Annotated in this window: 54 protein-coding genes and 1 pseudogene (2 of these 55 running past the window's edge); 34 read left to right on the forward strand and 21 right to left on the reverse strand. The window is 69.5% G+C overall.

Annotated features, from left to right (window positions below; all coding sequences use genetic code 11):
• From ACT4N7_RS06955 to ACT4N7_RS06980, 6 genes are all read left to right on the forward strand, one after another.
• A protein-coding gene (locus tag ACT4N7_RS06955; RefSeq protein ID WP_444827762.1) for an aspartate aminotransferase family protein crosses the window boundary here: on the forward strand, positions 1-493 show its final stretch. Its footprint begins 791 nt before the window's first position; the window shows 493 of its 1284 coding nt (coding positions 792-1284); the start codon falls outside the window, past its left edge; the stop codon is at positions 491-493.
• A gap of 3 nt (positions 494-496) precedes the next feature.
• Positions 497-985, forward strand: a complete 489-nt coding sequence (locus tag ACT4N7_RS06960; protein ID WP_444827763.1) for a type II toxin-antitoxin system RatA family toxin — start codon at positions 497-499, stop codon at positions 983-985.
• 16 nt (positions 986-1001) lie between these two features.
• Entirely contained in the window at positions 1002-1520 is a 519-nt protein-coding gene (locus ACT4N7_RS06965) for a hypothetical protein (RefSeq protein ID WP_444827764.1), read from the forward strand.
• 19 nt (positions 1521-1539) lie between these two features.
• On the forward strand, positions 1540-2523 hold the full coding sequence (locus ACT4N7_RS06970; RefSeq protein ID WP_444827765.1) for a VlmB-like protein: 984 nt from the start codon (positions 1540-1542) through the stop codon (positions 2521-2523).
• Positions 2524-2598: 75 nt separating this feature from the next.
• Positions 2599-2829, forward strand: coding sequence for an acyl carrier protein (locus ACT4N7_RS06975; RefSeq protein ID WP_444827766.1), 231 nt, complete (start codon positions 2599-2601; stop codon positions 2827-2829).
• Positions 2829-4049 (forward strand): beta-ketoacyl-[acyl-carrier-protein] synthase family protein, encoded by a 1221-nt coding sequence (locus ACT4N7_RS06980; protein ID WP_444827767.1) that lies wholly within the window; start codon positions 2829-2831, stop codon positions 4047-4049. Before ACT4N7_RS06975 ends, ACT4N7_RS06980 begins: the two co-directional genes overlap by 1 nt.
• 40 nt (positions 4050-4089) lie before the next feature.
• Here ACT4N7_RS06980 and ACT4N7_RS06985 read toward each other — a convergent pair whose 3' ends face one another.
• From ACT4N7_RS06985 to ACT4N7_RS07010, 6 genes and pseudogenes are all read right to left on the reverse strand, one after another.
• Positions 4090-4881 (reverse strand): ESX secretion-associated protein EspG, encoded by a 792-nt coding sequence (locus tag ACT4N7_RS06985; RefSeq protein WP_444827768.1) that lies wholly within the window; start codon positions 4879-4881, stop codon positions 4090-4092.
• A gap of 8 nt (positions 4882-4889) precedes the next feature.
• Entirely contained in the window at positions 4890-6122 is a 1233-nt protein-coding gene (locus ACT4N7_RS06990; RefSeq protein ID WP_444827769.1) for a hypothetical protein, read from the reverse strand.
• 10 nt (positions 6123-6132) lie between these two features.
• Positions 6133-6723 carry a DUF3558 family protein gene (locus ACT4N7_RS06995; protein ID WP_444827770.1) on the reverse strand — a complete coding sequence of 197 codons (591 nt, stop codon included), beginning with the start codon at positions 6721-6723 and terminating at the stop codon, positions 6133-6135.
• Complete coding sequence (locus tag ACT4N7_RS07000; protein WP_444827771.1) at positions 6720-7205, reverse strand: hypothetical protein; 486 nt, start codon at positions 7203-7205, stop codon at positions 6720-6722. The genes ACT4N7_RS06995 and ACT4N7_RS07000 overlap by 4 nt, the downstream gene beginning before the upstream one ends.
• Positions 7206-7282: 77 nt before the next feature.
• Positions 7283-7489 (reverse strand): DUF397 domain-containing protein, encoded by a 207-nt coding sequence (locus tag ACT4N7_RS07005; RefSeq protein WP_444827772.1) that lies wholly within the window; start codon positions 7487-7489, stop codon positions 7283-7285.
• Positions 7489-7831, reverse strand: a pseudogene (locus ACT4N7_RS07010) (DUF5753 domain-containing protein). The gene ACT4N7_RS07005 and the pseudogene ACT4N7_RS07010 overlap by 1 nt, the downstream one beginning before the upstream one ends.
• A gap of 75 nt (positions 7832-7906) precedes the next feature.
• Here ACT4N7_RS07010 and ACT4N7_RS07015 point away from each other — a divergent pair.
• The 8 genes from ACT4N7_RS07015 (at position 7907) to ACT4N7_RS07050 (ending at position 17990) form a co-directional block, all read left to right on the forward strand.
• Positions 7907-8044, forward strand: coding sequence for a hypothetical protein (locus tag ACT4N7_RS07015; protein WP_444827879.1), 138 nt, complete (start codon positions 7907-7909; stop codon positions 8042-8044).
• Positions 8045-8160: 116 nt separating this feature from the next.
• The gene (locus ACT4N7_RS07020) at positions 8161-8559 is read left to right on the forward strand and encodes an acyl carrier protein (RefSeq protein WP_444827773.1); all 399 of its coding nucleotides are present in this window, start codon (positions 8161-8163) and stop codon (positions 8557-8559) included.
• A gap of 60 nt (positions 8560-8619) precedes the next feature.
• Complete coding sequence (locus ACT4N7_RS07025) at positions 8620-13707, forward strand: type I polyketide synthase (protein ID WP_444827774.1); 5088 nt, start codon at positions 8620-8622, stop codon at positions 13705-13707.
• Positions 13708-13723: 16 nt separating this feature from the next.
• Complete coding sequence (locus tag ACT4N7_RS07030; RefSeq protein ID WP_444827775.1) at positions 13724-15286, forward strand: long-chain-fatty-acid--CoA ligase; 1563 nt, start codon at positions 13724-13726, stop codon at positions 15284-15286.
• Positions 15283-16263 carry an LLM class flavin-dependent oxidoreductase gene (locus ACT4N7_RS07035; RefSeq protein ID WP_444827776.1) on the forward strand — a complete coding sequence of 327 codons (981 nt, stop codon included), beginning with the start codon at positions 15283-15285 and terminating at the stop codon, positions 16261-16263. The genes ACT4N7_RS07030 and ACT4N7_RS07035 overlap by 4 nt, the downstream gene beginning before the upstream one ends.
• An 11-nt stretch (positions 16264-16274) precedes the next feature.
• Complete coding sequence (locus ACT4N7_RS07040) at positions 16275-17036, forward strand: thioesterase II family protein (protein WP_444827777.1); 762 nt, start codon at positions 16275-16277, stop codon at positions 17034-17036.
• A gap of 4 nt (positions 17037-17040) precedes the next feature.
• Positions 17041-17460, forward strand: coding sequence for a PaaI family thioesterase (locus ACT4N7_RS07045; protein WP_444827778.1), 420 nt, complete (start codon positions 17041-17043; stop codon positions 17458-17460).
• Positions 17461-17546: 86 nt separating this feature from the next.
• A complete protein-coding gene (locus tag ACT4N7_RS07050; protein WP_444827779.1) occupies positions 17547-17990 on the forward strand; it encodes a hypothetical protein in 444 nt (147 codons plus the stop codon).
• A gap of 341 nt (positions 17991-18331) precedes the next feature.
• Here ACT4N7_RS07050 and ACT4N7_RS07055 read toward each other — a convergent pair whose 3' ends face one another.
• The 3 genes from ACT4N7_RS07055 to ACT4N7_RS07065 form a co-directional block, all read right to left on the reverse strand.
• Entirely contained in the window at positions 18332-19708 is a 1377-nt protein-coding gene (locus ACT4N7_RS07055; RefSeq protein WP_444827780.1) for an MFS transporter, read from the reverse strand.
• 133 nt (positions 19709-19841) lie between these two features.
• Positions 19842-21059, reverse strand: a complete 1218-nt coding sequence (locus ACT4N7_RS07060; protein WP_444827781.1) for a cytochrome P450 — start codon at positions 21057-21059, stop codon at positions 19842-19844.
• A 297-nt stretch (positions 21060-21356) separates the two neighbouring features.
• Entirely contained in the window at positions 21357-22376 is a 1020-nt protein-coding gene (locus tag ACT4N7_RS07065; protein WP_444827782.1) for a ketoacyl-ACP synthase III family protein, read from the reverse strand.
• A 306-nt stretch (positions 22377-22682) separates the two neighbouring features.
• On the opposite strand from ACT4N7_RS07065, the gene ACT4N7_RS07070 reads away from it, so the two are divergent.
• Positions 22683-24140 carry an MFS transporter gene (locus ACT4N7_RS07070; protein ID WP_444827783.1) on the forward strand — a complete coding sequence of 486 codons (1458 nt, stop codon included), beginning with the start codon at positions 22683-22685 and terminating at the stop codon, positions 24138-24140.
• Between the two features lie 9 nt (positions 24141-24149).
• Positions 24150-25535 carry a phenylacetate--CoA ligase family protein gene (locus ACT4N7_RS07075; protein ID WP_444827784.1) on the forward strand — a complete coding sequence of 462 codons (1386 nt, stop codon included), beginning with the start codon at positions 24150-24152 and terminating at the stop codon, positions 25533-25535.
• Positions 25536-25589: 54 nt separating this feature from the next.
• Here ACT4N7_RS07075 and ACT4N7_RS07080 read toward each other — a convergent pair whose 3' ends face one another.
• Both ACT4N7_RS07080 and ACT4N7_RS07085 read right to left on the reverse strand, forming a co-directional pair.
• Positions 25590-26054, reverse strand: a complete 465-nt coding sequence (locus tag ACT4N7_RS07080; RefSeq protein ID WP_444827785.1) for a MarR family winged helix-turn-helix transcriptional regulator — start codon at positions 26052-26054, stop codon at positions 25590-25592.
• A 209-nt stretch (positions 26055-26263) separates the two neighbouring features.
• Positions 26264-26701: a MarR family winged helix-turn-helix transcriptional regulator gene (locus tag ACT4N7_RS07085; protein ID WP_444827786.1), complete on the reverse strand. Its 438-nt coding sequence runs from the start codon at positions 26699-26701 to the stop codon at positions 26264-26266.
• A 290-nt stretch (positions 26702-26991) separates the two neighbouring features.
• Here ACT4N7_RS07085 and ACT4N7_RS07090 point away from each other — a divergent pair, with 290 nt between their 5' ends.
• The 6 genes from ACT4N7_RS07090 (at position 26992) to ACT4N7_RS07115 (ending at position 34141) form a co-directional block, all read left to right on the forward strand.
• Complete coding sequence (locus ACT4N7_RS07090; RefSeq protein ID WP_444827787.1) at positions 26992-28569, forward strand: FAD-dependent monooxygenase; 1578 nt, start codon at positions 26992-26994, stop codon at positions 28567-28569.
• A gap of 361 nt (positions 28570-28930) precedes the next feature.
• Entirely contained in the window at positions 28931-29788 is an 858-nt protein-coding gene (locus tag ACT4N7_RS07095; protein ID WP_444827788.1) for an AfsA-related hotdog domain-containing protein, read from the forward strand.
• A gap of 3 nt (positions 29789-29791) precedes the next feature.
• Positions 29792-30496 (forward strand): HAD family hydrolase, encoded by a 705-nt coding sequence (locus ACT4N7_RS07100; RefSeq protein WP_444827789.1) that lies wholly within the window; start codon positions 29792-29794, stop codon positions 30494-30496.
• 5 nt (positions 30497-30501) lie between these two features.
• On the forward strand, positions 30502-32205 hold the full coding sequence (locus tag ACT4N7_RS07105; RefSeq protein WP_444827873.1) for an acetyl-CoA carboxylase carboxyltransferase subunit alpha: 1704 nt from the start codon (positions 30502-30504) through the stop codon (positions 32203-32205).
• Positions 32206-32207: 2 nt separating this feature from the next.
• Positions 32208-32729: an acetyl-CoA carboxylase biotin carboxyl carrier protein gene (locus tag ACT4N7_RS07110; protein WP_444827790.1), complete on the forward strand. Its 522-nt coding sequence runs from the start codon at positions 32208-32210 to the stop codon at positions 32727-32729.
• Between the two features lie 14 nt (positions 32730-32743).
• Complete coding sequence (locus tag ACT4N7_RS07115) at positions 32744-34141, forward strand: acetyl-CoA carboxylase biotin carboxylase subunit (protein WP_444827791.1); 1398 nt, start codon at positions 32744-32746, stop codon at positions 34139-34141.
• Positions 34142-34257: 116 nt separating this feature from the next.
• On the opposite strand, the gene ACT4N7_RS07120 is transcribed toward ACT4N7_RS07115, so the two are convergent.
• Positions 34258-35049, reverse strand: coding sequence for an AfsR/SARP family transcriptional regulator (locus tag ACT4N7_RS07120; protein WP_444827792.1), 792 nt, complete (start codon positions 35047-35049; stop codon positions 34258-34260).
• A 233-nt stretch (positions 35050-35282) separates the two neighbouring features.
• Here ACT4N7_RS07120 and fabI point away from each other — a divergent pair, with 233 nt between their 5' ends.
• From fabI to serS, 5 genes are read left to right on the forward strand one after another with little or no spacing between them, the layout of a single operon-like run.
• Entirely contained in the window at positions 35283-36113 is an 831-nt protein-coding gene (gene fabI / locus ACT4N7_RS07125; protein ID WP_444827793.1) for an enoyl-ACP reductase FabI, read from the forward strand.
• Positions 36110-36586 (forward strand): MaoC family dehydratase, encoded by a 477-nt coding sequence (locus tag ACT4N7_RS07130; RefSeq protein ID WP_444827794.1) that lies wholly within the window; start codon positions 36110-36112, stop codon positions 36584-36586. The genes fabI and ACT4N7_RS07130 overlap by 4 nt, the downstream gene beginning before the upstream one ends.
• Before the next feature lie 12 nt (positions 36587-36598).
• Positions 36599-37210, forward strand: coding sequence for a flavin reductase family protein (locus tag ACT4N7_RS07135; protein ID WP_444827795.1), 612 nt, complete (start codon positions 36599-36601; stop codon positions 37208-37210).
• Positions 37207-38247 (forward strand): beta-ketoacyl-ACP synthase III, encoded by a 1041-nt coding sequence (locus ACT4N7_RS07140; protein ID WP_444827796.1) that lies wholly within the window; start codon positions 37207-37209, stop codon positions 38245-38247. The genes ACT4N7_RS07135 and ACT4N7_RS07140 overlap by 4 nt, the downstream gene beginning before the upstream one ends.
• Positions 38248-38265: 18 nt before the next feature.
• Positions 38266-39540, forward strand: a complete 1275-nt coding sequence (gene serS / locus ACT4N7_RS07145) for a serine--tRNA ligase (RefSeq protein WP_444827797.1) — start codon at positions 38266-38268, stop codon at positions 39538-39540.
• Between the two features lie 78 nt (positions 39541-39618).
• Here the strand turns inward: serS and ACT4N7_RS07150 are convergent, their stop codons facing one another.
• The 6 genes from ACT4N7_RS07150 to sdhC all read right to left on the reverse strand — a co-directional run bounded on the left by ACT4N7_RS07150 (position 39619) and on the right by sdhC (position 46111).
• A complete protein-coding gene (locus tag ACT4N7_RS07150; RefSeq protein WP_444827798.1) occupies positions 39619-40263 on the reverse strand; it encodes a hypothetical protein in 645 nt (214 codons plus the stop codon).
• 305 nt (positions 40264-40568) lie between these two features.
• Positions 40569-42503 carry a S8 family peptidase gene (locus tag ACT4N7_RS07155; protein ID WP_444827799.1) on the reverse strand — a complete coding sequence of 645 codons (1935 nt, stop codon included), beginning with the start codon at positions 42501-42503 and terminating at the stop codon, positions 40569-40571.
• A 220-nt stretch (positions 42504-42723) separates the two neighbouring features.
• Positions 42724-43503 carry a succinate dehydrogenase iron-sulfur subunit gene (locus ACT4N7_RS07160; RefSeq protein ID WP_444827800.1) on the reverse strand — a complete coding sequence of 260 codons (780 nt, stop codon included), beginning with the start codon at positions 43501-43503 and terminating at the stop codon, positions 42724-42726.
• A complete protein-coding gene (sdhA, locus tag ACT4N7_RS07165; RefSeq protein WP_444827801.1) occupies positions 43503-45254 on the reverse strand; it encodes a succinate dehydrogenase flavoprotein subunit in 1752 nt (583 codons plus the stop codon). The genes ACT4N7_RS07160 and sdhA overlap by 1 nt, the downstream gene beginning before the upstream one ends.
• Positions 45255-45266: 12 nt before the next feature.
• Positions 45267-45677 (reverse strand): succinate dehydrogenase hydrophobic membrane anchor subunit, encoded by a 411-nt coding sequence (locus ACT4N7_RS07170; protein ID WP_444827802.1) that lies wholly within the window; start codon positions 45675-45677, stop codon positions 45267-45269.
• A gap of 2 nt (positions 45678-45679) precedes the next feature.
• Positions 45680-46111, reverse strand: a complete 432-nt coding sequence (gene sdhC / locus ACT4N7_RS07175; RefSeq protein WP_444827803.1) for a succinate dehydrogenase, cytochrome b556 subunit — start codon at positions 46109-46111, stop codon at positions 45680-45682.
• Positions 46112-46538: 427 nt separating this feature from the next.
• On the opposite strand from sdhC, the gene ACT4N7_RS07180 reads away from it, so the two are divergent.
• From ACT4N7_RS07180 to ACT4N7_RS07205, 6 genes are all read left to right on the forward strand, one after another.
• A complete protein-coding gene (locus tag ACT4N7_RS07180) occupies positions 46539-47594 on the forward strand; it encodes a BMP family lipoprotein (RefSeq protein WP_444827804.1) in 1056 nt (351 codons plus the stop codon).
• Between the two features lie 102 nt (positions 47595-47696).
• Complete coding sequence (locus tag ACT4N7_RS07185) at positions 47697-49259, forward strand: ABC transporter ATP-binding protein (protein ID WP_444827805.1); 1563 nt, start codon at positions 47697-47699, stop codon at positions 49257-49259.
• A complete protein-coding gene (locus ACT4N7_RS07190) occupies positions 49260-50378 on the forward strand; it encodes an ABC transporter permease (RefSeq protein ID WP_444827806.1) in 1119 nt (372 codons plus the stop codon). It begins immediately after the preceding gene.
• A complete protein-coding gene (locus ACT4N7_RS07195; protein ID WP_444827807.1) occupies positions 50375-51634 on the forward strand; it encodes an ABC transporter permease in 1260 nt (419 codons plus the stop codon). Before ACT4N7_RS07190 ends, ACT4N7_RS07195 begins: the two co-directional genes overlap by 4 nt.
• On the forward strand, positions 51631-52017 hold the full coding sequence (locus ACT4N7_RS07200) for a cytidine deaminase (RefSeq protein WP_444827808.1): 387 nt from the start codon (positions 51631-51633) through the stop codon (positions 52015-52017). Before ACT4N7_RS07195 ends, ACT4N7_RS07200 begins: the two co-directional genes overlap by 4 nt.
• A gap of 49 nt (positions 52018-52066) precedes the next feature.
• Positions 52067-53347, forward strand: coding sequence for a thymidine phosphorylase (locus ACT4N7_RS07205; protein WP_444827809.1), 1281 nt, complete (start codon positions 52067-52069; stop codon positions 53345-53347).
• Here ACT4N7_RS07205 and ACT4N7_RS07210 read toward each other — a convergent pair.
• The gene (locus tag ACT4N7_RS07210) at positions 53344-53970 is read right to left on the reverse strand and encodes a response regulator (protein ID WP_444827810.1); all 627 of its coding nucleotides are present in this window, start codon (positions 53968-53970) and stop codon (positions 53344-53346) included. The two genes, ACT4N7_RS07205 and ACT4N7_RS07210, sit on opposite strands and share 4 nt — an antisense overlap.
• Positions 53967-55175 carry a sensor histidine kinase gene (locus ACT4N7_RS07215; RefSeq protein WP_444827811.1) on the reverse strand — a complete coding sequence of 403 codons (1209 nt, stop codon included), beginning with the start codon at positions 55173-55175 and terminating at the stop codon, positions 53967-53969. The genes ACT4N7_RS07210 and ACT4N7_RS07215 overlap by 4 nt, the downstream gene beginning before the upstream one ends.
• 151 nt (positions 55176-55326) lie before the next feature.
• Between ACT4N7_RS07215 and ACT4N7_RS07220 the strand changes: the two genes are divergently transcribed.
• Positions 55327-55515: a hypothetical protein gene (locus tag ACT4N7_RS07220; protein WP_444827812.1), complete on the forward strand. Its 189-nt coding sequence runs from the start codon at positions 55327-55329 to the stop codon at positions 55513-55515.
• Between the two features lie 126 nt (positions 55516-55641).
• Here the strand turns inward: ACT4N7_RS07220 and ACT4N7_RS07225 are convergent, their stop codons facing one another.
• A protein-coding gene (locus ACT4N7_RS07225; RefSeq protein WP_444827874.1) for a hypothetical protein crosses the window boundary here: on the reverse strand, positions 55642-56273 show its 3' portion. The gene runs 601 nt beyond the window's last position; the window shows 632 of its 1233 coding nt (coding positions 602-1233); its start codon lies beyond the right edge, outside the window; its stop codon occupies positions 55642-55644.

The following is a 56273-nucleotide window of genomic DNA, read 5'->3' on the forward strand; positions in this document are numbered from 1 at the left end:
GGGCGGCGGCGTCATGCCGGTGTCCGCGGCCATCGCCTCGCGCAAGGCGTACAAGCCTTTCGACAAGGATCCCTTCCTGCACACCGGGACCTTCGCCGCGATGCCCGTGCTGATGGCCGCCGTACGCGGCTCGATCCGGGCGCTGCAAGAGGAGCGACTGGTCACCCGGGCGATGGAGCTGGGCACCGAGCTGCTGCCGAAGATCACCGAAATCGTCCAGCGCAACATCGGCCACCTCGTCAAGGAGGTGCGCGGCCAGGGCCTGCTCATCGGCATCGAGCTGATCGAGCCGGGCCTGGCAGGCGAGCTGCTCACCGAGCTGTTCAACGCCGGTGTGGTCGCCAACCACTCGATGACCGGAAGTGCGGTCGTCCGCTTCACCCCGCCGGCGATCCTCACCCCAGCCGACGTGGACTTCCTGTTGAACGCGATCGACCAGGCCACCCGCGACCTCATCACGGGCTCGGCCTCGATGCCGGAAGGCGGTAGGTGACCAGTGCGACACGTTGAACTGGATGCGACGGTCCGGGGGCAGCTCGCCCCCGAGGTGTTCGCCGAGTTGGTGCGGTTCGACCGCTACCCCGACCTGGCGCCGCACGTGCGGGCCACGACCGTGCACGCGACGCTGCCCGCGACCGCTGGCAGTTCGAGCTGGGAGCTGCACTTCCGCAGCGGCCTGCTGCGCTGGACCGAGGCCGAGGAGTTCGACCTCGACACGCTGCAGGTGGTCTTCACCCAGGACGACGGCGACTTCGACGTCTTCGAGGGCAAGTGGACCTTCAGCCAGGACGGCGACGACGTCACCGTCCACTTCGAAGCTGACTTCGACTTCGGCATTCCCTCGATGGAGGGCATTCTCGACCCGATCGCCGAGCGGGTCATCCGGGAGACGGTGGCCTGGGCCATCGACGGCTCCTTCGCGGAGGTGTCCTTCGCGGGCGACCTCCAGCTCCAGCCTGCCGCCGCGGCCACGCCGGGCCAGTAGAAACCAGGAGTCCACAATGGACCAGCTCAACCCCTACGAGACGCCCAAGACCTTCGCGCTGCACCGCGCGGAGTACCTGTTCGGCGTCGCCGTCGTCACCGGCCTGATGATCGCCAACTTCAGCGAGCTCCGCTGGTGGGTCGTCATCGCGCTGTTCTTCTACATCGACGTGATCGGCTACCTGCCCGGCGCCATCGCCTACAAGAAGGCGGCGGGCGCGCCGATCTCCAAGGTCTACTACGCGCTCTACAACTTCATGCACAGCTTCATCACCCAGGGCACCGTGATCCTGCTGTGGTGCCTGATCTCCGGGCCGGAGTGGGCGCTGCTGATCATCCCGTTCCACCTCTTCGGCGACCGCGGCCTGTTCGGCAACTTCATGAAGCCGTTCGGCCTGCCGTTCGAGCCGGAGGCGCAGCCCGCCTACCAGAAGATGCTCGACGACCTCGGTATCGACCAGAAGGCCCCGGCGGGCGGGCACGCCCCCACGGAGTCCACTTCGGACAAGACGCCCGCTCTGCAGACCACCGGGTGAGAAAGGAAACCGAGTCGCGATGACGCAGTCCATCGCTCCCGAGGCCGACTTCGACGCCGCGCCGACCCTGCTCGACGGCGCGAAGAACCTCATCCTCACCGCGGAGCACTGCAACCTCTCCTACTGGTTCACCGACGTCGCCCAGGGCACTCTGGCGGGGCGCGGGGCCACGGGGCACGCCCCCGACGCGGAGATCCCGGACTTCATGCGGGAGATCGGCAACCCGCTGCGCGAGGCTTTGGTGCTGGAGTTCGGTTTCCGCGCGCTGTCGGAGGAACTGGCCACCCGGGTGCTGTCGCACTACGTCGCCAATGCCCCCGGCATCCCGGAGATGGAGTTCTTCGCCACCCAGTTGGTCGACGAGGCCCGGCACGCCCGGGTGTTCCGCGAGCACCTGGTGGAACTCGGTGTCCCCCGCGGCAGGCTCTTCGACGAGATCGAGGAGATGACCGTGGACTACCGGCGCCGCGTGCTCGGCCCGGTGGAAGAGTTCACTTTGGACATCGTCCGGGACCGCAAGGACTTCTACGGCGGGGTGGCGGTGTTCACCATCGTCATCGAGGGTGTGCTCGCGCCCGCTGCCGAGTTGAGCGAACGCAAGTGGGGCGTGCTGAACCCGGCGGCGGGCGAGATCTCCCGGGGCACGTCGATCGACGAGATCCGCCATCTCGTGGTGGGCAGCACGATTCTGCGCGATCACCTGCTCCGCGCGCCGGACTACCGGCCGCGGCTGCTGGAGATCCTGGAGGCGGGCAGGCAACTCTGGAACGAGGTGCCCGACCGCGAGTACGTCATCCACCGCGAGGAACTGTTCCAGAAAGGCATGGCCGACCACACCGACCTGCTCGCCGACTACGAGCTGTGGCCCGGCGTGCGGATGCTCGACACCACCCCGGACGAGCGCTACGACGCGGCGGAGCGGTGGACCGACGAGATGGCCGAGTCGCGGATGACCTTCATGGGTCTGCCGACCGACTGGCTGTCCGGCCCCGCAGGCGAGTGACCTGCCTGCCCGAGACGAGTCCGGCGCGAGCCGCTCGAAGATCCCGCGAAGTGTCATCAGATGAAGGAGAACGCTGTGTTTGAGACGCTGAAGAACATCCTCGTCGACAAGCTCAAGGTCTCGCCGGAGCAGGTGGTCCCGGAGGCGTCCAAAGAGGACGTCGAGCTGGACTCCCTCGCCGTGGTCGAGCTGTCCCTCGTGCTGGAGAAGGAACTGGGCATCAAGATCAGCGACGACGAGCTGATCGAGGTCGAGACCGTGGGCGAGATCGTCGCCCTGATGGAAGAGCGGAGCGTGAAGGTCTGATGGCAGGCCCCGACGACGTCGCGGTGACCGGGCTCGGCCTGGTCACCCCCGGCGGGATCGGGGTCGAGCCGAGCTGGGCGGCCGTTCAGGCGGGCCGTTCGGCCGCGGCCCACGACCCCAACCTGGCGGGCAACCCGGTGACTATCTCCTGCCGGGTGCCGGGCTTCGATCCCGAGGCACTACTCGGTGGGCGCCGGGCGCATCGACTGGACCGGTTCGTCCAACTCGCGTTGGTCGCGGCGAAGGAGGCCATGACCGAAGCGGGCCTCGACACCGAGACCTGGGACGGCGCGCGGGTCGGTGTGGTCATCGGCAGCGCCGGTGGCGGCGCCGAGACGTTCGAGGCGCAGCACCGGGTGCTGCTGCAGGAGAACCCGGCCTGGGTTTCCCCGCTGCTGCTGCCGATGCACCTGTCCAACATGGCGGCGGGCCAGGTCGCCATGGAGTTCGGCGCCCGCGGCCCCAACATGGTCGTGGCCACCGCCTGCGCCTCCGGTGCCACGGCGATCGGTATCGCCCGCGACCTGCTGGCCCGCGACCGGTGCGACATCGTGCTGGCCGGGGGCACCGAGGCGCTGCTGAACCCGGTCACCATGGCCGGTTTCGCCCGGATGGGCGCACTGTCCAAACGGGACGATCCGGGGACGGCCTCGCGGCCGTTCGACACCGACCGGGACGGTTTCGTCGGCGCCGAGGGTGCCGCGATGCTCGTCCTGGAACGGCTGGCGGACGCAAAGGCGTCCGGCAGGCGGATTCGCGGCCGGGTGCTGGGCTACGGCGCCACCGCGGACGCGCACCACATCACCTCCCCTGACCCTGACGGCCGGGGGGTACGGGCCGCCATCGAGGCGGCCCTGCAGGAGGCCGGTGCCACGGCGGCGGACGTGCGGCATGTCAACGCGCACGGCACTTCGACGCCGCTCAACGACCTGGTCGAGGCGCAGGTGCTCGCCAGGGTGCTGCCACACCGCCCGCTGGTCACCTCCACCAAGGGGGTGACCGGGCACATGATGGGCGCGGCGGGTGCCGCGGAAGCGGTGTTCTCCATGCTGGCAATGGAACGGGGCATGGTCCCGCCGACGGCGAACACGACCATGCTCGACCCGCGGATCGACATCGATGTGGTCCTGGCGGCCACACCGGTCACGCCGGGTCTGGTGTTGAGCAACTCGTTCGGGTTCGGCGGCCAGAACGCGGTGCTGGCCATCGCGGGCGCGTAGGCGGATAGGTGGAACTCGCGGTGATTCCCGCGCGTTCCACCTATCCGACCGAGTTGTGTCTTGCGGTCGCGAGGATCTCGCCGAGTCGAGTGGCCAGGCGCGAGTTGTCGATGGGTGACAAAGTGGTCCAGTCCGCACCGTCCGCGCCCCGTTTCACGCTGAGCGCGTATCGGCCCTGGTCGTTGTCCAGCCAGATCACGCCGGGCAGCCGTTGCAGCTTCCCGCGTGTGTCGCGAAGCGTGACACCGAGCAGGCCCGCTCGGTGTACGGGGCGTTCCATGACGGCCGCGATCTGTGCCAGTTCGACGCGATCTGGCGCCCGATTGGTCATGGGGCGCAGGAAACTCCCGTGCTCGGCCCGGCTGTGGCGCTCGACGGTTGGTGTGGCCGCGGGCAGTGTCATCGAACGCCCTGGTCCTGGTCTGCTTTCGGGCAGCAGGTCTACCACGGATTCGATGATGGCGGTGTCGCGGACCTCGGTGAGGTGGATGGCGTGCCGGCGCTGCACGGCGAGCACGGCTTGCTTTCCACGTGCGGCGACGAGGGCCTTCGTTCGACTCGGACCCGTTGTCTCGTGCATGACGACGAGGGTGATGGCCGTTTCCCGTGTCGCGAGCAGCCGCAGCGAGTCGTCGAGTTCAGGTATCGGCCTGCCGGAGCGGATCAGTCTTCGCCGGTTGAGTTCGTTGTATACCGCGACTTTGATGCGGGCACGTTCGTCCAGGGTGTCGCCATGACAGGCGATTTCGAGCGGGAACGGCAGTGCGCCGAGACCGAGGTCGTCCCACAGCACGTCGAATCCGGCGGGTGGGAGTTCGGCTATCGGCCGCATGCCGGGGATCAGCCGCCGATCACCGGCGGCGCGGTGATCTCGTCGGTGCCGAACAGCGAATGGGGGTCGGCCTCCTGGAGATAGGCAGGCCGCTCGTGCTCGTGGTCCTCACCACCTTGGCCACGGCCGGTGCCCGCGCCCATCCCGCCCATGCCGCGCGCGGTACCGGCCCCGCCTACGCCAGTACCCCGTGCAGTGGCCTCGGCAGCAAGCGCGCCCGCGCCTGCTCGTGGCCCGCCGGGAACACCTGTCTGGCCACCTCCCGCGCCCGCGCCGATTCCGCCGCCGCCGGACCCGCCGCCAGGACCGAACCCGCCCCGCCCGCCGGTCGAGCCGCCGCCAGACCTCGTCCCGCCACGTACTTCAGCACGGCCGCCTGGACCGAATCCCGCGCCTGGACCGAATCCACCGCCTGGACCGAACCCGCCGCCTGGCGCGTACCCGCCGCCCGATCCGGGGCCACCCGCCCTGCCGGTACCTGGTCCGCCAAGTCCGCCGCCGGTCGGCGGCACGTAGCCGCCTGGGGTCGTACCGGAGCCGGGAGCGCCGGGGCCGGCAGGCACGTTGGTGCCGACCTGGCCTGCCCCACCGCCCTGCCCGCCACCAATGCCGACCGGCACCGGGTTCTGCCCGCGACCATCGATGCCAGGGTCGGGATCATCGCCAGCAGGGTCAGTGCCTGCGTCGAGGGTCGGCGGCGGGGTGAACGCTGGTACCGAGGCCGCCGCGAAGGTCATCGTGGTGTCCCGTCGCGCGACCACCTCGACCGCTTCGGCGTGTGCGGCCTGATGTTGGTCGTACTGCTGAGGGATCTCCCAGGCGAGCGCGGCGATCTTGAACGGGTTTGACCCGGCGTCGGCGAACATCTGGCCAGGGTTGTAGGGCACCGGGTCTGGCATGGCGCTCTTGGCCTGTTCGGCCGCCTCGGCCTGCCCGGTGATCGCTTCGCTCGCCCCGGTGAAGTTGTCCCCGGATTGCATGGTCCACTCGGCCACCTGCCCAAGCCGGTAACGCATGGCATCACCAGCTTGCCCGGTCCATCCGGCCTCCGACCCGAACACCGCCTGCTGCAACAACACGCCTGCCTCGGTGAGTTGGGCTCCCATCTTTCGCCACTCGTCGGCGACCCCCTGCACCGCGCCCGCGTCGGCCGGATCGGTCATTGCCTTGAGCGCCTCGTGACTCTGCCCCTGGTAGTGCACGTTCGGCTGCGGCACCTGCCGCCCACCCGGCCCGGTCATCTCGCCCTCCCTACGGCAGTTTCGGATCGATGATCTGCGCGACCAGCAGCGCCTTCGCACACGCCTTCGGCGTGTCCGACAAGCCACTCGCGGTGACGGTTAGGTGAACCGACGATGATTCGGTGATCGCGATGAAGATGTCGCACCCGCCGTCGCCGCCGCCCATGTTCTCCAGCTTCGTGGCTTCGTGCTTGCCAATCTCGATCGGCGTCGGCGTGCCGCCCTGGTAGTTCCCGTCTTTGAGCCCCAGATCGGGCAGTAGGCCGATACTGAATCCGAAGTCCCCTGACTTGGTCCAGTTGCATCCCCTCGATCCCACGACATCGTCCTGCTTACCGGCAGGAATTCCCAGTGACGTGCGATCGGCGGCTGACAGGAGGTCGCATGGCTCGATTCTGTCGAGCGGCGATGATGGGGTGGATGTGGTGGACCTGGGTTTGCTGGTGGTGGTCGGTGACCCGCTGCTCACAGTGGTGGTCGTGGAGCCGCCGGACGCCTGCGGACTGCCGTTTTCCTTTGCTGTGCATGCCATCAATGGCAATGCCAGCAGGGTCGTTCCGATAGCACCGAGCACGGTGGCGGATGGCGGGAGCCTTGTCACGCGTCACCTCCTGCGGACCGGATGTTGCCCGCATTGCCGGTGTCGGTGTCGGTGTAGTTCGCCATGCTTGCCGCGACGGCTTGTTTCAGCACCTCGATGTCCTTGCTGAACTTGGTCAGGACCTGCTCGGCGGAGTTGGTACCACCCGCGGCGAGTTGCATGTTGAAACTGCTGATTTCCTCGGCGTATCCGCCGCCGAGCGGTGCGCGGCGTGAAACCCGACGAGCTCTCTGCACCATCAATTCGGCGGAGTCTTGGACGGCGGTCAACTGTTTGTTGATGGCGTCGGCTGTGTCGGGGGCGATGGCGAGTTGGCCTGCGGCTGCGGCGGCGAGGAGATTGTGGACGGTGGTGCCGATGGCACTGAAGTTGCCGAAGGGGCCGGGGATGGTGGGTGTGTGGTCGTGCGCTTCCATCCAGTGGCGCATCTTGTCCTGGGCCTGCTGTTGCGCGGGCGTCAGTGGTGGTGTGTTGTCCGGCATGGCTCCCCCGGGCGAGTGTGGACTACCCAAGGAAGCGTATCGGTCACTCGGCGTTCACCGCAGGCGGTTCGGCGAAATCACCCCACCGGGCGCCGGGGTAGGAAGGTCGTCCAGGCGGGGTGGAGGAACGACAGGTGCCCGGCTGCGGGATTCTTGGAGTCGCGGACCGCGATCAGCGTGGCGGTGTGCTTGATCTCGACGCATTCGCCGCTGCCGCTGCTGTAGGTGGACTTCACCCATCCTCCCTCGTCGTCGGGCGTGCGGAAGTGGGGTTCCCCGGCCATCACAGCTCCTTCATGACCTCCCTGATCAGCGAGGCGGACCGCGTCCTGGACAACGCACTCGCCATCAGGTCCTCGAAAGCGAGCCGATAGGCCCGCACCTCATGATCTTCCTCAAGGTACCTGGCCCCGACAAGGTGTTCGACGTACACCACATCCGGGTCGAGCGGGTCGGGAAACTCCAGCAGTTGGAATGCGCTGGTCATCGCGGAATGGGCACCTGCGGCGAACGGGAGCACTTGGACGGTGACATTGGCGCTTGCCCACGTCGAGCAGCCGCTTTAGCTGGGTGTGCATGAGCTCGGGCGTGCCGACCCACCTGCGGAGCGCGGCCTCGTTGAGGATGAACCAGAACCGGGTGCCGGTACTGGCGAGCGGGAGCTGGACCGGCGTCGGCTGCGCTACCGCCGGTGTGGCGAGGTGATCGAACTCCCGCCGACCATGGTCCCCGGTGGCCCATTGCGGTGGCTGCGCGACCCATCGGGCGAGCTCACGACGGTCACCGCCGTGCTCAACGCGCTCAACCGCGACGACCTGACCGGCGGTGCCGCGCAGTAGCAGTGCCGGGTTGAGCAACCGGATCGTGAAGTTCTGGCGGTGTCAAGCCGGGATCAGGGGTGGGTCAGGCGCGCGTGATCGTATTCCACCAGAACGCTGCCAATCGGAGGCCCGAGATGACCGAGACGATCGAAGACCTGCTCGCGCTGCCCGCTTCCGAACGCGCGGACGTGCTGGAAACCGTGGTGGCCGCCGAGTTCCGGCAGGCCCTGCTGATGACCGATGCCGAGAATCTGCCGCTGGACAAGGCTTTCTTCGAGCTGGGCCTGACCTCGCTGCGGATCACCGACATCAAGCGCAGGCTGGAGGCCAGGCTCGGTTGCGACATCAGCGCCAACGCGCTGTTCAACCGGCCCACGGTGCGCGAGCTGGTGCAGTACCTGATGGAAGACGTCCTGCCGGACGTCTTCCCGCAAGCGCCGGAAGTGCTGGTCGCCGCGTCGGTGGCCCCGGCGGTCCGCGAATCGGACAAGGCACTCGTCGACGACATGCTCAAGGACCTGTACCGCGCGTGACTTTCCCGCGGCGCGCCAACGGCGCCCGCGCGCGGTCTTTCAACGGAGGCGGACATGGGAATGCCGGACGAGACTGCGCCGGACCCGGACGAGCTGCGCGCGGCCGTGCAGCGCCAGCAGGCGACCATCAGGGCCCTGATGCTGGAGAAGTACGAGCCCATCGCGATCGTCGGCATCGGGCTGCGCTTCCCCGGCGGCAGCGAGACCCCGGCCGAGTTCGCGGACTTCCTGCGCGAGGGCCGTTCGGGCATCGTGCCGCTTCCGCGTGACCGGTGGGACGCCGACGCGTTCGTCGCGCGGACCGACGACGACAAGGGCAAGATCCGCGCGGAGAACGGCGGCTACCTCGACCGGCTCGACCTGTTCGATGCGCCGTTCTTCAACATCTCACCGAAGGAAGCGCAGTACATGGACCCCCAGCAGCGGTTGCTGCTGGAGACCTCGTGGGCCGCGCTGGAGCACGCCAACATCGACCCGACGCCGCTGCGCAAGGGCAACGGCGGGGTGTACGTGGGCGCCAGTTCCATCGACTACGCCTTCGAGATGGACCAGTTGTCCTACCCCGAACTCGATGGTCACCTTGCCTCCGGGGTCACCTTCTTTCCCTTGTCCGGCAGGCTTTCCTACTTCCTCGGCTGGCACGGCCCGTGCCTGACGGTGGACACCGCGTGCGCGTCGGGCCTCACCGCGATCCACCTCGCCGTCAAGGGCCTGCGCGCGGGCGAGTGTGAGATCGCGCTCGCGGGCGGGGTCAACGCGCTGCACCACCCGCGCACCCAGGTCATCTTCTCCGCGGCCAACATGCTGGCCAAGGACGGCCAGTGCAAGACCTTCGACGAGGCGGCCGACGGCTACGCCCGCGCGGAGGGTTGCGGAGTGCTTGTCCTCAAGCGACTGTCCGACGCGCGCCGTGACGGTGACACCGTGCTCGCCCTGATCCGCGGCACGTCGGTCGGCCAGGACGGCGACAGTGCCGGTCTGACCGTCCCGAATGGACCCGCGCAGGAGAAGGTCATGCGCGCGGCGATCGCCGCCGCCGCCCTGGACCCGGGCGACATCAACTACGTCGAGGCGCACGGCACCGGCACCCCGCTGGGCGACCCGATCGAGATGGGCGCCATCGCCGATGTTTTCGCCCAGTCGCACACCAAGGACGCGCCGATCGTGGTCGGCTCGGTGAAGACGAACCTGGGCCACATGGAGCCGGTCGCTGGTGTGGTCGGGGTGATCAAGGCCGTGCTGCAGCTCCGCGAGGGCAAGATCTTCCCGCACCTGAACTACACCAACCCGTCCGGCCGGATCCCGTGGGCCAGCTACCCGGTGGAGATCCCGACCGAGGTCCGGCCGTGGGTGTCCGACATCAAACGCGCGCTGGTCAACAGCTTCGGCTTCGGCGGCACCATCTCGGCGGCCGTGGTGGAGCAGGCGCCCCCGGTGGCCGAGCCCGCCGTGCGGCCGATGCCCGCCGCGGGCGAGGTTTTCGCGCTGTCGGCGAAGAACCGCCGCTCGCTCAAGGCGCAGCTCGAACGCTACCGTGACTTCGTCGCCGACCACCCGGACACCGACCTCGGCGACCTCTGCCGCACGGTCAGCACCGGCCGGTCGCACTTTTCTTTGCGGGTGGCCGGAATCGCCCGCGACCACGCCGAGCTGACCGCGTTCCTCGACCGGCAGCTCGCCGCGCTGGAAGACGGCAAGATCGGCGCGGGTGAGTCGCGCAAGATCGCGTTCCTGTTCACCGGCCAGGGTTCGCAGTACGCGGGCATGGGCGTGTCGCTCTACCGCGACCACCCGGTCTTCGCCGCGCGGCTCGACGAGTGCGACCGGCTCTTCGCCCCGCTGCTCGGCTGCTCGGTGCGCGACCTGGTGCTCGGGACTGCCTTGGACGGCAAGGAGAAGATCGACCAGACGCGCTACACCCAGGCCGCGCTGTTCGCCCTGGAGTACGCGCTCGCGCAGCTCTGGATGTCCTGGGGTGCCCGGCCGACCGCCCTCATCGGACACAGCATCGGCGAGGTTGTCGCCGCCGCTGTCGCGGGTCTGTTCACCTTGCCGGACGCGGTGCAGCTCGTCGCCGCGCGCGGCAGGCTGATGCAGTCGGTGACCGCGCCCGGCGGCATGGCCGCGGTGAGCGCGCCCGCCGAGGACGTGCTGCCGGTCATCGAGGGGTACGCCGATCTGGCGATGGCCGCCTACAACGCGCCGACGCAGTGTGTGGTGTCCGGTGGCCGCGATTCGCTCGCCGAGGTCACCGCGACGCTGACCGAGCGGGGCCTCAAGGTCAAGCAGTTGGCCGTCTCGCACGCCTTCCACTCGCCCCTGATGACCGAGGTGTTCGACGAGTTCCGCGCGGCGCTCAAGGGCATTGCCTTCCACGAGCCGCGGCTCACCCTGATCTCCAACCTGACCGGCAAGGTCGCCAGGGTCGCGCAGATATCCGACCCGGAGTACTGGATCCGGCACATCGGCGCGGCGGTGAACTTCGCCGCGGGCATGAAGGCGTTGGAGCGCCGTGGAAAGCACGTGTTCATCGAGGTCGGCCCGTCCGGCGCGCTCACGTCGCTGGCCAAGAAGTGTGTCGACGCCACCGAGCACCGCTGGCTGACCAGCGTGAACCCGAAGGACCCGGAGGGCGAGACCGTCCGCAAGTCGGTGGCGCAGCTCTACACCTCGGGTGCCACGGTGGCCTGGGCGCGGTTCCACGGCGACCGCGCGGGCACCCGGCTGACGCTGCCGACGTACGCCTTCGACCGCAAGCGCTACTGGCTGCCGGAGGGCAAGGGCGCGTGGGCCGGTCGAGTCCAGAGTGGACACCCGTTGCTCGGTGCCGAGGTTCGGACCGAGGACGGCACGCGCGAGTTCCGCGCCCAGCTCACGGGGGAGCCCGCGCTGCTGGACCTGTTGTTCGCGGTGCAGGACACCGTGTTCGGCGAGTTGGGCAGGCCGATCACCGGCATCCGGTTCACCGAACTGCCCTCGGTCGCCGACGGCGAGCCACTCGATCTGCGCACCGTGGTCACGGTGCGGGCGGACGGCGGCGCGGATGTCCGCGTGCTCGCGGGCCCGGAGGACCGCGTCGTGGTCACGGCGTCCATCGGCGCCGAGCCGGGTGCGTCGATCGTCGGCGACGAGTCCGGCACGGTCGTGTCGCTCTCCGGCGTCGAAATCGGGGCAGGCGACCATTTGCCGCCGCTCGACGACCTCTGGCGGGCGATCGCCCCGGAGCCCGGCGAGTTCCGGCCGATGCGGGTGCGTGCGGTCCGGGTGATGAAGAAGCCGCGCGCGGAGCAGGTGCGCGCGGTGGTGCGGGTGTCCGAGCCCGAGTTGGTGGACGAGGACCTGGTCGCCGATGTCGTGCTGTACGAGGGCGATCGGGCCATTGCCGAGCTGAGCGGCGTCGGCCTGCGCCGCGTCGATCAGGGCACGCCCGGCCACTTCCTGCACCGCATGCACTGGGTGCCGATGCCCGCCACCGACCCGACCAGCGCGCCCGCGCCGCGGCACGTACTGGTGCTCGGCCGCGACGCGGACCCGGCGCTGGCCGCGTCGGCCGAGGTCGCGGGTGTCCGGCTCACCTTCGGCGCGAGCCACGAGCACATCGCCGAGGTGCTGCGCGAGGGCGAGCCCACCGACGTCGCCTGGTTCTGGCGGGCGTTGGACGGCTCCGGCGTCGAGGGGCTGCGTGCGGAGAACGAGCACAACTACACCGAGCTGCTGGCGGCACTGAACACGTTGTCGGAGAACGGTTTCGGGCGCGGTCAGCGGCTGTGGCTGGTGACCGAGCGAGCCCAGGTGCTGCCTGGCGACGACGCGGCCCCCGCCGCCCGGCTGGCCGCGTCCACCCTGTGGGGCTTCGGCCAGGTGCTGCTCAACGAGTTCCCGACCTACCGCCCGACGCTGGTCGACCTCGCGGGCCCGCACGGTGTCGACGGACTGCTGGAAGAGCTGCGGTCCAAGGACATCGGCGACTTCCAGGTGGCCTACCGTGACGGCACCCGCTACGCCCGACGTCTGCGGCCCTACGAGCCGGAGTCCGATGTGGAGGGTACACGGGCGGTCGAGGTGCGCGACGACCGGACGTACCTGATCACCGGTGGCCTCGGCGCGCTCGGCCTGGTGACCGCGTCGAAGCTGGTCGACCTCGGGGCGCGGCACATCGCGCTGGTCGGCAGGCGCGGCAAGCCTGCCGACGACGCGACCGAGGTGTGGGAGAACCTGCACGGCCGGGCGAAAGTCACCGTCTACCAAGGTGATCTGGGCGACGCGGCCGACATCGCGCGCATCTTCGGCGAGCTGGCCAAGGGCGACCACCCGGTCGGCGGCGTGGTGCACGCGGCCGGTGGTCTGGCTGACGCGCCGATCCCGTCGCAGACCTGGGCCAGCATCGACGGGTTGTTCGGCCCGAAGGTCTACGGCACCTGGCTGCTGCACGAGGCCACGAAAGACCTGCCGGAACTGGACTTCTTCGTCGCCTTCTCCTCGGCTGCCTCGGTCGTCGGCGGTGTCTCGCAGTCGAACTACGCCGCCGCCAACGCCTATCTCGACCAGCTTTGCCACTGGCGGGCCGCGCAGGGCCTGCCCGCGCTGGCCGTCAACTGGGGCCCGTGGTCCGAGGTCGGCATGTCGGCCCGGCTGAGCGACCTGCACGTCAAGGCCCTCGAACACGAGGGGGTCAAGTTCTTCACCCCCGCGAAAGCCTTGCGGGCACTGGCGATCCTGCTGCGCCGCACCGCGCCGCAGGTGGCGGGCGGCGAGGTCGACTGGGAGCGCTTCATGGCTGCCAAGCCGGTGGCGAGCGCGCTCTACAGTGAACTCGCGACGTTCACCGAGGGCGCGGACAGCGGCCTCGACTTAGACGAACTGCGTGGGCTGCCGCGCGAGGAGCGGGTGGCCACCATCCGCGACTTCATCCGCACCACGGTCGCCCGCATCCTGCAGATCGAGGACATCGGCGATGTCGAGCCGACCGCCGAGTTCGTCCGGCTGGGCATGGATTCGCTGGCCTCGGTCGACCTCAAGAACACGCTGGAGAGCGCGGTCCGCATGCCGCTCCCGTCTGGAGTCACCTTCGATTACCCGACGCCGACCTCGCTGGCCGAGTTCGTCGACCGGAACCTGTCCGGCACCCCCGCCGCTGTCGCAGCGTGATACTGGAGAAGAGGCCATGAACCAGAACTGGACGTTGACCGCGACCTCGGCGCGGCACGCCGCCGAGCGCGGCGGGCACCCGGCGGTGTTGTGCGAGGACCGCGTGGTCACCTACGCCGAACTGCACCGCGAATCCAACCGCACCGCCCACCGGCTGCTCGCCGCGGGCCTGGTCACCGGGGACCGGATCGCTTACCTTGGCCTGGAATCCGAGCACTACTACGAACTCGCGCTCGGCTGCGCCAAGTCCGGGGTCGTGCTCGTGCCGGTCAACTGGCGGCTCACCGCCGACGAGGTCGACCATATCCTGCGCGACTCCGGTGCCACGATGTTGTTTGTCGAGCGGGAATTCGCCGGGTTGGCCGAGAAGATCCGGCCCGAACTGCCGAACCTGCGCGAGGTTGTCGAGTTGGACACCACCGAGCGCGCGGCCGGATTCCAGGCGTGGAAGGGCACCAGCCCCGACACCGACCTGACCTCGCCGACCGGCCCGGACGACGCCATCCTGCAGATCTACACCAGCGGCACCACCGGGTTCCCCAAGGGCGTCGTGCTGGCCAACCGGGCGTTCTTCACCCTGCCCGAGGCGATGGCCGAGGTCGGCGTCGCGTGGCTGGACTGGCTGCCGACCGACAAGAGCCTGATCTCCCTGCCCGGCTTCGGGATCGCGGGCATGGGCTGGTTCATGCACGGGTTCAACGCGGGCGCCACCAACGTGGTCATGCGGATGTTCGTCTCCGAGGAAGCCGTCCGTCTCATTGAGACGGTCGGGGTGACGATCACCTTCGCCGCGCCCGCGATGCTGCAGATGCTCATCGAGGAGCGCAAGGTCACCCCGGCGACGTTCACCTCGCTGCGCAAGGTCGCCTACGGTGCCGCGCCGATCTCGTCGGCACTGCTGGAGCGGCTGATCGAGGTGATGGGCTGCGAGTTCGCCCAGATCTACGCCGCCACCGAGACCGGCACCTGCGCGGTGTCGCTGCCGCCGGAGGACCACGTGCCCGGCAGCCCGCTGCTCAAGGCCGCGGGCAAGGCGTGCCCCGGCCACCAGCTGAAGATCATCGATGGCCAGGGAAACCCTTTGCCCCCTGGCGAAATCGGCCAGGTGTGCATCAAGACCCCGGCGCACATGCTGGGCTACTGGAACCTGCCGGAGGCCACCGCGAAGACACTCGTCGGCGACTGGCTGCACATGGGCGACGCGGGCTACCTCGACGAGGACGGCTACCTGTTCCTCTGCGACCGGATCAACGACACGATCATCCAAGGTGGACAGAACATCTACCCGGCGGAGATCGAGAAGGCGCTGGCCGCGCACCCGGATGTGAGCGACACCGCGATCATCGGGCTGCCGCACGCGCTGTGGGGCGAGGCGGTGCACGCCTGCGTCGTGCTCCGCGAGGGCCGCACCGTCACCGCGCGCGAGCTGATGGTGTTCCTCTCCGGCCGCATCGCCGACTACAAGATCCCGACCGAGTGGGAATTCCTGGACACGGTGCCCCGCAACCCCTCCGGGAAGATCCTGCGCCGCGTGCTGCGCGAGGAGCGCATGCCGACCTCCGAAAGGGCTGTGTCATGAGTGACCCCGGGGTGCGCATCGGCGCACTGCTCCCCACCCGCGAGATGGCCATTCTCAACGACTTCTCCGTCAAGCCGCTGCTGGACTTCGCGCGTCGGGCGGAGAACCTGGGCTACGACTCGCTGTGGACCGGCGACTCGCTGGTCGCCCGCACCCGGCTCGACCCGTTCGTGGTGCTGGCCGCGGCGGCCGCGGTGACCGAGCGGATCCAGCTCGGCACCGGCGCGCTCACCGCGGCGCTGCGGCATCCGTTGCTGGGCGCGAACATGGTGACCAGCCTCGACCACGCCTCCGGCGGAAACCGGCTCGTGCTCGGCCTGGGCGCGGGATTCCCGATGCCCGAGAGCGAGGACGAGTTCAACTCCCTCGGCGTCCCGTTCGACGGCCGGGTCGGCAGGCTCGATGAGAACGTCCGCTTCTGGCGGACCGCGTGGGCCAGCCGCGGCGAGGGCGCGCCGACCGGCCACCACGGAAAGCTGTGGCAGCAGGAGGGTCTGGAGCGGCTCGCCGCGCCCGCCACCCCCGGCGGCCCGCCGCTGTGGCTCGCGGGCAGCGACACCCCGCGCGTGCTCGCCCGCGCCGCCCGGCTCTACGACGGCTGGCTTCCTTTCCTGCCAACCGAAGCCGCGTACGCGCAGGCGTGGGCGAGCATCCAGGAGCAGGTCGCCGCGAACGGCCGCCCCGAGGGCGCCGTCACCCCGGGCCTCTACGCCACGATCAACATCAACCCGGACCCGGCGAAGGCCAAGCAGCAGCTTGAGGACTACCTGCAGGGCTACTACGGCCGCTCGCTGGAGGTCATGTCCACGTTCCAGGCGTACGGCTGGGGCAGCGCTGACGACTGCGCCGAATGGCTCGCGGGCTACATCCGGGCAGGCGCAAGGCACATCGTGGTGCGCGTCGGCTCGCTCGACCCGGGCGACCAGCTCGAACAACTCGCCGAGGCCGTGCTCCCCGCGGTCCGGGCACTGGTCTGAGGAGAGGCGATATGAGCGAGGGAAGCTGGTTCGAGAACGCCGCCGGGCGCCACGACGCGCCGCTGCGGGTGTTCCTGCTGCCGCACGCGGGCAGCGGCGGCACGATCTACCGCAACTGGGGCGGGCTGCTGCCGCCGGACTTCGCCCAGCAGATCGTGTGCATCCCCGGCCGGGAGCGGCGGTTCGCCGAGACCGCGTTCATGGACATCGAGCCGCTGGTGGAAGCCTTGTACGAGGCCATTCTGGACGAGCTGGACGACCGGCCGTACGCGTTCTTCGGACACTGCCTCGGCGCGCAGCTCGCCTACCGCGTCGGCGTCGCGATGCGCCGCGACGGCGAGCGCGGCCCGATCCTGATCGGCGCGTCGGGCTGGTCGCCGGAGGGTTTCCAGCAGTCCACCTACGAGCAGGCCATGATGCCCGAGCCCGACCTCATCGAGTGGATGAAGACGCTCGGCTCGTTCCCGGCGGAGGTCTACGGCGACCCGCAGGTGATGGCGATGATCATCCCGGCGCTGCGGGCCGATCTCGCGGTGGTCTCGACCTATGTGGACGATGGCGCCGAGGTGGACGTGCCGCTGGTGTCCTACAGCGGCAAGTCCGACCCGCTGATGGCTCCCCGCGCGATGGACTCGTGGCAGACCCGCACCACCGAGTACCTGGGCAACAGCGAGTTCACCGGCGACCACTTCTACATCGACAACCCCGACCACGCTGTCGCGGTGACCGCGGACCTCACGCGTCACCTCCAGCGGCGCCTGGCCCTGGTGTGACGCCATGACGGTCACCCAGCAGGGTTCGGCGGAAGAGTTGCTGCTCGCCCAGTTGCCGTTCGCGCGGCTGCTGGGGGTGCGGCTGGTCAAGGCGGTGCGCGACGAGGTTCGCGCGGAGCTGGACTGGTCGCCCGAGCGGTGCACCGTGTTCTCCGTGCTGCACGGGGGAGCGCTCATGGGCATCGCCGACACGGTCGGCGGCGTGCTGGCCTACCTCAATCTGCCCGCGGGCGCCCAAACGTCCACAGTGGAGTCGAAGACGAACTTCCTGCGGGCGGTCCGCGCGGGCGCCGTCACCGCGGTGGCCAGGCCGATGCACGTCGGCGCGCAGTTCATCGTGGTGCAGACCGATCTACTCGACGACACGGGCGCCCTGGTTGCCCAGACGACCCAGACCCAGGCCGTGTTGCTGACACGGCGCTGACGCCGAGACTTCTTTACCCGACAGGTAATCGATTTCGTTCGCCGCATCCGGCACTCTTGAGATACGCCGCTACTGAAGGAGTTCCAGTGACCACGACCGCCCACGGCGCTTCGCGCCTGACCGAGAGCAGCGCCACAGGCACGCCGGCCGTGACCCTGCTCCGCCGCTTCCTCGCCCTCGACGCCGTTGTCACCACCGGCAACGGCCTGATCTACCTCGCCTTCTCCGCCTGGGTCGCCGACCTGCTCGGCGTCTCGGCGGTCGTCCTCGTCGGCATCGGCGCCTTCCTGACCGTGTTCGGCCTCGCGGTCGGCGCGCTGGCGCTGAGCAAGAACCCGTCCCGCGCGGGCACGATGGTCATCATCGACGCCAACCTGCTGTGGGCGGTCGCCAGTGTCGTCGTCGCGGTGTTCGGCCTGATGGACGCCAACACCATTGGTACGGTGTGGACGATCATGCAGGCGGGCACCGTCGGCGGCTTCGCCGCCCTGCAGCTCTACGCGCTCAAGAAGGTCAAGGGCGCCAAGTAGTCCGTTCCGCCACGGCGAAGGCCGCCACCGGAGTCCCGGTGGCGGCTTTCGGCGTCCCTACAGCGCCTGGATTCGTTGCGCCGTAAGCTGATCGGCGGGCAGGAAGGTCTCGATCGCCAGCTCGGACACGGTCACGTCCAGCGGTGTGTTGAACGTCGCCGCCGTCGTGCGGAATGACCGCGTGCCGCGGCCATCTCGGGGCTGTTCAATGGAAGTTCGGAGTACGCCGGTGCCGTACTACCCCACGCGACGAGTCGAACCGGTTGTGTTGACCAGCGCGGAAGTGGCCGAAACGACGAATGCCCCTCCAGCGTTCTGGAGGGGCATTCGTCGTGCGGTGGCTACGATTTGACGTACTGCTCCACCTCGACGCCGGTTGTGCGGGCGCCCAGGCCGAGCAGGACGACCACCATGACGCCGATGCAGACAGTGATCACGGTGAACAGCATCCCCGCGCCGTACGTGGTCAGCACCGGCAGCAGCACGAACGGGATGGCGGCGGCGCTGAGCCGGGAGAACGAGTAGGCCATGCCCGCGGCGGTGGTGCGGATCTGGGTCGGGTACTGCTCGCCCAGGAACACGTGCGAGGCGTTGGCGAAGATGTTGCTCACCAGCGTGTAGCCGATGCCGCAGGCCACCATGGCGGGCACGGAACCGGACAGGCCGAAGCCGAGCCCGAACGCGGCCATCGCCGCCGCCGAGCCCGCCAGCAGGGTCTTGCGCTCGAACCGGTCCATCAGCGGCACCGACAGCAGGGAGCCGATCGGGTAGCCGATGAACGAGATGGCGACGTAGCCCAGGCTCGCGACGATGCCGAAACCCTTGGCGGCCATCACTTGTGGCGCCAGTGTGCCGAAGCCGTAGTACGCGGTGACCGACAGGATGCTGAACGTCCACAGCACCAACGTGCGCTTGCGGTACTCGCGGCTGAGCAGGGCGCCGATGCCGGGACGCTTGCCCTGGCGCGAACCGACGGCGGGGGCGGCGGCCGGGCTGGTGATGCCCGCCTCGGACTCCATGCGCCGCACCAGTTCGTCGGCCTCGCCGTCGCGGCCCTGCACCGAGAGCCAGCGCGGCGACTCGATCAGCTTGCGCCGCAGCACCCACACCACGGCGGAACCCAGTGCCCCCAACACGAACAGCACGCGCCAGCCGTCGACGCCCATGATGGTCTGCGGGGCCAGCCACAGCGCGGCGAACCCGACCGCTGGCACGCCGCAGAAGCCGACCGTGTAGGCCCACGCGATGTAGCGGCCGCGCTTGCGGGCGGGGAGCATCTCGGCCAAGTAGCTGTCCGACAACGCGTTCTCGGCGCCGATGCCGATGCCCGCGAGGAACCGGGTGGCGATCAGCCAGATCGCGTTCGGCGAGAACGCGCCCAGCAGGGTGAACAGCGAGTAGATCCCCAGGTTCACCATGAACGCGCCGCGCCTGCCGTAGCGGTCGGCGAACCGGCCGAGCACGATCGAGCCGAAGAACTGGCCGACGAACGCGGAGGCGAGCACCAGCTTGAGTTCGGTGCCGCCGAAGGCGAAGTCGGCCTGCAGGATCTTCGCGATCGTGCCGGAAAGGTTGCTGTCGAAGAAATCGAAGAACAGGCCGATGCCGATCACCAGGGTCAGGTGTCGGTGGGTGCTGCCGATCGGCAGCCGCTCCATCCGGTCGCCGATGGTCGACGCCCGTTCTTCCTTGCGGGGTAAGGCAATGGTCTCTGACATCAGTCAACTCCGTCGCTAGCGCCCGACGGGCCCAGGCAACGGGGTGGCGTGCCTTTCGCCACGGGCATGGCTCTGATGTCCATCGTGGCCGGTCTGGCTGACCGGCCACTGACCCGGAAGTGACCGGGCCGGTTCAGTCGCGAATGTGGTCGTAGCGCACGAAAAGCCGCTCCGGGCCGCGCAGGTTCACGTGCGGGCGGTAGGTCAGCAGGGCCTCGTCCAGCTCCGGCGCCTCGACCCGGCGGGCGAACTCCGACAGCGCGATCGACGCCTCCAGCTTGGCCAGGCTGGCACCGATGCAGAAGTGCGGCCCGGCGGCGAAGGCGAGGTGGTGGTTGGCGGTGCGGCGCAGGTCGAAGCGGTCCGGGTCGGCGAACACGGCCGGGTCGCGGTTCGCCGCGGCCAGCAGCAGCATGATGACGCCGTTGATCGGCACCGGTACGCCGTCGATCTCCATCTCGCGCCGCGCGACCCGGGTGACCATCTGCGCGGGGGTGTCGTAGCGCAGCACCTCGTCGACCGCGGCCGAGGCCAGGGCCGGGTTCTCGGCCAGCACGCGCAACTGCTCGGGGTGGCGCAGCAGCGCGAGGACGCCGTTGGCGATGAGGTTCGCGGTGGACTCGTAGCCGCCGACGAGCAGCAGCGCGCAGGTCGCGAGCAGTTCGGCCTCGGAGAGCACCTCGCCGTCCTGCTCGATCTGGACCAGCCCGGACAGCAGGTCCTGGCCGGGCCGGGCGCGGCGGAACGCGACCAGGTCGGCGAAGTAGAGCCGGAAGCCCTCCTTGGCCAGCTCGATGTCGGCGACCACGATCGGGTCGCCGATGTCGGTGGCCGGGTCCAGGCCGCGGACCAGCCGGTGCGACCAGTCCTGCAGGATGTCGTGGTCGCCCGTCGGTACGCCGAGCAGCTCGTTGATGATCGTCACCGGCAGCACGTTGGCCAACTGCGAGACGACCTCCATCGCGCTCGCCTCACCGGCCTTGGTGAGCTGGTCGCCGACGATCCCGCGGATGCGCGGCTCCAGCCCGGCGACGACCCGCGGCGTGAAAGCCTTGGCCACCAACCCACGCAGCCGCGTGTGGTCGGGCGCGTCCATCGACAGGAACGAGTCGGCGGGGACCTTGTCGGGGGAGTCGCCGAAGGTGGCGCCCAGCAGCGAGCGCTGCCGGTCGCTGCTCACCGTCGGGTCGCGCAGCACCGCGGAGCAGTTGCGGTAGTCGCCGACGACGACCAGCGCACCGCCGAGTTCGGCCCGCGGCGCACTGCGCAGCGCGGCCAGCACCGGGTAGGGATCATGCCGGTTGGACTGGTCGAACAGCGTCGCCAGCGAGGGTTCTGCGGTTACAGTCATAGCCATCACTCTGCTTCGGTAGCTGTTGCGGGTCAAGGTATCCCGGCCTTATCACCCGGGTGCTGTAGCAGTCCACGCTACGATATCAGTGTCCTGTGACTTATCAAGGACCGATATCACCCAGAGCAACGACACCCGAGTGGTCCTGGGAGTCGACGGACCCGCCGATTCGACCGACCGCGGACATGCCGAAGCCGGGCTCGGTCGAGGTGGACCCAGCCCGGCGCACGGCGGTGTGCCGCGGATGTCGGGACACCGTCGCAGGTGCCCCTGACCGCGTACTGACGCGAGAGCGCGTCACCACCCGGGCGGCGTCAGCATCTCCAGCACGGTGGCCACGAAGTTGAAGCCAACGCCGACGCCGAACACCAGCACGCGGTCGCCCGCGGCCAGCGCGCCCGTTTCCAGCAGGTGGTTGAGACCCGCGAACTGGTCGCCCGCGCCGAGGTGGCCGACCGTGCGGCCGAACTCCCAGAGCGACTGCTCCTCGGTGAACCCGAGCGCGTGGAAGTTCTCGTCCTGCCCGCCGCCGCGGTGGATGAACGGCAGCACCGCGCGGCGGATGTCGGACAGGTCCACGCCCGCGTCGCCGAGCACCTGGTCGCGGGTCTTGAGCATGGCCGCCTCGATGCGCTCCCAGCCGCCCGCGGCCGCGGGGGTGGTCATGTGCTGGGCGAGCCTGCGCAGCACCGGCACCGGCGCCTCGGTGCCGGGGGCGAACCGGAACGGCTCCGCGCCGCGGCCGAAGCCCTCCAGTGAGTTGTCGGCGAACGCGGCCGTGGCGAGCACCTTGGCGAAGCCGCCGCGGGTGGACAGCGCGAGCGCGGTGCCCGCGTCGCCGAACAGGGTGTACATCTGCGAGTTCCACCGGTCGAACGCGGGCGCGGCGAAGTTGTCGCCGGTGGTGATCAGCGCGGTCGAACCGAAGCCTGCCTGCAAGTAGGCGGTGGCCAGGTGGAAGGCCGCCATCGCGCCGCACGAGCGCTGCTGCAGGTCCATCGACAGCGCCTGCGCGCCGACGGTCTCGTTGGCCACGTAGCTCGCGGTGCCCCACATGTCCAGGCCCTGGAACCACAGGCTGCTGTGCAGCATCAGCTCGTACTCGCTCGCGGCGATCCCCGAGCGCGCGATGGCCGCCCTGCCCGCCTCGATGGCCATCTGCGGGCCCGCGACCCCGTCGGCGACGGTGATCGCGTCGTAGCCCAGTCCGGTGTGCATCTCGTCCACCAGGCCCGCCGCCTCCGCCTCGGTCACGGTGACCCGCTTCGGCAGCGCGGCGGCTGTACCCGCGACGAAGATCTCTTTTGTGCAGCGCACGGCTGACACCCCTCACATTGTGGTAGGGAATTGGGAATTGTCCGCTCGCGCACAATGTCAGCGGTGCCGCTGATATCTCGTTGACGGCCGCCTGACTGTGAATTTCGACCCTTTTATCGAAGCAATCAGCGCGCCGCTCACCTTGGGGTCGGGTAATCAGTCGAGTACACAGAGTATTACAGTTTTGCGGCCGCCGGCTAGCTGGTGAGGGCCATAATCAGCGCTGTCAGGGGCTCGTCAGGCGCACGTCAGAGCGGAAAGTTTAACTCTGCGCACCATGTTTCTTTCCGACCGAGAGGCGGCCCAGTGGCCAATCAGTCTGCGCCCGTTCGGGCCGCCGATTCCGGTGTCGGAAAACCGACCGCCGGGGCCCGCTGGGGAATTCTCGCCGTGCTCCTGTCGTGCGATTTCATGGTCACCCTGGACTTCTTCATCGTCAACGTTGCGCTGCCGTCGGTGCAGCGCGACCTCGGCGCCGGACCCGCGTCCGTGCAGTTCGTCGTGGCGGGCTACGGCCTGGCCTACGCGGCCGGGCTGATCACCTGGGGCAGGCTCGGCGACATCCACGGCCGCAGGCGGCTGTTCGTCCTCGGCCTGGCGCTGTTCACCGCCGCGTCTGTCGCCTGTGGACTCGCGCCGAGCGCCGAGCTGCTGGTCGTCGCGCGGGTCGCCCAGGGGCTCACCGCCGGTCTGATGGCACCCCAGGTGCTCGCCATCCTCGGCACCACCTACACCGGCGCCGACCGCGTCCGCGCGTTCACCGTCGCCGGGCTGAGCAAGGGGCTGGCCGGGGTCTTCGGCCAGCTCATCGGCGGCGCGCTGATCCAGTCCGACGTCGGCGGCCTCGGCTGGCGGCTGTGCTTCCTGATCAACCTGCCGATCGGCCTGGCCGCGCTGGTGTTCGCCCGCCGCGTGATTCCCGAGTCGCGCGCGGGCGGCTCCACTCGGCTCGACGTGCGCGGCGCCGTGCTGGTCACCCTCGGCCTGGTCGCGCTGATCCTGCCGCTGATCGAAGGCAGGGAAGCCGGGTGGCCCGCGTGGTCCTGGCTCTGTCTGACCGCCTCCGCCGTGCTGCTCGCCGCGTTCGTCGCCCACCAGCGCGCGCTGACCGCCCGCGCCGCCGCGCCGCTGGTGAACACCGACCTGTTCCGCGACCGCACCTTCACCGTCGGCGTGGCGGCCACCACCCTCTACTACGCCAGCATGGGCGCCTTCCTGCTCGTCCTCGCGCTGTATCTGCAGGACGGGCTCGGCCTGAGCGCCCTGGGGTCGGGCCTGGTCTACACCGCCCTGGGCGCGGGGTTCTTCCTGGTCACCCTGTGCGGCCCGGCGATCGTGCGCAGGCTCGGCCCGCGCGTGATCGGCGTCGGCGCGCTCGTGCTGGCCGCGGGCTGGGTCGGCCTCGGCGCGACGGCCGCCGCGACCGACGCCGCCGCGTGGCACCTGCCCGCGCTGCTGGTCTGCGGGATCGGCATGGGTCTGGTGCTGACCCAGCTCACCGCGGTCACCATCGCCGCCGTGCCCGTCGCGCACGCGGGGTCGGCCTCCGGCGTGCTCAACACCGCGCTGCAGATCGGCAGCGCGCTCGGTGTCGCCGTCGTCGGCATCGTCTACTACGGCGTCCTGGGCGCCGACCCCGATGCCTACTCGCGCGCACTCGCGTCGAGCCTGATCGGCCTGGTCGCCCTCGGCATCGCCATCGCCGCGCTGGTCCGGCTCATCCCGTCCGCCCAGCCAGTCCCCGCAACCCGAACCGAACAGTGAGGTCCGCAGATGTCCCAGGAGATGTCGAAAGCCTATGACGAGGCGCGGCAGCCGCACCTGCGCGCGGTGCTCGCGCAGATCGGCACCGAGGCCGAGAAGCTCACCTGGCCGATGGAGAAGCTGCACGAGCTGCGCGACGAGCGGCTGCGCGAGACGGTGCGCCACGCCAAGGCGAACTCGCCGTGGCACGCCGAGCGGCTCAAGGACGTCGACCCGGAAGGTCTTACCGGCGACGACATCCGGCACCTGCCGACGATGAACAAGGCCGACGTGATGGCCAACTGGGACGACATCGTCACCGACAAGCGGCTCACCCTCAAGATCGCCCAGGAGCACCTGAACTGGGTCACCGACAACGGCCCCGCGTACCTGTTCGACGAGTACCACATCGTCACCACCGGCGGCTCGTCCGGCCTGACTGGGCTGTTCCCGTGGGACTACGACGGCTGGCTGCAGGCGGGCCTCGGCTCGTGGCGGCTGATGCCGTGGGTGGTCAAGAACCTCGCGCTGTCCCCGCCGCGCGGGGCGTTCGTCGGCGCGGCGCACGCCTCGCACATGTCCGACGCGATCCGGGCGACCTTCGACATGGGCGACACGAGCTGCAAGGTGCCGGTGACGCTGCCGCTCAACGAGATCGTCGACGCGCTCAACGAGTTCAAGCCCAACCAGATCCTGGCCTACCCGTCGATCCTGTGGCGGCTCGCGCTGGAGCAGGAGGAGGGCAGGCTCAACATCGCGCCCGAGGTGATGCTCGGCGGCGCCGAGCCGCTGTTCCCGCACCAGCGCAAGACCATCGAGGCGGCGTTCGGCGCGCCCGTGATCGACTTCTACGGCACGTCGGAGACCTGGATGCTCGCCTGTTCCTACCCGGGCGAGGAGGCGATGCACCTCGCCGAGGACCTGATCGTCTTCGAGCCGATCGACGCCGACGGCGAGGCGGTCAAGCCGGGTGAGCGGTCGGCGAAGATGCTCATCACCAACGTGATCAACAAGGTGTTCCCGCTGATCCGCTACGAGATCGCCGACGAGGTGCTGTTCCTCGACGACATCAACCCCGGCCCGTGGACCGGCCGCCGGATCGCGCCGGTCGCGGGCAGGCACGACGACGTCTTCGAGTACGCGGACGGGGTCTACGTGCACCCGTACGTGTTCTGGACGCCGCTGTGGGACTCGCGGATCGCGCAGTACCAGGTGCGCCAGACCGCGACCGGCGCCGACATCGTCGTCGAGCTGCGGGAGCAGTGCGACCTGCGGCCGACCCGCGAGGCGCTGGTCGCCGCCATGCGCGAGGCAGGCCTGCCCGCCCCGGTGGTGACGATCGCGGCGGTCGAGCGGATCGAGCGCAACCCGATCTCCGGCAAGATCAAGTCGTTCGTGGCGCTACCGAAGTTGTAGCGCACGTCGGGGCCGGTGACGCCGATATGGACACTCCACATCGGCGTCGCCGGTCTACTGGTTGCCGTTCTCGGCGAAGGCGTCGGTGATGCGCTGCAGGTAGTCGCAGAGCTGCTTGCGCTCGTTGGGGCGCAGCGTGCTGGTGAGCAGCTCGTTCGCCGACTTGGTCAGCGCTTCGGCCTTGCGCAGCAGGGTCCAGCCCTCGTCGCTCAGCCGGGCAAGCAGTACGCGCTCGTGCACCTGCGACGGCGCGCGCTCGATCAGGTTGCGGGAGCTCAGCTTCGCCAGGATGGCGGCCATGCTCTGCGGCGTCACCAGGCAGACCCTGGCCAGGTGCGCGCCGGACATCCCCGGCGAGTCGGCGAGGATGAGCATCGTGGAGTACTGCCGCACGCTCAGATCGATCTCGCGCAGCAGCGCGGCCGTCTCGGTGGACAGCGCGTGGTCCGCGCCGCGGATGGTGGCGCCGAGCAGCTCGATGCCGGGATCCGCTTGCTGGCTGGGGAATCCGGTCTTCATGTGTCCCCCTCGTCACGCGCCGACCAAGATCGTTTGACCCGCGGACCGGCAGGCGGGTCGCCGGTCCCGAGCGTAGCAGAGGTCTCGCTGTTATCAGCCCTCGTACACTCTGAGGGTAGCACCGATATGCCAGAACCGGAATGTCCTGCCATGCGGAACCGGCCGCACCCGCTGGGGGTACGGCCGGTCTCGGCGTGGTCGGGGTGCGGCTAGCCGTTGAGGACCTTGATCGCGCGCTCCAGGAGGTCGGCAAGCAGGCGCCGCTCGTCGTCGGAGAACTCCGCGACCAGGCGGTCCTCCACGGCGTGCGCCTTGACGTCGGCGCGCTTGATCAGCGCGTTGCCCGCTCTGGTCAGCTTGGTGACGAACACCTTCTGGTGCACGCTCGACGGCGTCCGCGTCACGAGGCCCTTGGCCTCCAGGTTCGACAGGACGGTCGCCATGGTCTGTGGGGTGACCGCGCAGATTCTGGCGAGTTGAGCTCCCGAGGTGCCCGGCAGGTAGGACAGCACCACCATCCCCGCGTACTGCGGAACGGTGAGCTCGAACTCGCGCAGCACCGCGGCCTTGGCCGTCATCAGCGCCTGCTCGGCCCGCTTGATGTTGTGGCCTGGGCGACGAGCGATCTCCGCTTCCAGGGCTGCCATGCCAGAATGTGAATTCAAGTCAGCCTCCTGTTTTGAAATCGTCCTATGATATGCCCCCACGTCCTGAATTTCAATCGTGCACTGACAGGCATCCTCCGCTGACCGAGGGTAGGAGTCGACTCGGCCTCACGGCTAGCGTCCGACGGCTGTGAATCATGGTGTTCCCTGTCACGTCCGATGGGTGTAAGGTTCCTTATCCAAGTGAGGAAACTGATGCTCGTCCCTCGGTAGTGAGTCGTTGGCGGACAACGCGAAGGGCGCTGATGGCGATGCGGGCTGGGGTGACGCCGGTGGGGTCGAAGCTGCCGGTATTGGTCGTCGGCGCAGGTCCGGTGGGTCTCGCGGCCACCGCGGAGCTGCTCCGCCGCGACGTGCCGGTGCGGTGCGTGGACTGCGCGGACGGGCCGTTCCCGTTCACCAGGTCCCTGGCCGCCTGGCCGCGGATGATGGAGATCCTGCGGGGTCTGGACATCGAGCTGCGCGACCCCGAACTGGGCCATCCGCTGGCCGCGCTGTCCTACCACTCCGGCGAGCGGCGGGTGCTCACCCTGGCCATGCGCGAACACACCCGGCCGATGGTGGTCGGGCAGCCCGCCATCGAGCGGCTGCTGCTCGACGCCGTCGGCGAGCGCGGGGGCGCCGTCGAATGGGGTGTCCGCCTGCTTGGTCTCCAGCAGGACAGGACTGCCGTCCGGGCCCGATTACGCCTGCCGAACGGCGCGACCGAGTGGGCCGAGTTCTCCCACGTGCTCGGCGCGGACGGGGCGAGCAGCACGGTCCGCAAGAAGCTCGGCATTCCGTTCGAGGGCAGCACATACCCGGTCGGCTTCGTGGTCGCCGACGTGCGGGTGGCGGGCGCACTGGCGCGGGACCAGGGCTACTACCACCTGTCCGACAAGGGAATCCTCGCGTTGTTCGGCCTGCCGGACGGGCGGTTCCGGGTGTTCACCGCCGCGCCGCCCGACCTCGACGCCGACGACATCACCGTGGCAGCCGTCCAGCGGCTCGTCGACGAACGCGGTCCCGGTGGGCTCACCGTGTCGGACCCGTTCTGGCTGACCAAGTTCTCCGCGCACGCTCGGTACGCCGCCCGCATGCGCGACGCGCGCGTCTTCCTGCTGGGCGACGCCGCCCACGTCACCAGTCCCGCCGGTGGCCAGGGGCTCAACAACGGCATCGGCGACGCGCACAACCTGGCGTGGAAGCTCTCCCTGGTGTGGCACGGCCGGGCCCGGCCCGAACTGCTCGACACCTACGAGCCGGAGCGCAAGGCCGCGATGACCGCGGTGATCCGCCACGCGGACCTGCAGACCCGGGCCTGGCTGATCCGCAGCCGTGGCAAGCGGTTCGCCCGCGACGTCGCGGCCAGGGCGGTGTCGCTCACCCGCCTGGCCGACCTCGACTACGTGCCAAGGCTTGCCGGGCTGCGGGTCCGCTACGCGCCCGCGCCCGGTGCCCGGGCGTCGCGGTTCTCCGCCTACAAACCCGGTGCGTTGGCGCCGGCGTGGCCGGTTCGGATCGCCGAGACCGGGGCGGTGCTGGCGTTGCGCGAGGCGCTCGATCCGGTTCGCTACACGGTGTTGATCGACCGGCCGGGCGCGCTGCGGTCCGCGGTCGCGCGCGAGCTGCTCGACCGGATCGCGGCGGACTGGCCCACCGAGGTCGACGTCCGCACGCTGTTCGGCGGCGTCCTGCGGACTGGGGTGGCGACCGGGGCGGGCAGGTGCGCCCGCAAGGCGACGCTGGTGTTGATCCGGCCTGATCACCACGTGGTCGACCAGGTGCCCGAGACGCGCGCGGACAATCTGCTGCGCAGGCTGGAATCCGTGCTGCACAGGCGAATTCTCGATGCCGTGGGGTCCGGCTAGCCGTCGGTCCACCGCGTGCCCGCGTCGGCGAACCGGCTGCCGAGCGGCCGTTCGGACCGCGGGCGAGACCATCGGGGGGCGGCCGTTCGGCGGCGGCCGAACAGCGCATTACGTTCGTCTCAAAGGCGGCTTTTATCCGGCTGGGCGAACGCCCGACGACGGCGAACAGTCAGCCGCACGTCAGCTAGTTAACGATCTGGAAACCCTTGCGCACCAGTGGTATCTGCGAGTCTCCATCTTTCACAGTACTAGTGCTTGACTTCGAGAGCGGGCAGTAGACATGATTCTGATTGAACTCAAGGACGCGTAGATAACTTCGGGTACTGATACTGACCAGTCTCCTGAGAATCAAGGGGCGATCATGGACGCGCAGCAGCACTTCCCAACCATCCACCTGGTCGGCGACCGGTTCGAGACCTTCGCGGCGCAGGACCGGGTGGAGACCGTCAACCGGTTCGTCGGCAACGTCCGCTTAGGGGTGTACGACGAGTTAACCGGACGCGTCAGACTCCTTGCGGGCCAAGGGGTCGACGCGTCGGACTGGGACACCATCCGCACCGAGCTCGGCCGAACGGGTCTGCTCGACCGGTTCGTCCTCCCGACCCGGCTGCCCGAGGTCGTGCCCGCGGCCGACGTGCACAAGCGCCGCGAGGAGAACGTGCTGCTGGCCGATGTGGAGTGCCGCGGCCCGTCGTCGCTGGCCGCGTTGCTGCGGCTCTCCGACCTCAACGAGATGGTCGTCGACCATGTCACCGGACAGCACCTCTCCGGCATGATCCTCATCGAGGCCGGTCGGCAGACGGTTCTGGTCGCGGTCAAGGAACTCGTGCTGGCCGAGGGCACCGGGACCGACCACTCGCTGGTCCTCGGCTCGCTCACCGCGGCGTTCGACCACTACGTGTTCCCCATCGGGGCCGAACTGCGGGTCGAGTTGACCGAACTGGCCACCTCCAGGCCGGTGCGCCGGGAGTTCAGCGCCGAGGTCACCATCAGCCAGGCAGGCCGCGTGGCCGTCCGGCTGGACTTCGACTTCCAGGTGGTGCGCACCCGCGTGGTGACCCGCATCGAGGCCACCCACGCCGCCTCGGCGCTCGACGCCCAGCACACCGCGGCGCTCGCCCGCCTCGGCGCCGAACCCCGATCGGCTGCCGCGCAACGGGTCTGCACCGCGCCCACCCAGGTACGCGGCGGTTCGCGCGTCCAGGTCAGCTCGTCCTGACCGATGGGCAGGCCACGGGGAGCGGCGTTCTTCGACGTCGACGAAACCCTCATCACCCGCACCAGCGCGATCGACTTCCTGGACTACCGGATGAGTCGATCGCGTGACCCTCAGCGCTCCGCCTGGTCGTTGCTCAGGCCCGCCGCCGGTCTCCCCAGGGAGCGGGCGACCCACGAGTATTTCCGGCTCTACCAAGGCTTCGCGACCGCCGAGGTCGCCGCCCAGGGCCGCGCGTGGTTCGCCGAGGCGCTGCGCGGCGGGATGCTGTTCCACCCCCCGGTGCTGGCCGAGCTGCGCGCGCACGCGGGCCACGGGCGGTCGATCGTGCTGGTGTCCGGGTCCTTTCCCGCCTGCCTCGACCCGATCGCCGCCGAGGTCGGCGCCGACGCGGTCCTCTGCTCGGTGCCCGTCGTCGCCGACGGCGTCTACACCGGGGCCACCGAACGCTCGATGATCGGTGCCGAGAAAGCGTTGGCAGTGCGCCGTTATCTGGCCGAACACGACCTCGACCCCGGGCAGTGCCACGCCTACGGCGACCACGCCTCCGACCTCCCCCTGCTCGGCGAGGTCGGCAACCCGGTGGTCGTCGGCGACGACCCGGAGCTCGCCATGCTCGCCGACGAACGGGGCTGGCGCAGGCTTCCCGGCGCAGGCGCGCACCGAGCCGTCGTGACCCGATTCCTAGTCGCAGGAGCGCCCCCACCATGACCGAGATGCTGAACCCGACCCGTGTGGACCTGATCCGGCAGCGGATCGCCGATCTGCCGACGGGAACCTGGATCAAGTGCACAGGCTGCGGCGGCGGGATCTATCGGCCGCGGCTGCGCAAGCACTCCGCGACCTGCCCCGAGTGCGGCTACCACTTTCCGCTGTCCGCGGGTGAACGGATCGACCTGCTCGCCGACCCGGGCACGTTCACCGAGCACGACCGCGACCTGCGCGCCGTGGACCCGCTGGAATTCCGCGACAGCAAGGCCTATCCCGACCGCGTGGCCGAGGCGGTGCGCAACACCGGCCAGCAGGACGCGGCGCGCTGGGGAGTGGCCAGGATCAACGGGATGCCCGCGGTGATCACCGCGCTGGACTTCGGCTTCATGGGTGGCAGCATGGGTTCGGTCGTCGGCGAGAAGGTGAGCCGGGCCGCCGAGCACGCCCTGCGCACCCACACGCCGCTGATCGTCTGCTCCGCCTCCGGTGGCGCGCGGATGCAGGAAGGCATCTTCTCCCTGTTGCAGATGGCCAAGACCTCGGCCGCGCTGCGCAGGCTCGCCGACGCGGGCGTGCCCTACTTCTCCGTGCTCTGCGACCCGGTGTACGGCGGTGTCAGCGCCTCCTTCGCCAGCCTGGGCGACGTGGTGATCGCCGAGCGCGGTGCCCGCGCCGGGTTCGCCGGACCGACGGTGATCGAGCAGACCATCCGGCAGAAGCTGCCCACTGGTTTCCAGACCGCCGAGTTCCTGCTTGCCAACGGGCACATCGACCTGGTGGTCGCGCGGGCCGAACTGCGGCTGACGCTGGCCCGCATCCTGCGCTGGCACACCAGTTTCGCCGAGCCCGCGCCCGCCGAGACGATCCCCGCCGCCGCTACGGAGACCCGCAGTGCCTGGGACACCGTGCAGCACGCGCGCGACCCGAAGCGCCCGCACCTCGGCGAGTACATCGCCGGGGTGTTCGAGGACTTCGTGGAGCTGCGCGGCGACCGCAGCAAGGAGGACGACCCGTCGGTGGTCGGCGGCCTCGCGTTGCTGGACGGGTCCGCCGTGGTGGTCGTCGGACACCGCAAAGGCCGTGGCACCAAGGAAGGCATCGCCCGCAACTTCGGCATGCCGCACCCGTCGGGCTACCGCAAGGCCGCTCGGCTGATGCGCTACGCCGAGCGGTTCGGCATGCCGCTGGTCACTTTCATCGACACCCCCGGGGCGTATCCGGGAATCCGTGCGGAGCAGGAGAACCAGAGCGGCGCCATCGCCGACAACCTCGCGCTCCTCGCGGGCCTGGCCACCCCGATCGTGTCCATTGTGGTCGGTGAGGGCGGCAGCGGCGGCGCGCTCGCGCTGGGCGTCGGCGACCGGCTGCTGATGCTGTCGAACACCACGTACTCGGTGATCAGCCCGGAGGGCTGCGCCTCCATCCTGTTCCGCGACGCGAGCCGGGCGCCCGAGGCGGCCGCGGCGTTGCGGCTCACGGCCACCGAGCTGCACGCGAACGGTGTTGCCGACCGGATCGTCCCCGAACCGCCCGGCGGCGCGCAGTGCGACCACGCGGCCACCACCGACGCCGTCAAGAACGCCCTGCGCGAGGAGTTGTCCGAGCTCAGGCAGATCCCCGTTCGGGACCTGCTGGACCGCAGGTACCGCAAGCTGCGCGCGGCGGGCAGGTTCGCCCAGGGCAGCACCGACATCACCGAAAGGCAGTGATCATGTCCCCCCTAGACGCGACGGCGCAGCTCACCGAGGTCCCGCGCGGCAGGCTCGTCCGACAGGCCGAACCCGCGCCTGGGCCGCAGTTCGACAGCGGGCAGGTCGAGTTGGTGCTGGAGGGTGCGGGCAAGCTCGCGGCGATCCTGCAGCGCACGGGCATGCAGCGGATCGCGGTCTCCATCGGCGGGATCCAGTGGGACGTCGAGGCGCCCGCGGCCACCGCCGTGGCGATCGCGGGTGCGCCCGCCGCGGTCGTGGCGCCGGCCGCCGCGGAACCCGTTGGCCACCAGCTCACGGCGCCGCTGGTCGGCGTGTTCTACCAGGCGCCCGGTCCTGGCAAGCCGCCGTTCGTCGAGCTCGGCGCCAAAGTCGAGACGGGACAACAGGTCGCGATCGTCGAGGCGATGAAGATGCTCAACGAGGTCGTCGCCGACCGGCCCGGCGTCATCGGCGCCGTCTACGCGCAGGACGGCGAGGTGGTCGAGTACGGCCAGCCGCTGTTCCGCATCGATCCGGCGTGAGCGGGAGAGCGGCGATGGGCGAGCCAAGCAAGATCGAGAAGGTCCTGGTCTGCAACCGCGGCGAGATCGCGGTCCGCGTCATCCGGGCCTGCCGTGAACTCGGCATTGCCAGCGCGGTCGCGTATTCGGCCGCGGACAAGGACTCCCGCGCGGTGCAGTTGGCCGACGAGGCCGTGTGCATCGGGCCGGGACCGTCGCCGCGCAGCTACCTCAACGTGCCCGCGCTCGTGCACGCGGTGGGCAAGGTCGGCGCGGACGCGGTGCACCCCGGCTACGGCTTCCTGTCCGAGGACGCGCATTTCGCCCAGGTCTGCCTCGATCTCGGCATCACCTTCATCGGCCCGTCCCCCGAGGTCATCACCGCGATGGGCGACAAGACCAACGCCCGCCGCGCGATGGCCAAGGCCGGTCTGCCGCTGCCCGCGGGCAGTGAGGAACCGCTCAGCGGCGCCGCCGAGGCGGCCGAGCGGGCCGCGGCCGCCGGCTACCCGGTGATCCTCAAAGCCGCCGCGGGCGGCGGCGGCAAGGGCATGAAAGTGGTGTACAGCCCGCACGATCTCGCCGCGGCACTGGTCGAGGTGCAGCAGACGGCCCGCACCCTGTTCCTCGACGACCGGGTGTACCTGGAGAAGTACATCACCGCCGCGCGGCACGTCGAGGTGCAGATCCTCGGCGACCAGCACGGCTCCATCGTCCACTTGGGAGAACGGGACTGCTCCATCCAGCGCAGGCAGCAGAAGCTGGTCGAGGAGTCACCGTCCACTGTGCTCACTCCCGAGATGCGCGAGCGGATGTGCGCCGCCGCGGTCCGCGGTGCCGCGGCCGCGGGCTACTCCAGCGCGGGCACCGTGGAGTTCCTGGTCGACCAGGCCGGGGACTTCTACTTCATGGAGATGAACAGCCGCATCCAGGTGGAGCACCCGGTCACCGAGGTGCGCAGCGGCATCGACCTGGTGGCCTGGATGATCCGGGTCGCCGCGGGCGAACCGCTCGGCTTCGGCCAGGAGGACATCACGCTGTCCGGCCACGCCATCGAGTGCCGGATCAACTCGGAGGACGCGGCGGCGGGCTGGGCAGGCTCGTTCGGCCTACTGGAACGGTTCGTGCCGCCCGCCGGTCCGGGTGTCCGCGTGGACACCCACGGCTTCCCCGGCTACCGGATTCCGCCGTACTACGACTCCTTGCTGGCCAAGGTGATCGTGCACGCCGAGAGCAGGCACGAGGCGATGCGCCGGATGGACCGCGCGCTGGCCGAGTTCGACTGCGCGGGCGTGTCCACGACCATCGGCTTCCACCGCGAACTCATGGCGCACCCGCAGTTCCAGGCGGGCACGCACCGACTGGACTTTGTGGACAAATACCTTGCCGACAGCGGCGAACTCCAGCACACGGAGAGGAGCGCGATGGAGTAAGGGACACATGGGGTAGGCCGGGCCCGGGAGGATTCTCCCGGGCCCGGCCTCTTGCTGTGCGGCAAGCAGTGAAGGTGGCCTCCCGGGCGGGAGGCCACCTTCACTGTTCTGCGTGGTCAGTTGTACGAGTGCACCGGCGATGGCCGCGGCTGCAGCGAGGAATCGTGCGCCAGGATGGCGAGCTGGCACTTCTGCAGCACCGGGGATGGCTCCACCCCCAGCTCGTCCATCAGCCTGCTACGCATGCGTTGGTACACCGCGAGAGCGTCGCGCTGACGGCCGCACCGGTAGAGCGCCACCATGAGCTGCTGGCACAGCCGCTCGTTGAGCGACTCCGACTCCACCAGCTCGCTCAGCTCGGCCACGATCTCGTTGTGCCGCCCGATCCGCAGCTCGGCCTCGAACATCCGCTCCAGGGCCGCGGCGCGGTACTCCTTGTAGCGCACGGAAGCGGCCTGGCAGATGAACCCGCCGAGGTTTCCGCCGAAGGTCGGCCCGCGCCACAGGGTCAGCGCCTCACGCAGTTTTCCGATCATCTCCAACGGGTTGCTCGACGGGTTCGCCCGCACGTCGAGCAGCGCGTGGGTGAAGATGTCGGCGTCGAAGACGTCGTTGTTGAGGCAGAGCCGGTAACCAGACGGCATGCTCAGGAAGCGGTGCGCCTTCTGGTCCGGGTCCACCGTGCGTAACCGCCTGCGTAGTCTGCTTATGTGCGCCTGTAAGGCGTTCTCCGCGTTGCGCGGCGGGTTGTGCTCCCACAGCTCGCCGATGAGCGACTCGGTCTGTACGAGTCGGTCGTGGTTGACCAGCAGTGCGGCCAACAGCGTGCGCTGGAAGGTTCCGTTGATCTCAACCGGAAGCCCGGCCGCCTGGATCTCGATAGGACCCAGGATTCGATAGGTCAGCATGTCCGCTCCAGGTCGGTTCGGCATCTGAGGTTCAGAGCAGAATGCTTGCATGAATCAGAAGGCTGATGCAAGTACGAGTTCGATGATAGCGGGATTTCCTCGGTGCTGGCACGCCGTTCGGCGCAACGGACGGTGGGCGGTCAGGCAGGCATCAACCCAGTGTCAGGTCGGCGGTAGAGCATCGAGTCCTGGGCCCGCGGCAGCAGCCGAACCGTCTACACGATGAGGTAACGATGCTCCTACAGGGAAAGCGATTGCTTGTCACGGGTGTGGTGTCGACCAAATCGATCGCCTACGCCGCCGCCCGCCTCGCGCTCGACGAGGGCGCCGAGATCGTGCTGACCGGCTTCGGTCGCGGCCTGCGCATCACCGAGCGGCTGGGCGAGATGCTCGGCTGCGAGGTGCTGGAGATGGACGTGACCCAGCCCGAGCAGGTCGAGGCCGTGGTCGCCCGGATCGACGAGAAGTGGGGCGCGCTCGACGGCGTCCTGCACGCCGTGGCCTTCGCGCCCGCGGCCGCCCTCGACGGCGGCTTCCTCACCGCCCCCTGGGAGGACGTCGCCACCGCGATGCACGTGTCCACCTACTCCTTCGCCGCCGTGGGCCGTGAATTCGGCCCCCTGCTGGCCAAGGCGGGCGGCGGCTCGATCGTCGGCCTGGACTTCGACGCGGCCTTCGTCTGGCCCGGCTACGACTGGATGGGCGTGGCCAAGGCCGGTCTGGAGAGCTGCAGCCGCTACCTGGCGCACGCGCTGGGCCCGGCGGGCACCCGGGTCAACCTGATCGCCGCCGGTCCGCTGCGCACGGTGGCCGCGTCGGCCATCAAGAGCTTCGAGGTGTTCGAGAACGTCTGGCAGGAGCGCGCCCCGCTCGGCTGGGACGACACCGACGCCACCGCCGTCGGCCGCGCCATCTGCGCGCTGTGGTCGGACTGGCTGCCCGCCGTCACCGGCGAGGTCATCCACGTCGACGGCGGCGTGCACGCGGTGGGCGGCGCGCTGCCCAAGGCCGCGCCCGCCGCCGAGATACCCGCGCCCGCGCTGGAGATCGCGGCCGTGCGATGACCAGGACCGTGCACATCGAGGACCTGGCCGGACTGGTCGGGGAGACCCTCGGCGTCAGCCGGTGGCTCCCGGTGACCCAGTCGAAGGTGAACCAGTTCGCCGCGGCGACCGGGGACTTCCAGTGGATTCACGTCGACCCCGAGCGGGCCGCGGACGGCCCGTTCGGCGTCGCGGTCGCGCACGGGCTGCTCACACTGGCGCTGCTGCCCTCGATGATCACCGACGCGGTGACCATCGAGGGCGCCGACGTGATCGTCAACAAGGGCTTCGACAAGGTGCGGCTGGCGAATCCGGTGCCGGTCGGCAGCCGGGTGCGCGGCTCCGTGCGGCTCAACTCGACCCGGCTGCGCCCGCGCGGCTTCCACGAGGTGGAGCTCGCGGTGGCCGTCGAGGTCGACGGCAGACCGGGCACCGCGCTCAAGGCCGACATTATTTTCCTCTACCGCCAGGCATCGCTGGTCGCGGCCGGTTGACAGGAGCAGCGCATGATCACCGACGACCTCACCCGCAGCCGGAGCGCGCTGCGCAAGCTCGCCTCCGGCGTCGCCGTGCTGACCTTCCGCGCGGGCGATCGCGCGCACGCGGCCACGGTCAGCTCGGTCAGCGCCGTGTCGCGCCAACCGCTGCTGCTGGCCACCTGCCTGCGGCGCGGCTCGGTGTTCGCCGAACTCGTGCGCACCCCCGGCGCGCGGTTCGCGGTCAACATCCTCAGCGCCGAGCAGGCCGCGCTGGCGAGCTGGTTCGCCGACCCGAACCGCCCGCGCGGGCTGGCCCAGTTCGACTGTGTTGCCTGGATGCCCGACTCGTTCAGCACGGCCCCGCTCATCAAGGGCTCGCTCGCCGGCCTCGGCTGCCAGCTCCGGTCGTGTGAGCCCGCGGGCGATCACTACCTGCTCGTCGCCGAGGGCCTCACCGCGGTGCTCGGCGAGGGGGACCCGCTGCTCAGCTTCGCGGGCCAGTTGCACGACGGAACGTTGCGGAGCCTGCCGGAGCGGCAGGCCCACCCGGACTCGGTACCGGCTCGCCCGAAGTCCACGGAGGAAGGACAGGTCGCCATGTCGAAAACCCAAGCCGTGGCCATGGAGGCCGCGCGATGAGGGCCGCCGTCGTCAAGGGTGTCGGTGCGTCCCTGCCGCAGCGGGTGGTCACCAACGACGAACTCGCCGGATACCTGGACACCTCGGACGAGTGGATTCGCAGCCGGACCGGCATCGGCACCCGGCGGTGGGTCGACGCCGGAGTGTCCACAGCGGACTTGGCGACCCAGGCAGGCGCGCTTGCGCTGCGCTCGGCCGGGATCGACCGGGTCGACGCGGTCGTGGTGGCCACCACCACGCCCGACCGGCTCTGCCCCGCCACCGCGCCCGAGGTGGCCACCCGCCTCGGCATGACCGGGATCTCCGCGCACGACGTGAACGCGGTGTGCACGGGTTTCCTCTACGGCCTGGCCAGCGCGGTCGGCCTGATCGCCGCGGGCAACGCGGACACCGTGCTGATGATCGGTGCCGAGACGTTCTCCACCATCCTCGACCCGAAGGATCGCGGCACCGCGGTGATCTTCGCCGACGGCGCGGGCGCGCTCGTGCTCCGCGCGGGCGAGGCGCACGAGCCCGGTGCGATCGGCCCGCTGGTGCTGGGCAGCGACGGCAGCCTCGCCGACCTGATCCAGATCCCGGCGGGCGGGTCGCGGCAGCGCTCGTCCGGGGTCTCCGCGCCGCCGGAGGACTACTTCTTCAAGATGCGCGGCCGCGAGGTCTACCGGCACGCGGTCGAGCGGATGTCCGCCTCGGCCCTGGAAGCGTTGTCCCGCGCCGGACTGACGATGTCCGATGTGGACAAATTCGTGCCGCATCAGGCCAACCAGCGCATCTCGGTCGCCGTCGGTATGCGCCTGGGCATCTCGGCCGAGCAGACGGTGTCCAATGTGGAGCGAGTGGGCAACACGGCGGCCGCGTCCATCGGACTGCTGCTGGCCGAGGCCACCGCCGAGGGCAGCCTGCGCGCCGGGCAGCGGCTGCTGCTCACCGCGTTCGGCGGCGGTCTCACCTGGGGGGCGACCACCATGGTGTGGCCGCAGGTGACCGCGCACATCTCCTCGCCGCCCCGACCCGGCGTCGAGGCGCTGGCAAGCTGAGATGTCCAGGAGGACACCGTGCACGATCCCCGAGTGCTGCTGAACCTTGGCGCGGCGGCAGTCGCCCAACTCGCCCGCCGCGGCCATCTGCTCGACCTGCCCGCCCTCGCCGAGTTGGTCCGCCAACGCGCCCAACTGATGGACGTCACGCAGAAACTGCGCGGCGAGAGCAACCGGCTGGCCAAGGAGGGCCGCACCGGGGGCGAAGCGGTACGGGCCAGGGCCAAGGAGGTCAAGGAGCAGATCCAGGAGCTGGAGGTGCGACAGAAGGAGGTCCAGCAGGAACTGCATGATTTCCTTCTGGTGGTCCCGAATCTACCCGCCCTCGACGCACCGGAGGGCAAGTCCGATGAGGACGCGGTGGAAGTCCGCCGCGTCGGCGAACCGCGCGCGTACGACTTCGAACCGCGCCATCACGCCGACATCGGCGAGTCCACCGGCATCCTGGATCTGGCCCGTGCGGCCAAACTCTCCGGCTCGCGGTTCGCCGTGACGTCGGGCACGGGTGCGGCCCTGGAGCGCGCGTTGGCGGCGTTCTTCCTCGATCTGCACACCCGGGAACACGGGTACACCGAGTATTCGGTTCCCACACTCGTCACCCGGGAGACCATGACGGGCACGGGCCAGTTGCCGAAGTTCGAGGAAGACCTGTTTCGGACAGCGGTGGGCGGTCGTGAGCTGTTCCTCATCCCGACCGCCGAGGTACCGCTGACGAATCTGTACGCGGGCGAGACCCTGGACGCCTCGGCCCTGCCGCTGGCGATGACCGCGCGCACCCAGTGTTTCCGCGCGGAGGCGGGCTCCTACGGCCGGGACACGCGGGGCATCCTGCGCATGCACGAGTTCACCAAGGTCGAACTCGTCCGCGTGGTCACCGCCGAGTCCTCCCGCGCCGAGTTGGAGGTCATGGTCACCCACGCCGAAGAATGTCTGAAGCGCCTCGGTTTGGCCTACCGCGTCGTGGCGCTGGCGGCGGGTGATCTCGGGTTCTCGGCGGTGTACACGTACGACATCGAGGTGTGGTTGCCAGGGCAGGGCCGGTATCGGGAGATATCGTCCTGTTCGGACACCGGGACCTTCCAGGCCCGGCGGGCCGGGATCAGGGTGCGCGGTCAGGGCGGGGCGAAGGGATTCGCGGCCACGCTCAACGGTTCCGGGCTGCCGGTCGGTCGAACCCTGTTGGCCATCCTGGAACAACACCAGACCGCTGACGGCGGGGTGGACATCCCGGCGGCTCTGGTCCCCTACACCGGCTTCCACCGAATCGCACCAGACGGCTCACCCGTGCACTGACGCCCTTTGCGTGTCTCGCCCCCGGTGTCCCGAGTAGACGGACATCGGTGGCGAGGACCAGGCGGTGTGTCGCCGAGGTCAGCCCGGCAGTTCGGCGGCGACGTCGACCACGCCGCTGAACAATGCCGGATCAGGCTTGCCGGACACCACCGCACCTTCGGCGACGACGAGCAGATCGCGTTGGGCCCGTGCTCGGAACGGTGTGCCCGTGAAGCGGATCCCTTGGTCCTTGAGCGCTGCGAAGGCGAGCGGCGAGACGCTGCCGGTGCCATCGGTGTCGATCAGGGTCTTGAGTGGCCCGACGTCGTCCTTGTCCCGCATGCGCACCCAGGACACGGACACGACGAAGGTGTTGCCTTCAGGGTCGGCCAGGGTGAACAGGGTCCGATCGAGCGACCTACACGGGTTGCGCAGGAAGAAGTCGCGAACCTGACCGTACGAGTTGATCGCGCAGTCGAGCGCGTTCTCCGCTGCCTGCTTGACTTTGCGCAGGTTCAGGTTCCGCCAGGCGTCGTCAGACTTGCCCTTCCGCGCGGCCTCCTTCCCTTGTTTGACGCGGACCGAGACACTGTTGGCCGCTCCCGCCGAATCGACGGCCGCCCCGCCTGCGCCCGTGCCGCCTCCGCTGAGCGCGACCGCCCCGGCAGCGCCGATCGCGACGAGCCCGGCCGAGCCCTTGCCCCACTTTCCGTCTGGACCTCGTGGTTGATCCTTGCGGCCCACGGTTCCTCCACACCCCTTGAGATCGACAGTCGGATCTCGCCACCCGTGTGGAAAGCATTAGGGGGAGCGACGCCAAATCGCCCGATCGGGTGAACAGATCACCGCATTAGCCATGAGCCGGGCGCTGAGGAACGGCGCAGGCGGGTCTAGTCGCTGTGCATGCGGTGGTCGTAGGTTCGGCTGCTGAACTTGACTTTTTGGTGATCAAAGCGCTCGTGGGAGGCATTGCTCGAACCGGGATTCGGCCACAATGGACGGTTCGGCGGCCGCTGGACGGCGGCCGCCGGACCGGTTCCATCAGGTGGTCAGCCCGCGTTCAACGCCAGGTCGTCCAGGACGAATGAGGTCTGCAGGGACCAGTCCTCCGTGGCGGTGAAGCTGACGGTCACCGTCTGGCCTGCGAACGCGCCGACGTTGAACGACCGCAGGGTGTATCCCGACGGGTTCAGGTTGGTGTAGGTCGCCAGGGTGGTCGTGCCGACCTTGACCGTGAACGTGTCGAACACCGCGGGCTCGTACTCGGCGGTGTTGATCTTCAGGTAGAGCGACAGCGTGGAGTTGGCGCAGCCTGCCGGAATGGTGACGGTCTGCTGCAACGTCTCGGTGGCCGCCTGGCCGTAGCCGCCGAGCCAGGCGGACCGGGTGCCGGAGCGCGGGGCGCCGATGCCGGTCCACGGGTAGATCGTCCACGTCGCGTTGGCCCAACCTGTTGTGCCGCTTTCGAAGCCGGGGTTGACCAGCTTCTGGCCGGGACTGGTGCAACTGCCGCCGGGCGGGGAGATCGTCCAGGTGAACGACGCGGTGCCGCTCTGGCTTGCGGTGTCGGTGGCCGTCACGGTGACGCTGTAGGTGTTGGCCGTGGTGGGCGTGCCGGAGATCAGACCGGTCGACGCGTTGATCGACAGGCCCGCCGGAAGTCCGGTGGCCGACCAGGTGTACGGCGGGGTGCCGCCGGTGGCCGACATCTGCAGGCTTGTCGCGGTGCCAACGGTTCCGGTGCGGCTGCCCGGGTTGCCGACGGTCGGCGCGCCCGGCTGGCCGCCGCCCGTGTTGACGTACAGCAGCCGGTTCGGCGAACCGGTGCCCGGGTTGGTGATCTTGTTCGGGGTGGAGTTGGTGATCATCTGCGTGGCCACCTGAGCGGGCGTGAGACTCGGGCTGTCGCCCAGGATGAGTGCCGCGCCGCCCGCGACGTGCGGGGCGGCCATCGAGGTACCGCTGATCGTGTTGGTGGCACTGTCAGTGGTGTTCCACGCCGACGTGATGTTCTCGCCCGGCGCGAAGATGTCCGTGCAGGTACCGAAGTTGGAGAACGAGGCCCGCGCGTCGGTGATGGTCGAAGCGTTCACGGTGATCGCCTCGGCGACCCTGGCCGGAGTGAAGTTGCACGCGTCGGAGTTCGAGTTGCCGGAGGCGATCGCGTACACCACACCGTCGGCGATCGAGTTGCGCACCGCGTTCTCGGTGGCGGCGTCGCTGCCCTGCCCTCCGAGGCTCATGTTGGCCACCGCCGGGCCGGAGGTGTGGTTGCCGGTGACCCAGTCGATGCCCGCGGCCACCCCGGCGAACGAGCCGGAACCCTGACAGTTGAGCACCTTCACCGCGACGAGCCGGACGCCCTTGGCCACACCGTGGGCGGTGCCGCCCGTGGTGCCCGCCACGTGCGTGCCGTGCCCGTTGCAGTCGGTGTTGTTGCCGTCCCCGGTGGTGTTGGTGCCGAAGACCGCGCGCCCGCCGAAGTCCTGGTGGGTGGTGCGGATGCCGGTGTCGATGATGTACGCGGTGACGTTGGCGGCGGTGTTGGGATAGGTGTAGCTGGTGTCCAGCGGCAGATTGCGCTGGTCGATCCGGTTCAGCCCCCAACTCGGCGGGTTCGGCTGCGTCGCGGTGACCTGCACGGTGCCGTTCTGCTGCACGTACGCCACGCCGGGCTCGGCCGCCAACTGCCGGGCGGCCTTCGCACTCAGCGTGCCCGCGAAGCCCCGCAGCGCGTGTCTGTAGGTGTAGTCGACCGCGGCGCTGTACTTGGCGGACAGGGTGTCGGTCATCGTGTCGACGCCCGCGGCGGCGACGGCACCGTCCTTGTAGACGACGATGTAGCTGTCCTTGATCGCGGTTGGGTTGCTAGCGCCCAGAATCTCGCCCTCGGCTTGCGCGGGCGTCGCGGTGACCAGCGCGAGCGCTGTCGCCGCGATCGTCCCCAGCCCGGCAAGTCGCCAGGCTACGCGAACGTTTCCCATAACAGGGGTCTCCCTTGTCCAGGGGTCATCCGCCGGCTCGGAACGATCCCGTCCGGCGGACACAGGGGTGGGTACGTTCGCGCGAACGTGAAAACGACGTTAGGTTAGGCGCCCGCGGAAAACAATCGCCCAAATCGCGGCATTCCGTGTTGCCGGGAGGCGCCATCCGGGTACGCCGACCGGACCGGCCATCCGGTGTGCACGAACGGGTTCCGCGCGGTCAGCGGCGGAACAACAAGGCGCGCTTGACTTCCTGGATCGCCTTGGTCACCTCGATGCCGCGAGGGCAGGCATCCGTGCAGTTGAACGTGGTGCGACAGCGCCAGACACCCTCGGCGTCGTTGAGGATGTCGAGGCGTTCCTGGGCGCCTTCGTCCCTGGAGTCGAAGATGAAGCGGTGGGCGTTGACGATGGCCGCCGGGCCGAAATAGGAGCCCTCGTTCCAGAACACCGGGCACGAGGTCGTGCAGCACGCGCAGAGGATGCACTTGGTGGTGTCGTCGAAGCGCTCGCGGTCGGCCGCGGACTGGATGCGTTCGCGCGTGGGCTCGTTGCCGTAGGTGATCAGGAACGGCTTGACCGCGCGGAACGCCGCCATGAACGGTTCCATGTCGACCAGCAGGTCTTTGTGCACCGGCAGGCCCTTGATCGGCGCCACGGTGATCGTCGTCGGCTTTCCCTTGCTCGCCAACAGGTCCTTCACCAAAACCTTGCACGCCAACCGGTTCACCCCGTTGATCTGCATGGCATCGGACCCGCAGATCCCGTGCGCGCACGAGCGGCGGAAGGTGAGCGTGCCGTCGAGGTACCACTTGACGTAGTGCAGCAGGTTCAGCACCCGGTCGGTCGGCAGCGCGGGCACGCCGAAGGACACCCAGCGCGGCTCCGCGGCCAACTCGGGGTTGAACCGCAGGACCTTCAGCGTGACGGTGACGGCGCCCGCAGGCACCGGCGGCTGGTCGCTGCGCGAACCCGACTTCTCGGCAGTTGCGGCGGTCATCAGTACTTGCGCTCCATCGGCTGGTACCGGGTGACGGTGACGGGCTTGTAGTCCAGCCGGACATCGGCCTTGAGCCCGTCGCCCTGCTTGTAGAACATGCTGTGGCGCATGAAGTTCGTGTCGTCGCGGTTCGGGTAGTCCTCGCGGGCGTGACCGCCGCGGGACTCCTTGCGCTCCAGCGCGCCCACGACCAGCACCTCGGCCAACTCCAGCAGGAAGCCCAGCTCGACGGCCTCCAACAGGTCGGTGTTGAACCGCTTTCCCTTGTCCTGCACGGTGATGTGCGCGTACCGGTCCTTGAGCGCGTGCACGTCGTGCAGCGCTTGCTTCAGCGTCTCCTCGGTGCGGTACACTGACGCGTTTGCGTCCATTGTGGACTGTAGCTCGGTGCGGATGTCGGCCACCCGCTCCCTGCCGTGCTCGGACAGCACGTGCGCGACCTGCTCCTCGACCCGCACCGCCGGGTTCGGCGGCAGGTCGCGGTGCTCGCGGGTGTTCGCGTACCGCGCGGCGGCCAGGCCCGCGCGGCGGCCGAACACGTTGATGTCCAGCAGCGAATTGGTGCCCAGGCGGTTCGCGCCGTGCACGGACACGCAGGCGCACTCGCCTGCCGCGTACAGCCCGGGGACGACGTTGTTGTTGTCCCGCAACACTTCCCCGTGGACATTGGTTGGGATGCCGCCCATCGCGTAGTGCGCGGTCGGGTACACCGGCACCGGCTCGGTCACCGGGTCGACCGCGAGGTAGGTGCGGGCGAACTCGGTGATGTCGGGCAGCTTGGACTCCAGCACCTCGGCACCGAGGTGCGTGCAGTCGAGCAGCACGTAGTCCTTGTTCGGCCCGGCGCCGCGCCCTTCGAGCACCTCCAGGGCCATCGACCGGGCGACGATGTCGCGCGGCGCCAAGTCCTTGATGGTGGGGGCGTAGCGCTCCATGAACCGCTCGCCCGCCGCGTTGCGCAGGATGGCGCCCTCGCCGCGGGCGCCCTCGGTGAGCAGGATGCCCAGACCGGCCAAGCCGGTCGGGTGGAACTGGTAGAACTCCATGTCCTCCAAGGGCAATCCCTTGCGGAACACGATGCCCATGCCGTCGCCGGTCAGCGTGTGCGCGTTCGAGGTGGTCTTGAAGACCTTGCCGAACCCGCCGGTCGCGAACACGACCGCCTTGGCCTGGAACACATGGATCTCGCCGGTCGCCAGCTCGTAGGCGACCGCGCCCGTGCACACCGGGCCGTTGTCCGTCTCGGTGAGGCAGATGTCGAGGACGTAGAACTCGGTGAAGAACTCGATGCCGTGCTTGACGCAGTTCTGGTACAGCGTCTGCAGGATCATGTGGCCGGTGCGGTCCGCGGCGTAGCAGGCGCGGCGCACCGCGGCCTCGCCGTGGTTGCGGGTGTGGCCGCCGAACCGGCGCTGATCGATCCTGCCCTCGGGCGTCCGGTTGAACGGCAGCCCCATCTTCTCCAGGTCGAGGACGGCGTCGATGGCCTCCTTCGCCATGATCTCGGCGGCGTCCTGGTCGACCAGGTAGTCACCGCCCTTGATCGTGTCGAAGGTGTGCCACTCCCAGTTGTCCTCCTCGACGTTGGCCAGCGCGGCGCACATGCCGCCCTGCGCCGCGCCGGTGTGCGACCGGGTCGGGTACAGCTTGGTGAGCACGGCGGTCCGCGCGCGCTGCCCGGACTCGATGGCCGCGCGCATCCCGGCGCCGCCCGCCCCGACGATCACCACGTCGTACTTGTGGAACTGCATGACCTGTCGCTCTCAGTCGGCGGGGATGTTCGGGTCGAAGGTGAAGATCACGTACGAGCCCAGCGCCAGGATCAGCACCATCGACACGTAGAGCATCATCTTGAGCCAGAACCGGGTGGCGTCCTTGCGGGCGTAGTCGTTGATGATCGTGCGCAGGCCGTTGCCGCCGTGGATCTCGGCCAGCCACAGCATCGACAGGTCCCAGAACTGCCAGAACGGGCTCGACCACCGGCCCGCGACGAACGCGAAGTTGATCCGGTGCACGCCGCCGTCGAGGATGTTCATGATGAACAGGTGCCCGAGCACCAGCACGATCAGTGCCAGCCCGGAGATCCGCATGAACAGCCAGCTCGCCAGCTCGAAGTTGCTGCGCCGGGCCGCGGGACGCCGGGGCGCGCGGGGCCGGTCCAGAGCGAGCGCCATGGTCAGTGCCCCCCGAACAGTTCGCTGACGGTGCGCTGCAGCATGAAGTAGGTGCCGGGGATCATCACCAGCACCCAGACCCCGAGGATGGTCCAGAGCATCTGCTTCTGGAACCGCGGGCCCTTGGCCCAGAAGTCGACCAGCATGACCCGGATGCCGTTGAGCGCGTGGTAGAGCACCGCGCCGACGAGGCCGACCTCGATGACGTTGACGATCGGGGACTTGTAGGTCTCGATGATCTCGTCGTACGCGCTCGGCGACACCCGCACCAGGGCGGTGTCGAGCACGTGCGCGAAGAGGAAGAAGAACGTGAGCACCCCGGTGATCCGGTGGGCCACCCAGGACCACATGCCAGGGTCGCCCCGATAGAGCGTCCCGGTGCGCCGGGACCCGCGCACCGCCACCTGCTCGGTGGCGCTTGCCGAGTCGGACATCGGTAGCTGCCCTCCAACTGGACTTCCGGCCCGCGCGAATTCCACACGAATCGGGCCTTGACACGTCGGATGCTAGACCGGGTCGGCGGAGCGCACCCAGTGCGCGGATCCCCTCTGTGACCGACGAGACACGCCACGCTGGGCCGGTCGTGAGCGGGGTCTCACGGCACCCGCCTTCCGGCGAATGGCCTACCCAGTGTGTCCACGGTGGACGCGCGCCGCGGGTCGGCCGATTTTCGCGGGGCGTGCCGTGTCGATCACTGTCGGTGAGCGATCACGCGCGGTGTGCGGGCTGGGGCAAACGATTGGGTCACGGCCAGCCTCCTGGAGTAGCGCGGGCAGTACCGGGGAGTACGGTCTCGCGAATAGTCATCGCGACCCGTATCCCGGGCGCGCGAATTCTCGGAAGGAGAAAGCCTTGCGCCGAATGCGAGGACTTCGTCTCGCCGCGGGGCTGCTTGCGCTGGGCCTCGGCCTGGCCGCGTGCGGCTCGGACACCGGCACCGGCACCGGCAGCGGGTCCACCTCCGGTGGGAACGCCCCGGCGGCCGCCACGGTCAAGGTCGGTCTTGCCTACGACATCGGCGGTCGCGGCGACCAGTCGTTCAACGACTCGGCCGCGCGCGGGCTGGACAAGGCCAAGGCCGAGTTCGGGATCGAAATCAAGGAACTCGAAGCGGCCGCGGGCGAGACCGACGCGCAGAAGGAAGACCGGCTGCGCCAGCTCGCCGAGGGTGGGTACAACACCATCATCGCGGTGGGCTTCGCCTACGGCCCCGCGCTGACGAAGGCCGCGGCGGACTACCCGGAGGTCAAGTTCGCGCTGATCGACAGCGAGGACGCCACCGGCGCCAACATCGCCAACCTGGTCTTCGCCGAGCAGGAGGGCTCGTTCCTCGTCGGCGTCGCCGCCGCGCTCAAGAGCCAGACCGGCAACGTCGGCTTCATCGGCGGCGTCAACGTCCCGCTGATCCAGAAGTTCGAGGTCGGGTTCACCGCGGGCGTCAAGGCCGTCAAGGCCGACGCGACCGTGCAGGTCAAGTACCTGACCCAGCCGCCGGACTTCACCGGCTTCAACGACCCGGCCAAGGGCGAGACCGCGGCCAACGGCATGTTCGACGCGGGCGCCGACGTGGTCTACGCCGCGGCGGGCGGCTCGGGCAACGGCGCGTTCAAGGCCGCCAAGGCCAAGGGCAAGCTGGGCATCGGCGTCGACTCCGACCAGTACAACCTGCCCGCGCTGGCCGACGTCAAGGACGTCATCATCACCTCGATGCTCAAGCAGGTCGACGTGGCGGTGTACGACTTCATCAAGTCGGTCAAGGACACCAAGTTCGCCGCGGGTTCGAAGGTCTACGACCTCAAGGCGGACGGCGTCGGCTACTCCACCAGCGGCGGCAAGGTCGACGACATCAAGGCCAAGATCGACGAGTACAAGGCCAAGATCATCTCGGGTGAGATCAAGGTTCCGGCGAGCAAGTAGGTAGCCGGGAAAGGGCCGTGGACGGGCCCGGGTGACCGCCGGAAAGCGGCCCCCGGGCCCGTCTCGCTTATCTGAACCACGCGCAACGACAAGGATTCGGCCGTGCCAACCGAGCCAACCGAACCACCGGAGCGATCCACCGGCGGCGACCCCGCCTACGCCGTGGAGCTGTCCGGGATCACCAAACGTTTCCCTGGGGTGATCGCCAACGCGGGAGTCGACATCGCCGTCCGGGCGGGCACCGTGCACGCCATCGTCGGCGAGAACGGCGCGGGCAAGTCGACCCTGATGAAGATCCTCTACGGGATGCAGCAGCCCGACGAGGGCACCATCTCCGTCGACGGGAACCCCACCGTGTTCGCCTCGCCCGCGGACGCGATCCGCGCGGGCATCGGCATGGTGCACCAGCACTTCATGCTCGCGGACAACCTGACCGTGCTGGAGAACGTGGTGCTCGGCGGCGAGCCGAGAGCCGGGCTGGGGCTGGACTTCAAGGCCGCCCGCGCTCGCATCCGGGAAATCTCGGCGAGCTACGGCCTCGGCGTCGACCCGGACCGGCTCGTGGACGACCTCGGGGTCGGCGAGCGCCAGCGGGTCGAGATCCTCAAGGTGCTCTACCGGGGCGCGCGCACACTGATCCTGGACGAGCCGACCGCGGTGCTGGTGCCGCAGGAGGTCGACGAGCTGTTCGGCAACCTGCGCGAACTCAAGGCCGAGGGCCTGACCATCCTGTTCATCTCGCACAAGCTGGACGAGGTGCTCTCGGTCGCCGACGACATCACCGTCATGCGCCGCGGCACCACGGTCGCCAGCGTGTCGCCCAAGGACGTCACCTCCCGCCAGCTCGCCGAGCTGATGGTGGGCAGCGCGCTGCCGGTGCCGGAGCTGCGCGACTCCACCGTCACCGACCGGCCGGTGCTGGAGGTCCGCGGGCTCACCGTGGCGGGCGCCGAGGGCCGCAGGGTGCTCGACGACCTGTCGTTCACCATCCACGCCGGCGAGGTGCTCGGTGTCGCGGGTGTCGAGGGCAACGGCCAGGCCGAGCTGGTCGAGGCGCTGATGGGCATCCGCTCGCCGTCCGCGGGCTCGGTTCACTTGCAGGGCAACGACATCACCAAGATGTCCACCCGGCATCGGCGCGAAGCGGGCATGGGCTACATCCCCGAGGACCGGCACCGCCAGGGCGTGCTGCTGGAAGCGACCCTGTGGGAGAACCGCATTCTGGGCCACCAGTCGCGCAAACCCAACGCGCGCGGCCCGCTGATCGACCGGCGCGGCGCGCGGGCCGACACCCAGCGGATCGTGGACGAGTACGACGTTCGCACGCCCAGCATCGACGTCTTCGCCGCCGCGCTGTCCGGCGGCAATCAGCAAAAACTGATCGTGGGCCGGGAGATGAGCGGCAAACCCGTGGTGCTCATCGCCTCGCACCCCACCCGCGGCGTCGACGTCGGCGCGCAGGCCGCGATCTGGGACCACATCCGGCGCGCCCGCGCCGAGCACCTCGCGGTGCTGCTGATCTCCGCCGACCTCGACGAGCTGATCGGCATGTCCGACACCCTCGCGGTGATCCTGCGCGGCAGGCTCGTCGCCGACTACGACCCGTCCAGCGTCACCCCGGAGCAGCTCGGCTGCGCGATGACCGGCGCCGGAGAGGAAGGCTAGATGAGCAGGCTCTCACTGCGCGCTGTCCTGTTGGGACTCGCCGCGCCGGTTGGCGCGCTGGTCTTCGCCGCGCTGGTCTGCGCGGGAATCCTGGCGATCACCGGGAACTCGCCGATCGACACCGTGGACGCGATGGCCACCGCGGCCCAGCGCCCGCGCACGTCGATCAACTCGCTGAACAGCGCGACGCAGTACTACCTGGCCGCCGTCGCGGTGGCGATCGGCTTTCGGATGAAGCTGTTCAACATCGGCGTCGACGGCCAGTACCGGCTTGCCGCGATGCTGTCCGCCGCGCTCGCGGGCGCCACCTTCATGGAGGGCATCCCGTCGTTCCTGCGGGTCACCATGACCGTCGTGGCCGCCATGCTGGTCGGCGCCGCGTGGTCCGGCTTCGCCGCGATGCTCAAGGTCACCCGCGGCGTCAGCGAGGTGATCTCCACGATCATGCTCAACGCGATCGCCACGTACCTGGTGTCCTACCTGCTCAATCCGGCCCGGCTGGCCCAGGATGTGCCGGGTAGCAACAACATCAGCACGCGGCCGATCACCGAGGGCGGACAGGTGCCGGGGATCGACTTCCCCGGGTCCACCTCGAAGATTTTCGGCCTGGTCTTCCTCGCGGTGCTGGTCGGCGTCGTGTACTGGTTCGTGCTTTCCCGCACCCGCTTCGGGTTCGAGCTCAAGGCGACCGGCATCTCGGAGTCCGCCGCGGTGGCCAGCGGGGTCAGCGTGAAGAAGATGATCGTCTACTCGATGCTGCTCTCGGGCGCGGTCGCGGGCCTGGTCGGCATGCCGCAGCTCCTCGGCTCGTCGCACGCGTACTCGCTGGACTTCCCGCCGGGCCTCGGTTTCATCGGCATCGCGGTCGCGCTGCTCGGCCGCAACCACCCGATCGGCATGGCCATCGCCGCGCTGCTGTGGGGTTTCCTCGACAACGCCGCCAACGCGCTCGACGTCTCCGGGGTGCCGCGCGAGATCGTGCTGATCATGCAGGGCGTGATCGTGCTGTCCGTGGTCATCGCCTACGAGTTGGTCCGCCGCTACCGGGTGCGGGCCGTGCAACGGGAGGTCGGCCGCGCGCTGGGCCGGACCAAGACGCTGGAAGAGGTGTCCTCATGAGTGCGGGCGGGCTGACCGTGGGGCTGGAGCCCGCTCCCGTCGCCAAGCGCGGCAGGCGGCTCACGCCGATGGTGTACCTGCTCATCGCGGTGGCGGCGCTGGCCGTGCTGTCCGCGGTGCGGGTGCTGACCGGGGCTACCGACCTGACGTCGAACGGCACCGTGCAGGCCGCGCTCACCGCGGCCGTGCCGATCGCGATGGCCGCGCTGGCCGGGTTGTGGGCCGAACGCGCCGGTGTGGTCAACATCGGCCTCGAAGGCATGATGGTGCTCGGCACGTTCGGCGCCGGATACGCGGGCTACCAATGGGGTCCGTGGGCCGGTGTCGCGTTCGGACTGTTCCTCGGCGCGATCGGCGGGCTGCTGCACGCGGTCGCCACGGTGACCTACGGAGTCGACCACATCATCTCCGGTGTGGCGATCAACCTGCTCGCGCCGGGTGCCGCGCTGTTCCTGTCCAAACTGTACTTCGCGGACGCGCCCGGCGGCGGGCAGAAGCAGTCGCCGCGCATCGCCGACGCGGAAAAGGTGTCCATACCTGGGTTGTCGGACCTGCTGGGCACGATCGAGGCCAAGCGCTGGTTCTTCGTCTCCGACTTCGCGGGCATCCTGCGCGGGCTCACCACCGAGGTGTCGCTGCTGTCGGTGCTCGCGGTGGTACTGATCGTCGGCACCACGTATGTGTTGTGGCGCACGCCGTTCGGCCTGCGGCTGCGCTCCTGCGGCGAGGCGCCGACGGCGGCGGAGTCGTTGGGTGTCAACGTCTACAAGTACAAGTACTACGCGGTGGTGGCCTCCGGCGCGTTCGCGGGCCTGGGCGGGGCGTTCCTCGCGGTCAGCTCCGGGCAGTTCCGCGACGGCCAGACCGGTGGCCGCGGCTTCATCGGCCTCGCCGCGATGATCTTCGGCAACTGGCGGCCGGGTGGGCTGGCCACGGGTGCGGGCCTGTTCGGCTACACCGATGCCATGGCGCTGCGGGGTTCCGACGCGGTGCACGCGCTGCTGCTGTTGCTGGGCATCGCGCTGATCGTGGTCGCGGTGATCCAGTACCGGTCCGGGCACAGCGTGCTTTCCGGTGTCGCGGCGGCGATCGGCGTGCTGTTCGGCTGGTGGTACTTCAGCAGCGCCGAGGTGCCGCCGGAACTGGTCGGTGCCGCGCCGTACGTGGTCACCTTGTTGGTGCTCGGGTTGGCCTCGCAGCGGTTGCGCGTCCCGCGCGCCGTCGGCGAGGTCTACCGCAAGGGTCAAGGTAAGTGACGGTCGACTGGGACGCTCTGCGCACCGCGGCTGTTCGCGCCGCCGCGCTGGCCTACTGCCCCTACTCGGGGTTGCGGGTCGGCGCGGCGGCGCTGGTCGACGACGGTCGCGTGGTCACCGGGTGCAATGTGGAGAACGCCGCCTACGGGGTCGCGCTGTGCGCCGAATGCACCATGGCGGGCCAACTCCGGCTCACCGGTGGCGGCCGGTTCGTCGCGGTGGCCTGCCGCAGCGGCACGGGCGAACTGCTCATGCCGTGTGGGCGCTGCCGTCAGGTGATCTTCGAGCTGGGCGGTCCCGAGTGTCTTGTGGACACCCCGGCAGGTCCCGCGCCGATGAGCGCGGTCCTGCCCGACGCGTTCGGGCCCGACCAGCTCCCGTGACGCCGCGGGATACGGTTGGCGGGTCAGCGTCGAGCCAGGAGGAGCACCGATGGAGCCGTACAGCGCGGTGGATGTCATCCGAGCCAAGCGGGACGGCACGCGGCTGACCGACGGGCAGATCGACTGGGTGGTCGACGCCTACACTCGCGGGGCGGTCGCCGAGGAGCAGATGTCAGCGCTGGCGATGGCGATCTTCCTGCGCGGCATGGACACCGTGGAGACCGCCCGCTGGACCGCCGCGATGGTCGACTCGGGGGAGACGCTCGCGCTGCGCACCGATCGGCCCACTGTGGACAAACATTCCACGGGCGGCGTCGGTGACAAGATCACGCTGCCGCTGGCGCCACTGGTGGCCGCGTGTGGGGCGGCGGTGCCGCAGCTCTCCGGCCGCGGGCTCGGCCACACGGGTGGCACGCTGGACAAGCTGGAGTCCATCCCCGGTTGGCGCGCCCGGCTGACCACCGAGGAGATCCTGGCGCAGCTGGCCGACGTCGGCGCGGTCATCTGCGCGGCCACCGAGGGGCTGGCCCCCGCCGACCGCAAGCTCTACGCCCTGCGCGACGTCACCGGGACCGTCGAGTCGATCCCGCTCATCGCCAGCTCGATCATGAGCAAGAAGATCGCCGAGGGCGCGGATTCCCTGGTACTGGACGTGAAGTACGGTTCCGGCGCGTTCATGAAGACCGTCGAGGACGCGCGGGCCCTGGCGAACGCGCTGGTGGGTATCGGCGTCTCGCGCGGACTGCGGATGTCGGCGCTGATCACCGATATGTCGGTGCCACTGGGCCGGGCCGTGGGCAACGCGGTCGAGGTGGCCGAGTCGGTCGACGTCCTGCGCGGCGGCGGCCCGGCCGACGTGGTCGAACTGACGGTCGCGCTCGCCAGGGAGATGCTGAGCCTGGCCGGTCTGTCCGATGTGGACCCCGCGGCGGTGCTGGCCTCCGGCGCGGCCTACGAGACGTGGGCACGCATGATCCGCGCCCAGGGCGGCGACCCCGAGGCCGCGCTGCCCGAACCCGCGCACGTGCACGTGATCCCGGCGCCGTCGTCCGGTGTCGTGTCCTATTTGGACGCCTACGCCGTGGGTGTGGCGGCGTGGCGGCTCGGCGCGGGCCGGGCACGTAAGGAGGACCCGGTGCAGGCGGCGGCCGGGATTCTGTGTCACGCCAAGCCCGGTGACGTCGTCCGCGCGGGCAACCCGTTGCTGGAGCTGCGAACGGACACGCCCGCCGCGGTGCCCGCCGCGCTCGCGGCCCTGGACGGCGGCTACGCGATCGCCGACACGGCGCCGGAGCGCGCGCCGTTGGTGCTAGAGACGATCCGCGGTTAGGGCGCCGGAAGGATGCCGCGGGTGATCGCCGCGAGGACGGCGGCGGTCCGCCCGCTGACGCCGAGCTTCTCGAATGCCCGCAGCAGATGGGTCTTCACGGTGGCCTCGCCGATGTGCAGCTCGCGCGCGATGTTCGGATTAGACAGTCCTTTCGCGACACATCGGAGCACCTGAACCTCGCGCGGGGTCAGGTCTTGCGGCCCGGGAACGCGCAGTCGGGTGACCAGCTTGGCCGCGACGGGCGGCGCCAGGACCGTCTCGCCGCGCGCCGCGGCGCGGACCGCCTCGGTCAACTGGCGCAGCGGAGTGTCCTTGAGCAGGTAGCCGGTGGCGCCTGCCTCGATGGCGCGCAGGATGTCACTGTCGCTGTCGTAGGTGGTGAGCACGAGCACCTTGGCCGTGCCCGCGGCGGTGATCCGGGCGGTGGCCGCGACCCCGTCCGTCCCCGGCATGCGCAGGTCCATCAGCACCAGGTCCGGCCGCAGCTCGGCGGCCATGCGGACGGCGTCCTCCCCATCGGCGCACTCGCCCACCACGTCGATGCCCGGCTCCATCGACAGCATGTCGCGCAAGCCCGCTCGGACCACGGGATGGTCGTCGACCAGCAGGAGTCGGACGGTCATCGCGGTTCGCTTTCGACAGTCTCGACCGGGCAGGGGAGGACGATCCGCACGGCCACGCCGGAGCCCCGCGCACCGTCGACCTCGATCGTCCCGCCGACCTGGAGGACCCGCGCCCGCATGCCCGCCAGGCCGAACCCGTTCGGCGGCGCGGCCTGATCGAAGCCGCGGCCGTCGTCGCGCACTTCGAGTTCGACCCGCTCGTCCTGGTACCGCAGCAGCACCACCACACCGGCGGCGTCGGCGTGTTTGCGCACGTTGGCCAGCGCTTCCTGGGTGCTGCGCAGCAACACCACCTCGTGGTTGGTCGGCAGGACCCGCGGAGCGCCGGAGACGACCAGGGTGGCAGAGATGCCGAGTTCCCGGCCGACCTGGTCGACCAGCCTGCGCAGTGTCTCCGACAGTGAGGCGGACTCAAGGTGGGTCGGGGCGAGCAGCGCGACCAGCGTGCGGGCCTCGGCGAGGTTGTCCCGCGCGGTCTGGTCGAGCTGGGCCACCCGCCTGCGGGCCGCGTCCGGGTCGCGGGTGATCTCGGAGTCCATGGCCTGCAATAACATCAGGATGCTCGTGAAGCCTTGCGCGAGGGTGTCGTGGATCTCCCTGGCCAGCCGTTCCCGCTCGGCCAGCACCCCGGCGTCATGGCTCACCGCGGCGAGTTCGGCCCGGGTTGTTTCCAGCGCGGAGACGAGATCGGCCCGCTGCGTGCTCTGCACGATGATCTTGTTGATCCAGAGCCCCATCAGCACGCTGGTCACCAGGAGCGCCGCTACCAGGGCCAAAGTCTCCACAACGCTGCGCGAACTGATCTCGCTGCGGGTGAATCCAGAGAGGCCGATCGAGACCACCGTGACGGCGGTGGCGATCATCGCGCCGCGCAGCGGCAGCAGTCTCCAGATGTGCGGATACAGCACGAACAGCATCAGCGATCCGGCCAGATTGACCGTGAAGAGCGCGATCGCCAGCGGAATCGCGACCGCGACGTACAGCACGCCTGCCCGGTGCCGGTCTTCGGCCAGCGCCGGGGCGCCGACCCGCCAGTACCAGCCGCACAACGCGGTCAGGAGCACCAGCGTGGCGGCCGTCCGCGCGGCACTCGCCTGTTCCGCGACGAACGTGAGTATCACGGTCAGCGCCGCCAGCACGCCGAACACGACATGCCAGCCGCCCACGGTGCGGTGCCACGCGTCCACCTCGCGCTCGGCCTGCACGGTTCACCGCCTTCCCTGCCCCAGCCTCGTCGTCACGAGGCTTCGGTGTCCAGCGGCGGATCACTGACCGCCGCCGTCCACCGATCGGTGGACGGCGAACTCCACCCACCGTTGGTGTCGGCCGCTCCGGTTCACCCCTACGGTTTCCGCCATGAGCAACGAACTGTCTGGGCGAATCCTGTTCGTCCTCTCCCTTGTCTTCGGCGGCACGATCGCCATTCTCGCTTGGTCGGGTTCCGGTGCGACCGGCGCCGTCGCCTTTGTCGGCGGGCTCGCACTCGGTGGTTTGTGGGCGGTGCGCGGCGCCTTTTCCCGCCGCGATTCCTCGTCCGCGAACTGAACTCGACCGCGTTCGCACCTCAGATAAAGCCGAACGTCCCCGTGAGGAATCCGCTCGGATAAAGCTGAGCCGAAGGCCCGTGGATCGCGCGGATCGGCCGGGGCCAATCCGGTTGTTTGCGCGGGTTTATGCGCCTGCCGCTATGTCGGTGTCCTCGGTGTCCTCGCGGGGCTTGTCTGCCGACTTGGGGCCTTTTCCGTTGGTGCGACGGCGATTTCCCTGACGCGGGAGGGTGGTGGGGGGTGGCGGGGTGGGGGAACCGCCGCCGAGCATGAGTTCGGCGAAGGTGGCCATGGCCTCGTCCAGGTGGCCGCCGATGCGGCGGACGGACTCGTCGTTGCCCTTGCGGACCAGGGTCTCCACGGACTCGGAGTTCGGCTGGGCCGACAGGGTGCCCTCGACCTTGCTCAGACCCTGCAGGATCGACCCGCTGAGGTCGCCCAGCTTGGCCGTGAAGCCGTCTTCGACGGTGTCCAGGCGGGTGGCCATCTCGTCCAGTCGGGCGGTGACCCGCTCCAACCGCTGGGCCAGGCCCTCCAGGCGGTCACTGGCGTCGACGGTTTCCTGGGTCTCGCGCAGCGCGGCCCGCAACGCCTCGGTGGCCTCGTCCAGCTTGCCCTGCACGGTGTCGCGGGATTCGCCGAGGGACGTACCCAGTGCCTCGCGGGTGCTGTCGAGGTTGCGGGCGGTGGCATCGATCTTGCCGTGCAGCGAGTCCGAGGTCTCGGTGAACCGGCCCTGCAACGCGTCGGTGGCGA

The sequence above is a fragment of the Actinokineospora sp. genome (assembly GCF_052390155.1).
Lineage (GTDB): Bacteria > Actinomycetota > Actinomycetes > Mycobacteriales > Pseudonocardiaceae > Actinokineospora.

Bases quoted from the DNA above. Each gene is read 5' to 3' on its own strand.
- ACT4N7_RS06980 (WP_444827767.1), top strand. From the start codon at position 2,829: ATGGCAGGCCCCGACGACGTCGCGGTGACCGGGCTCGGCCTGGTCACC.
- ACT4N7_RS07100 (WP_444827789.1), top strand. From the start codon at position 29,792: ATGGGCAGGCCACGGGGAGCGGCGTTCTTCGACGTCGACGAAACCCTC.
- ACT4N7_RS07075 (WP_444827784.1), top strand. From the start codon at position 24,150: ATGTCCCAGGAGATGTCGAAAGCCTATGACGAGGCGCGGCAGCCGCAC.
- ACT4N7_RS07180 (WP_444827804.1), top strand. From the start codon at position 46,539: ATGCGAGGACTTCGTCTCGCCGCGGGGCTGCTTGCGCTGGGCCTCGGC.
- ACT4N7_RS07110 (WP_444827790.1), top strand. From the start codon at position 32,208: ATGTCCCCCCTAGACGCGACGGCGCAGCTCACCGAGGTCCCGCGCGGC.
- ACT4N7_RS07140 (WP_444827796.1), top strand. From the start codon at position 37,207: ATGAGGGCCGCCGTCGTCAAGGGTGTCGGTGCGTCCCTGCCGCAGCGG.
- ACT4N7_RS07120 (WP_444827792.1), bottom strand. From the start codon at position 35,049: ATGCTGACCTATCGAATCCTGGGTCCTATCGAGATCCAGGCGGCCGGG.
- ACT4N7_RS07045 (WP_444827778.1), top strand. From the start codon at position 17,041: ATGACGGTCACCCAGCAGGGTTCGGCGGAAGAGTTGCTGCTCGCCCAG.
- ACT4N7_RS07080 (WP_444827785.1), bottom strand. From the start codon at position 26,054: ATGAAGACCGGATTCCCCAGCCAGCAAGCGGATCCCGGCATCGAGCTG.
- ACT4N7_RS07160 (WP_444827800.1), bottom strand. From the start codon at position 43,503: ATGACCGCCGCAACTGCCGAGAAGTCGGGTTCGCGCAGCGACCAGCCG.
- ACT4N7_RS07170 (WP_444827802.1), bottom strand. From the start codon at position 45,677: ATGGCGCTCGCTCTGGACCGGCCCCGCGCGCCCCGGCGTCCCGCGGCC.
- ACT4N7_RS07055 (WP_444827780.1), bottom strand. From the start codon at position 19,708: ATGTCAGAGACCATTGCCTTACCCCGCAAGGAAGAACGGGCGTCGACC.
- ACT4N7_RS07025 (WP_444827774.1), top strand. From the start codon at position 8,620: ATGCCGGACGAGACTGCGCCGGACCCGGACGAGCTGCGCGCGGCCGTG.
- ACT4N7_RS07095 (WP_444827788.1), top strand. From the start codon at position 28,931: ATGGACGCGCAGCAGCACTTCCCAACCATCCACCTGGTCGGCGACCGG.
- sdhA (WP_444827801.1), bottom strand. From the start codon at position 45,254: ATGCAGTTCCACAAGTACGACGTGGTGATCGTCGGGGCGGGCGGCGCC.
- ACT4N7_RS06985 (WP_444827768.1), bottom strand. From the start codon at position 4,881: ATGCGGCCGATAGCCGAACTCCCACCCGCCGGATTCGACGTGCTGTGG.
- ACT4N7_RS07000 (WP_444827771.1), bottom strand. From the start codon at position 7,205: ATGCCGGACAACACACCACCACTGACGCCCGCGCAACAGCAGGCCCAG.
- ACT4N7_RS07030 (WP_444827775.1), top strand. From the start codon at position 13,724: ATGAACCAGAACTGGACGTTGACCGCGACCTCGGCGCGGCACGCCGCC.
- ACT4N7_RS06965 (WP_444827764.1), top strand. From the start codon at position 1,002: ATGGACCAGCTCAACCCCTACGAGACGCCCAAGACCTTCGCGCTGCAC.
- ACT4N7_RS06970 (WP_444827765.1), top strand. From the start codon at position 1,540: ATGACGCAGTCCATCGCTCCCGAGGCCGACTTCGACGCCGCGCCGACC.
- ACT4N7_RS07130 (WP_444827794.1), top strand. From the start codon at position 36,110: ATGACCAGGACCGTGCACATCGAGGACCTGGCCGGACTGGTCGGGGAG.
- ACT4N7_RS07205 (WP_444827809.1), top strand. From the start codon at position 52,067: ATGGAGCCGTACAGCGCGGTGGATGTCATCCGAGCCAAGCGGGACGGC.
- ACT4N7_RS07115 (WP_444827791.1), top strand. From the start codon at position 32,744: ATGGGCGAGCCAAGCAAGATCGAGAAGGTCCTGGTCTGCAACCGCGGC.
- ACT4N7_RS07085 (WP_444827786.1), bottom strand. From the start codon at position 26,701: ATGGCAGCCCTGGAAGCGGAGATCGCTCGTCGCCCAGGCCACAACATC.
- ACT4N7_RS07135 (WP_444827795.1), top strand. From the start codon at position 36,599: ATGATCACCGACGACCTCACCCGCAGCCGGAGCGCGCTGCGCAAGCTC.
- fabI (WP_444827793.1), top strand. From the start codon at position 35,283: ATGCTCCTACAGGGAAAGCGATTGCTTGTCACGGGTGTGGTGTCGACC.
- ACT4N7_RS07020 (WP_444827773.1), top strand. From the start codon at position 8,161: ATGACCGAGACGATCGAAGACCTGCTCGCGCTGCCCGCTTCCGAACGC.
- ACT4N7_RS07220 (WP_444827812.1), top strand. From the start codon at position 55,327: ATGAGCAACGAACTGTCTGGGCGAATCCTGTTCGTCCTCTCCCTTGTC.
- ACT4N7_RS07155 (WP_444827799.1), bottom strand. From the start codon at position 42,503: ATGGGAAACGTTCGCGTAGCCTGGCGACTTGCCGGGCTGGGGACGATC.
- ACT4N7_RS07005 (WP_444827772.1), bottom strand. From the start codon at position 7,489: ATGGCCGGGGAACCCCACTTCCGCACGCCCGACGACGAGGGAGGATGG.
- ACT4N7_RS06990 (WP_444827769.1), bottom strand. From the start codon at position 6,122: ATGACCGGGCCGGGTGGGCGGCAGGTGCCGCAGCCGAACGTGCACTAC.
- ACT4N7_RS07210 (WP_444827810.1), bottom strand. From the start codon at position 53,970: ATGACCGTCCGACTCCTGCTGGTCGACGACCATCCCGTGGTCCGAGCG.
- sdhC (WP_444827803.1), bottom strand. From the start codon at position 46,111: ATGTCCGACTCGGCAAGCGCCACCGAGCAGGTGGCGGTGCGCGGGTCC.
- ACT4N7_RS07060 (WP_444827781.1), bottom strand. From the start codon at position 21,059: ATGACTGTAACCGCAGAACCCTCGCTGGCGACGCTGTTCGACCAGTCC.
- ACT4N7_RS07105 (WP_444827873.1), top strand. From the start codon at position 30,502: ATGCTGAACCCGACCCGTGTGGACCTGATCCGGCAGCGGATCGCCGAT.
- ACT4N7_RS07035 (WP_444827776.1), top strand. From the start codon at position 15,283: ATGAGTGACCCCGGGGTGCGCATCGGCGCACTGCTCCCCACCCGCGAG.
- ACT4N7_RS07190 (WP_444827806.1), top strand. From the start codon at position 49,260: ATGAGCAGGCTCTCACTGCGCGCTGTCCTGTTGGGACTCGCCGCGCCG.
- ACT4N7_RS07195 (WP_444827807.1), top strand. From the start codon at position 50,375: ATGAGTGCGGGCGGGCTGACCGTGGGGCTGGAGCCCGCTCCCGTCGCC.
- ACT4N7_RS07040 (WP_444827777.1), top strand. From the start codon at position 16,275: ATGAGCGAGGGAAGCTGGTTCGAGAACGCCGCCGGGCGCCACGACGCG.